General features: G+C 59.7%; 53 protein-coding genes and 8 pseudogenes (1 of these 61 only partly in view). 46 read left to right on the top strand and 15 right to left on the bottom strand.

Annotation, left to right across the window (positions count from 1 at the left end):
- Window positions 1-627 precede the first annotated feature (627 nt).
- The gene (locus ACFXS9_RS08185) at window positions 628-1,140 is read right to left on the bottom strand and encodes a DUF6306 domain-containing protein (RefSeq protein ID WP_392687110.1); all 513 of its coding nucleotides are present in this window, start codon (window positions 1,138-1,140) and stop codon (window positions 628-630) included.
- Between the two features lie 680 nt (window positions 1,141-1,820).
- Between ACFXS9_RS08185 and ACFXS9_RS08180 the strand changes: the two genes are divergently transcribed.
- From ACFXS9_RS08180 to ACFXS9_RS08170, 3 genes are all read left to right on the top strand, one after another.
- Window positions 1,821-2,303 (top strand): universal stress protein, encoded by a 483-nt coding sequence (locus tag ACFXS9_RS08180; RefSeq protein ID WP_392687108.1) that lies wholly within the window; start codon window positions 1,821-1,823, stop codon window positions 2,301-2,303.
- Between the two features lie 260 nt (window positions 2,304-2,563).
- Window positions 2,564-2,818, top strand: coding sequence for a hypothetical protein (locus ACFXS9_RS08175; protein WP_392687105.1), 255 nt, complete (start codon window positions 2,564-2,566; stop codon window positions 2,816-2,818).
- Window positions 2,819-2,953: 135 nt separating this feature from the next.
- Window positions 2,954-3,805, top strand: a complete 852-nt coding sequence (locus tag ACFXS9_RS08170; protein ID WP_392687102.1) for a LysR family transcriptional regulator — start codon at window positions 2,954-2,956, stop codon at window positions 3,803-3,805.
- A gap of 145 nt (window positions 3,806-3,950) precedes the next feature.
- Here the strand turns inward: ACFXS9_RS08170 and ACFXS9_RS08165 are convergent, their stop codons facing one another.
- Complete coding sequence (locus tag ACFXS9_RS08165) at window positions 3,951-4,355, bottom strand: PAS domain-containing protein (protein WP_392687099.1); 405 nt, start codon at window positions 4,353-4,355, stop codon at window positions 3,951-3,953.
- A gap of 359 nt (window positions 4,356-4,714) precedes the next feature.
- Here ACFXS9_RS08165 and ACFXS9_RS08160 point away from each other — a divergent pair, with 359 nt between their 5' ends.
- Window positions 4,715-5,170: a GreA/GreB family elongation factor gene (locus ACFXS9_RS08160; RefSeq protein WP_082656229.1), complete on the top strand. Its 456-nt coding sequence runs from the start codon at window positions 4,715-4,717 to the stop codon at window positions 5,168-5,170.
- A gap of 121 nt (window positions 5,171-5,291) precedes the next feature.
- On the opposite strand, the gene rnk is transcribed toward ACFXS9_RS08160, so the two are convergent.
- From rnk to ACFXS9_RS08145, 3 genes are all read right to left on the bottom strand, one after another.
- The gene (gene rnk / locus ACFXS9_RS08155; protein WP_057901714.1) at window positions 5,292-5,720 is read right to left on the bottom strand and encodes a nucleoside diphosphate kinase regulator; all 429 of its coding nucleotides are present in this window, start codon (window positions 5,718-5,720) and stop codon (window positions 5,292-5,294) included.
- Between the two features lie 637 nt (window positions 5,721-6,357).
- Window positions 6,358-7,044: a hypothetical protein gene (locus ACFXS9_RS08150; protein WP_392687094.1), complete on the bottom strand. Its 687-nt coding sequence runs from the start codon at window positions 7,042-7,044 to the stop codon at window positions 6,358-6,360.
- Between the two features lie 506 nt (window positions 7,045-7,550).
- Window positions 7,551-7,805 (bottom strand): hypothetical protein, encoded by a 255-nt coding sequence (locus ACFXS9_RS08145; protein ID WP_392687091.1) that lies wholly within the window; start codon window positions 7,803-7,805, stop codon window positions 7,551-7,553.
- A 203-nt stretch (window positions 7,806-8,008) separates the two neighbouring features.
- On the opposite strand from ACFXS9_RS08145, the pseudogene rocD reads away from it, so the two are divergent.
- From rocD to ACFXS9_RS08075, 14 genes and pseudogenes are all read left to right on the top strand, one after another.
- Window positions 8,009-8,893, top strand: a pseudogene (gene rocD, locus ACFXS9_RS08140) (ornithine--oxo-acid transaminase); the annotation flags it as partial.
- Window positions 8,894-8,958: 65 nt separating this feature from the next.
- Window positions 8,959-9,108 (top strand): BBE domain-containing protein, encoded by a 150-nt coding sequence (locus ACFXS9_RS08135; protein WP_392687088.1) that lies wholly within the window; start codon window positions 8,959-8,961, stop codon window positions 9,106-9,108.
- Between the two features lie 84 nt (window positions 9,109-9,192).
- Window positions 9,193-9,531 (top strand): annotated as a pseudogene (locus ACFXS9_RS08130) (FAD-dependent monooxygenase); the annotation flags it as partial.
- A 96-nt stretch (window positions 9,532-9,627) separates the two neighbouring features.
- Window positions 9,628-9,964, top strand: a pseudogene (locus tag ACFXS9_RS08125) (transposase); the annotation flags it as partial.
- Between the two features lie 711 nt (window positions 9,965-10,675).
- Window positions 10,676-11,805, top strand: a pseudogene (locus ACFXS9_RS08120) (transporter substrate-binding domain-containing protein).
- Window positions 11,802-12,467: an ANTAR domain-containing response regulator gene (locus tag ACFXS9_RS08115; protein WP_392687085.1), complete on the top strand. Its 666-nt coding sequence runs from the start codon at window positions 11,802-11,804 to the stop codon at window positions 12,465-12,467. Before ACFXS9_RS08120 ends, ACFXS9_RS08115 begins: the two are co-directional and overlap by 4 nt.
- 11 nt (window positions 12,468-12,478) lie before the next feature.
- Window positions 12,479-13,717: an urea ABC transporter substrate-binding protein gene (locus tag ACFXS9_RS08110; RefSeq protein WP_392687082.1), complete on the top strand. Its 1,239-nt coding sequence runs from the start codon at window positions 12,479-12,481 to the stop codon at window positions 13,715-13,717.
- 104 nt (window positions 13,718-13,821) lie between these two features.
- On the top strand, window positions 13,822-14,694 hold the full coding sequence (locus tag ACFXS9_RS08105; RefSeq protein ID WP_392687079.1) for a branched-chain amino acid ABC transporter permease: 873 nt from the start codon (window positions 13,822-13,824) through the stop codon (window positions 14,692-14,694).
- A gap of 13 nt (window positions 14,695-14,707) precedes the next feature.
- Window positions 14,708-15,772 carry a branched-chain amino acid ABC transporter permease gene (locus ACFXS9_RS08100; protein WP_392687076.1) on the top strand — a complete coding sequence of 355 codons (1,065 nt, stop codon included), beginning with the start codon at window positions 14,708-14,710 and terminating at the stop codon, window positions 15,770-15,772.
- Window positions 15,772-16,488 carry an ABC transporter ATP-binding protein gene (locus ACFXS9_RS08095; protein WP_392687073.1) on the top strand — a complete coding sequence of 239 codons (717 nt, stop codon included), beginning with the start codon at window positions 15,772-15,774 and terminating at the stop codon, window positions 16,486-16,488. The genes ACFXS9_RS08100 and ACFXS9_RS08095 overlap by 1 nt, the downstream gene beginning before the upstream one ends.
- Before the next feature lie 13 nt (window positions 16,489-16,501).
- Window positions 16,502-17,221 carry an ABC transporter ATP-binding protein gene (locus tag ACFXS9_RS08090; protein WP_392687070.1) on the top strand — a complete coding sequence of 240 codons (720 nt, stop codon included), beginning with the start codon at window positions 16,502-16,504 and terminating at the stop codon, window positions 17,219-17,221.
- Between the two features lie 40 nt (window positions 17,222-17,261).
- Window positions 17,262-18,251: an acetamidase/formamidase family protein gene (locus tag ACFXS9_RS08085; protein WP_392687067.1), complete on the top strand. Its 990-nt coding sequence runs from the start codon at window positions 17,262-17,264 to the stop codon at window positions 18,249-18,251.
- A gap of 14 nt (window positions 18,252-18,265) precedes the next feature.
- Complete coding sequence (locus tag ACFXS9_RS08080) at window positions 18,266-20,002, top strand: nitrilase-related carbon-nitrogen hydrolase (RefSeq protein ID WP_392687064.1); 1,737 nt, start codon at window positions 18,266-18,268, stop codon at window positions 20,000-20,002.
- 64 nt (window positions 20,003-20,066) lie between these two features.
- Window positions 20,067-20,822 carry an SDR family NAD(P)-dependent oxidoreductase gene (locus ACFXS9_RS08075; RefSeq protein WP_392687061.1) on the top strand — a complete coding sequence of 252 codons (756 nt, stop codon included), beginning with the start codon at window positions 20,067-20,069 and terminating at the stop codon, window positions 20,820-20,822.
- 9 nt (window positions 20,823-20,831) lie between these two features.
- On the opposite strand, the pseudogene ACFXS9_RS08070 reads toward ACFXS9_RS08075, so the two are convergent.
- Both ACFXS9_RS08070 and ACFXS9_RS08065 read right to left on the bottom strand, forming a co-directional pair.
- Window positions 20,832-20,978: pseudogene (locus ACFXS9_RS08070) on the bottom strand (aldo/keto reductase); the annotation flags it as partial.
- A 492-nt stretch (window positions 20,979-21,470) separates the two neighbouring features.
- Complete coding sequence (locus tag ACFXS9_RS08065) at window positions 21,471-21,665, bottom strand: FAD-dependent monooxygenase (RefSeq protein ID WP_392687058.1); 195 nt, start codon at window positions 21,663-21,665, stop codon at window positions 21,471-21,473.
- A 171-nt stretch (window positions 21,666-21,836) separates the two neighbouring features.
- On the opposite strand from ACFXS9_RS08065, the gene ACFXS9_RS08060 reads away from it, so the two are divergent.
- Both ACFXS9_RS08060 and ACFXS9_RS08055 read left to right on the top strand, forming a co-directional pair.
- Complete coding sequence (locus tag ACFXS9_RS08060) at window positions 21,837-22,067, top strand: bacterioferritin-associated ferredoxin (protein ID WP_392687055.1); 231 nt, start codon at window positions 21,837-21,839, stop codon at window positions 22,065-22,067.
- Between the two features lie 81 nt (window positions 22,068-22,148).
- Window positions 22,149-22,303: pseudogene (locus ACFXS9_RS08055) on the top strand (ferritin-like domain-containing protein); the annotation flags it as partial.
- Window positions 22,304-22,570: 267 nt separating this feature from the next.
- Here ACFXS9_RS08055 and ACFXS9_RS08050 read toward each other — a convergent pair.
- Window positions 22,571-23,205: pseudogene (locus ACFXS9_RS08050) on the bottom strand (tyrosine-type recombinase/integrase).
- A gap of 228 nt (window positions 23,206-23,433) precedes the next feature.
- Here ACFXS9_RS08050 and ACFXS9_RS08045 point away from each other — a divergent pair.
- From ACFXS9_RS08045 to ACFXS9_RS08015, 7 genes are all read left to right on the top strand, one after another.
- On the top strand, window positions 23,434-23,907 hold the full coding sequence (locus ACFXS9_RS08045; RefSeq protein WP_392687052.1) for a hypothetical protein: 474 nt from the start codon (window positions 23,434-23,436) through the stop codon (window positions 23,905-23,907).
- A gap of 355 nt (window positions 23,908-24,262) precedes the next feature.
- Entirely contained in the window at window positions 24,263-24,826 is a 564-nt protein-coding gene (locus tag ACFXS9_RS08040) for a hypothetical protein (protein WP_392687049.1), read from the top strand.
- Window positions 24,827-25,044: 218 nt separating this feature from the next.
- On the top strand, window positions 25,045-26,829 hold the full coding sequence (locus ACFXS9_RS08035; protein WP_392687046.1) for an adenylate/guanylate cyclase domain-containing protein: 1,785 nt from the start codon (window positions 25,045-25,047) through the stop codon (window positions 26,827-26,829).
- Between the two features lie 319 nt (window positions 26,830-27,148).
- On the top strand, window positions 27,149-28,657 hold the full coding sequence (locus ACFXS9_RS08030; protein WP_392687043.1) for a DUF1254 domain-containing protein: 1,509 nt from the start codon (window positions 27,149-27,151) through the stop codon (window positions 28,655-28,657).
- Between the two features lie 114 nt (window positions 28,658-28,771).
- The gene (locus tag ACFXS9_RS08025) at window positions 28,772-29,797 is read left to right on the top strand and encodes an IS110 family transposase (RefSeq protein ID WP_392687040.1); all 1,026 of its coding nucleotides are present in this window, start codon (window positions 28,772-28,774) and stop codon (window positions 29,795-29,797) included.
- Window positions 29,798-30,292: 495 nt separating this feature from the next.
- Window positions 30,293-30,763 (top strand): cupin domain-containing protein, encoded by a 471-nt coding sequence (locus ACFXS9_RS08020; RefSeq protein ID WP_392684119.1) that lies wholly within the window; start codon window positions 30,293-30,295, stop codon window positions 30,761-30,763.
- 504 nt (window positions 30,764-31,267) lie between these two features.
- On the top strand, window positions 31,268-31,705 hold the full coding sequence (locus tag ACFXS9_RS08015; RefSeq protein ID WP_392687038.1) for a hypothetical protein: 438 nt from the start codon (window positions 31,268-31,270) through the stop codon (window positions 31,703-31,705).
- A gap of 452 nt (window positions 31,706-32,157) precedes the next feature.
- On the opposite strand, the gene ACFXS9_RS08010 is transcribed toward ACFXS9_RS08015, so the two are convergent.
- From ACFXS9_RS08010 to ACFXS9_RS08000, 3 genes are all read right to left on the bottom strand, one after another.
- Window positions 32,158-33,357: an IS91 family transposase gene (locus ACFXS9_RS08010; protein ID WP_392687035.1), complete on the bottom strand. Its 1,200-nt coding sequence runs from the start codon at window positions 33,355-33,357 to the stop codon at window positions 32,158-32,160.
- Between the two features lie 13 nt (window positions 33,358-33,370).
- Window positions 33,371-34,246 (bottom strand): tyrosine-type recombinase/integrase, encoded by an 876-nt coding sequence (locus ACFXS9_RS08005; RefSeq protein WP_392687032.1) that lies wholly within the window; start codon window positions 34,244-34,246, stop codon window positions 33,371-33,373.
- Window positions 34,247-34,598: 352 nt separating this feature from the next.
- Entirely contained in the window at window positions 34,599-34,883 is a 285-nt protein-coding gene (locus ACFXS9_RS08000; RefSeq protein ID WP_392687029.1) for an usg protein, read from the bottom strand.
- 245 nt (window positions 34,884-35,128) lie between these two features.
- Here ACFXS9_RS08000 and ACFXS9_RS07995 point away from each other — a divergent pair, with 245 nt between their 5' ends.
- Together ACFXS9_RS07995 and groL are read left to right on the top strand one after the other, a co-directional pair.
- The gene (locus tag ACFXS9_RS07995) at window positions 35,129-35,446 is read left to right on the top strand and encodes a co-chaperone GroES (RefSeq protein WP_213290762.1); all 318 of its coding nucleotides are present in this window, start codon (window positions 35,129-35,131) and stop codon (window positions 35,444-35,446) included.
- A 137-nt stretch (window positions 35,447-35,583) separates the two neighbouring features.
- Window positions 35,584-37,230: a chaperonin GroEL gene (gene groL, locus ACFXS9_RS07990; protein ID WP_392687026.1), complete on the top strand. Its 1,647-nt coding sequence runs from the start codon at window positions 35,584-35,586 to the stop codon at window positions 37,228-37,230.
- 17 nt (window positions 37,231-37,247) lie between these two features.
- Here groL and ACFXS9_RS07985 read toward each other — a convergent pair.
- Window positions 37,248-37,479 (bottom strand): annotated as a pseudogene (locus tag ACFXS9_RS07985) (type IV pilus biogenesis/stability protein PilW); the annotation flags it as partial.
- A 1,872-nt stretch (window positions 37,480-39,351) separates the two neighbouring features.
- Here ACFXS9_RS07985 and ACFXS9_RS07980 point away from each other — a divergent pair.
- The 13 genes from ACFXS9_RS07980 (at window position 39,352) to ACFXS9_RS07920 (ending at window position 50,458) form a co-directional block, all read left to right on the top strand.
- On the top strand, window positions 39,352-40,695 hold the full coding sequence (locus tag ACFXS9_RS07980) for an ABC transporter substrate-binding protein (RefSeq protein WP_392687023.1): 1,344 nt from the start codon (window positions 39,352-39,354) through the stop codon (window positions 40,693-40,695).
- 110 nt (window positions 40,696-40,805) lie between these two features.
- Complete coding sequence (locus ACFXS9_RS07975; protein ID WP_392687020.1) at window positions 40,806-41,765, top strand: carbohydrate ABC transporter permease; 960 nt, start codon at window positions 40,806-40,808, stop codon at window positions 41,763-41,765.
- Complete coding sequence (locus ACFXS9_RS07970) at window positions 41,762-42,715, top strand: carbohydrate ABC transporter permease (RefSeq protein ID WP_392687017.1); 954 nt, start codon at window positions 41,762-41,764, stop codon at window positions 42,713-42,715. The genes ACFXS9_RS07975 and ACFXS9_RS07970 overlap by 4 nt, the downstream gene beginning before the upstream one ends.
- Entirely contained in the window at window positions 42,712-42,924 is a 213-nt protein-coding gene (locus tag ACFXS9_RS07965; RefSeq protein WP_392687014.1) for a hypothetical protein, read from the top strand. The genes ACFXS9_RS07970 and ACFXS9_RS07965 overlap by 4 nt, the downstream gene beginning before the upstream one ends.
- A 5-nt stretch (window positions 42,925-42,929) precedes the next feature.
- Complete coding sequence (locus tag ACFXS9_RS07960; RefSeq protein ID WP_392687011.1) at window positions 42,930-44,027, top strand: ABC transporter ATP-binding protein; 1,098 nt, start codon at window positions 42,930-42,932, stop codon at window positions 44,025-44,027.
- Window positions 44,020-45,027: an ABC transporter ATP-binding protein gene (locus ACFXS9_RS07955; protein WP_392687008.1), complete on the top strand. Its 1,008-nt coding sequence runs from the start codon at window positions 44,020-44,022 to the stop codon at window positions 45,025-45,027. The genes ACFXS9_RS07960 and ACFXS9_RS07955 overlap by 8 nt, the downstream gene beginning before the upstream one ends.
- Complete coding sequence (dhaL, locus tag ACFXS9_RS07950; RefSeq protein WP_392687005.1) at window positions 45,024-45,638, top strand: dihydroxyacetone kinase subunit DhaL; 615 nt, start codon at window positions 45,024-45,026, stop codon at window positions 45,636-45,638. Before ACFXS9_RS07955 ends, dhaL begins: the two co-directional genes overlap by 4 nt.
- On the top strand, window positions 45,635-46,036 hold the full coding sequence (gene dhaM, locus ACFXS9_RS07945; RefSeq protein ID WP_392687002.1) for a dihydroxyacetone kinase phosphoryl donor subunit DhaM: 402 nt from the start codon (window positions 45,635-45,637) through the stop codon (window positions 46,034-46,036). The genes dhaL and dhaM overlap by 4 nt, the downstream gene beginning before the upstream one ends.
- Window positions 46,029-46,343: an HPr family phosphocarrier protein gene (locus ACFXS9_RS07940; RefSeq protein WP_392686999.1), complete on the top strand. Its 315-nt coding sequence runs from the start codon at window positions 46,029-46,031 to the stop codon at window positions 46,341-46,343. Before dhaM ends, ACFXS9_RS07940 begins: the two co-directional genes overlap by 8 nt.
- Window positions 46,344-46,347: 4 nt before the next feature.
- Complete coding sequence (gene ptsP, locus ACFXS9_RS07935) at window positions 46,348-47,946, top strand: phosphoenolpyruvate--protein phosphotransferase (protein ID WP_392686996.1); 1,599 nt, start codon at window positions 46,348-46,350, stop codon at window positions 47,944-47,946.
- Window positions 47,943-48,374 (top strand): hypothetical protein, encoded by a 432-nt coding sequence (locus ACFXS9_RS07930; RefSeq protein WP_392686993.1) that lies wholly within the window; start codon window positions 47,943-47,945, stop codon window positions 48,372-48,374. Before ptsP ends, ACFXS9_RS07930 begins: the two co-directional genes overlap by 4 nt.
- A gap of 43 nt (window positions 48,375-48,417) precedes the next feature.
- Entirely contained in the window at window positions 48,418-49,407 is a 990-nt protein-coding gene (gene dhaK, locus ACFXS9_RS07925; protein ID WP_392686990.1) for a dihydroxyacetone kinase subunit DhaK, read from the top strand.
- Window positions 49,408-50,017: 610 nt separating this feature from the next.
- Window positions 50,018-50,458: a YybH family protein gene (locus ACFXS9_RS07920; protein ID WP_392686987.1), complete on the top strand. Its 441-nt coding sequence runs from the start codon at window positions 50,018-50,020 to the stop codon at window positions 50,456-50,458.
- A gap of 152 nt (window positions 50,459-50,610) precedes the next feature.
- Here the strand turns inward: ACFXS9_RS07920 and ACFXS9_RS07915 are convergent, their stop codons facing one another.
- Window positions 50,611-51,006: a hypothetical protein gene (locus tag ACFXS9_RS07915; RefSeq protein WP_392686984.1), complete on the bottom strand. Its 396-nt coding sequence runs from the start codon at window positions 51,004-51,006 to the stop codon at window positions 50,611-50,613.
- Window positions 51,007-51,219: 213 nt separating this feature from the next.
- On the opposite strand from ACFXS9_RS07915, the gene ACFXS9_RS07910 reads away from it, so the two are divergent.
- Window positions 51,220-52,872: a YecA family protein gene (locus tag ACFXS9_RS07910; RefSeq protein ID WP_392686981.1), complete on the top strand. Its 1,653-nt coding sequence runs from the start codon at window positions 51,220-51,222 to the stop codon at window positions 52,870-52,872.
- A gap of 592 nt (window positions 52,873-53,464) precedes the next feature.
- Window positions 53,465-54,049, top strand: a complete 585-nt coding sequence (locus ACFXS9_RS07905; RefSeq protein WP_392686978.1) for a hypothetical protein — start codon at window positions 53,465-53,467, stop codon at window positions 54,047-54,049.
- A 130-nt stretch (window positions 54,050-54,179) separates the two neighbouring features.
- Here ACFXS9_RS07905 and ACFXS9_RS07900 read toward each other — a convergent pair whose 3' ends face one another.
- Both ACFXS9_RS07900 and ACFXS9_RS07895 read right to left on the bottom strand, forming a co-directional pair.
- A complete protein-coding gene (locus ACFXS9_RS07900) occupies window positions 54,180-54,491 on the bottom strand; it encodes a hypothetical protein (RefSeq protein ID WP_392686975.1) in 312 nt (103 codons plus the stop codon).
- The gene (locus ACFXS9_RS07895; RefSeq protein ID WP_392686972.1) at window positions 54,488-54,880 is read right to left on the bottom strand and encodes a hypothetical protein; all 393 of its coding nucleotides are present in this window, start codon (window positions 54,878-54,880) and stop codon (window positions 54,488-54,490) included. The genes ACFXS9_RS07900 and ACFXS9_RS07895 overlap by 4 nt, the downstream gene beginning before the upstream one ends.
- A gap of 311 nt (window positions 54,881-55,191) precedes the next feature.
- Between ACFXS9_RS07895 and ACFXS9_RS07890 the strand changes: the two genes are divergently transcribed.
- Window positions 55,192-55,719, top strand: coding sequence for a hypothetical protein (locus ACFXS9_RS07890; protein ID WP_392686969.1), 528 nt, complete (start codon window positions 55,192-55,194; stop codon window positions 55,717-55,719).
- 623 nt (window positions 55,720-56,342) lie between these two features.
- Window positions 56,343-57,023: the 5' portion of a transporter substrate-binding domain-containing protein gene (locus tag ACFXS9_RS07885; protein ID WP_392686966.1), read on the top strand. 198 nt of this gene lie beyond the right edge of the window; only the first 681 of its 879 coding nucleotides appear in the window; its start codon is at window positions 56,343-56,345; its stop codon lies beyond the right edge, outside the window.

Here is a 57,023-nt window from a genome sequence, read left to right as displayed (position 1 = left end):
TCTTGGGAAGCTGTGTCAGGCGAGCCGCCTCCTGCCAGGGATCAACGTCCTGACGTGCAAGTAGGGACAAGACGCTCAATGTCATCTCATCTGTCTCGGAAAGCGAAGCGAACAAGAAAGTGTCATACTGGGACTCGAGACCAAAAAGCGCGGTCATGTTGCCCTCCCACTCTCGAAGGAGATGTCTGGTTGCCGTTGCCCTATCGGGTCGTCCAGCACCTTGCGAGTTCTCGGCAACATCTGACAAGCGATAAATACTGACAGTTCATATTCAGAATATTGATAGGCGCTTCGCTCGGACCTTCGGTGGCGCGGCGTTCTTCCGTGTTCGATCCGCGGCGCCGGGGAACTTTGCAAAGCGAGTTATCTTTGGCGGATCGCTTGCTGGGAATGTGGCCTCCAGCTCCTCGTCCAACTGACGATCCAGTTCTCTCTTTTCCCGTTCCGAGGAGGTTTCCTTTGCGGTCATTGGGATCGCTCCATCCATTTTCATACATATAGTGCCGTGTGATCTGCTTTGGTGGGGGCCGGTCATTGGATTCAACGCTGGATTTGAAGTGCCGTTCCGTGACCGACCATTCCGCACCAAGATTGGACGGAAATCATGAAGATGTGGGTCGAGGCGAGCTAGGTGAGAAACGTCTCAAGCTGCTCGACCTGTTTACGGTGTAGCAGCAGGAGGTACGCAAGTTTCGCATTTAGTTTTGAATCAAAGATGTTCAGGACGGCATCCTCGATCATATCGGCCAGCCTAGCCTGATTGCGGATTGCGAATGCGATCATCCCTCGGAGACTGCATTCGACGTCAAAAATAGCAGTGGTCCTCTTGTGGCGAAGCACGCCGGCTCCGGCCCTCGCGGCAATCTCCTTTTTGAGAAGAATGCAAATTGCCCCCTGGGCAAGTTCGGACTCAAAAGCTAGGTCTGCAACATCGGAGGCGGCCGCGCGTGCGACTGCTGCATATGCCGTGACGCCGACGCGTTCACCTTCGAGAAGTTCTTTGAGAAAATTCAGTATTTCTTCCTTGGACCAATAGCCGAAGCAGCCGGGATCGCCCGCATTTGTTTCGCGCGGAGTAGATGCGAATTGCTGGATTGAGTCTTCTAAGGAAGCTTGCTGGGGTTGCCGGGCTTTCCGCATGATTTCGTTTCCCTGCCAGAACGAGATGAGGATCGGCAGCCTGGCTCTTGGCCTCTCTATTGCTTAGGCTGCCGCGCAATTACTTGCTCTTTAGTCAAATTTCACAAGCGAAAATTATTGCCAGTTTGGATCAAGGAAGTTGTTACCTGTATAAGGTTCGGAATAGCGCGGTTTGCGACCTGCATAAGGATTCGCATGTTCTATCTTCCACATCGAGGGTGGAGCGTGCAGTCCGAGGATTAGAGTTGCTACGTGGCGACGCGTCTAAACCAGCGCGCTCTTTCGATTGAATTGGAAGCGCTTTCGAATGGCGGTCAGAAGCTCCTTGCCAACTCTGTGCCAAGCAATCCTCGTACCAATAAAATCAATATCAAGTCGCGATACTTTTCGTTTGTCAAAGTCACTTGCGGGCATACGTTGAACGGTACATGCCGGATCGGTTCTCGGAATCAAGATGCAGGTAGTGGAGGACCAGATGACAAAGAGATCGTTCGAAGGCGAGGTCTCCGGTCGGGACGCTAAGCCAAATCATGGGCGTTCCTGAAATTTTCAGCAGCGATAGGTGATCGCTTCACGGCTCAGGTCTGCCGAAGTAACGCGCTCGCGGCCATCGCTAGCACCCATACCCAGTGGCCGCCGAGACCGGGACAACGGGCGCAACAAAGAGAGAGGAAACTCGGATGTACCAGAGAATTCTCCTGGCTTTTGACGGTTCACCCGATGGCCGCGAAGCTCTGGTTCAAGCCGAAAGCTTGGCATTAGCATGTGGTGCGACAGTTCATCTTCTTGCGATCATAGACCCGTCCGAAAGCATGCTTGTCGTTGAGGCAATGTCTTTCACTCCCGACAATCAGCGTTTTGTAGTCCAGATCGTGCTAGACGAGGGAGTGAAGCGGTTGCGACGCGCTGGATGCACTGCAATCAGCGAGCTCAAGTACGGAAGGCCAACGGAACAGATAATTCTATCCGCAAGAGAGATAGATGCCGATTTGATTGTCGTTGGCCATCGGGATCAAGGGACGCTTGCGCGCTGGTTGAACGGCTCGGTAGGCGGATCGATCTTGCATCAACCACCATGCAGCCTGCTCGTCGCCGTAAAGTCGGAGCGAAGGTCGAATAACGTCACGCCGATTCAGCAGCTGACGGAGCGGGGGAGAAGATGAGAACCTCATGCTGGAAGGCCCAGTCACTCAGCGCTTTGGTCGTCGACGGTGAGGCGTCTGAACGACGCACCGTTCTCGACGTCAGTAGCTCCGGGAGTACCTCCAAGCATTGGGAGCAAATAGCCGCGACGTGACGACGCGTGATGGCACTGTTCCGACTGAGGGCCAACGGCTGTCATTGATCTGCAAGAGCCTCCAACTGAAGGAGGTTTACTCGGCGGGCGGCTCCCCCTTCTCCTGAACGGATCGGCTGCGTCGTCTTGACCGCTGCGGCTACTGAAGAACATCAGGGCCATCAGCCCGCACCCGATGAGAAGCGAAAAGAAGGTTCCGAGACCAAGGGCGATCCAGCCGTGCTTATCCATCACCGCGTCGCCAGTGGCGTTCTATACGGACGTAGCCCAAAAGCCAGTGAGCATGAGCTAGGCGATCAGAACTACGATAAGGGCAATCTGGCCAAGGCCAAGGCTTCGCATGGTGCGCCTTTTCCGTTCGGCCCACGACAGGCGAGCTAACCCATAAGGGAAAGCATCCGTTCCTCAGTGGGGCTCGCTCAGCAAGGGCTTCTGACCGTCTACTCTCTCACCCAGGACGCAGCATACAAACGAATTTAATTGACACTTGAGTGCATTTTTCATGTTAGATAGGTCATGGACATCGAATTGGCCCGGACGTTTCTGGAGATCGTCTCGACGGGAAGCTTCATCAAGGCTGCCGACCGACTGCATGTCGGTCAAACAACCGTCAGCGCTCGGGTACGCTTGCTTGAGCAACAGCTCGGGCGTCCGCTTTTTGTCCGGAACAAAGCCGGAGCGTCTCTGACTCCAGCCGGAGAGCAATTCCTTCGCTTCGCACCAAGCTTTGTACAGCTCTGGCAGCGCGCGCGCCAGCAAGTAGCCGTGCCGGCCGGACATCGCGCGGTCCTTACGGTGGGTAGCGAGGTCAGCCTGTGGCAGCCTCTCTTGCTCAATTGGGTTCGACGGATGCGACGTTCACATTCGGACATTGCTCTTCGCGTCCATGTTGATGTCCCACAGGATCTCATCACTCACGTAGCAGCGGGGATTGTCGACATCGCGATAATGTATGCGCCTCAACACCGGCCGGGACTAAAAATCGATCTAGTAATGGAAGAGGAGCTTGTCCTGGTGACGACGGATCCAAAGGCAGATTCGTTGGATACGTCGCGATATGTTCTCGTTGAATGGGGGCAGGAATTTTCTCTTCATCACGACGTAGCTTATCCCGAAACGACGCCTACCCTCGTGACAAATCTTGGCCCCTTGGCTCTCAATTACGTCCTTTTGGAAGGAGGAGCCGGGTATTTCAGAAGGCACGCCGTGAAACCGCACCTGATATCTGGAGAACTCCACGTCGTGCCTGGAGCACCCAAGTTTTCGTTTCCGATTTACGCCGTTCATTCTGCAAATGTTGATGAAGCTACGCTTACTTCAGCATTAGGGGCGCTACGGGAAGTCTCAACAGCTGAAGTGACGGAATGAGGAGGCCCAGCTTGTTCGCCGCCATTCCAGAGCATGCCGACACTGCATTCAAATTTGGCGATCTTTTCAGCGACGCCGATAACGCCTGAAATCGCAGTGCGTTCGCAGTGCGAGGATACCGTCCTCGCATGTCTGCGGATTCCCCTCAGGCCGTGCGGACTGCGGAACGCTCTCGCTCGACGCGGTCGGTGACGTCGCGTGCCATGGCGACTGAGCCCAACACTTCGCCTTCGTCGCCTTTGACGACCGCAAAGGTCATCTCGACGTAGAGTTTGGTTCCGCTTTTGTGCAGCGCCCGGGTCAGGGTCGGACGGCCTTGAAGCTTCATTACGCCCTTTGTCATCGCCGCGTTGAAGCCGCTCCAGTGCGAAGCGCGCAGATGCTCCGGAATGATCAGATCGAGACTTCTGCCGAGGGCCTCCTCCGGGGCGAAGCCAAACAGACCGATCGAGGCGCGATTCCACCGGACAATTTCGCCCGATCGGTTTGCGTAGATGACGGCATCGGCAAGTTGATCGAGAATTCTCTCAGCCAAGAGTCGGTCTTCCATGGGTAACCTCTCGCCTCAATTCTCAGCGGACAGGCATATAGCGCCGACCCGGCGCATGTTGTTCCCTCCCGCTGGCGTCAGAAATCAAGTCACAGCTCTCTCAATCGCGCTCTCATGCGTCAAACTCTTGCACGAGATTCTGTGTGACACCAGAAGTTCACCGAGAAAACGCAATGTTGAGTACGGAGTACATTGACATCGGGTTCTCGGCAAAAAGCTCGACGTTTTCTTATCGTCGGCGATTTCCTAGTCTGGGGGATCTAATCAATTGTTTTGATCCTGATGCGCATTTTTTTTCGCTTGTAGAAAGCGAATGGTAAGCGAGAATTGCGTGGCTGGATACGACAGGAGTCTGGAAAATGAACACCGCCGGCTACCATCATCCGGTGACACTTCCCCCGGTCCTTATTTCAGAGGCGGATCGAGAGAAGCTGTACGCTATTGCCACCTCGGCGCTGACGAACGATCGCCTGGCGCCGGCTGCCTCAAACGTATTACGGGAGATCCATCGAGCGACAATTGTCCCTAATGATCAGCTTCCAACCAATGTTGTGGCTGTCAACTCATGTGTAGATGTGCGCGACAACGTCGCCGGCGCGAGTAGTCGAATAGTCCTCTCCCTGCCAGACGAAACGTCTTGCAAGCCGAACGCGGTTTCGGTGTTGAGCCCGCTGGGCGCGGCCCTGATTGGACTGTCGGAAGGCGCGTCGATCGAATGGTGCACCGCAAGCGGCGATCGAAAGAACATAACAGTTCTTCGTTCCACGCCGAGCTCGGCAAGATCGCCAATGCTCGCCGAGAAGCAGGCACCGTAGCTCGAATGGCGCATGTGGGCCATGGCTGGATCCAAAGATGAATGCCGTCCAGGCGATGATGCCAAGGCATGTATGCGGTTCCGTGCGACGAGTTCACAGCGTCGCACGGCAAAGCATCGCGTCAGGGCCGATGAGGTTTGCGGACCGAGACTACGGTGAGCTGCCGCGTCTCTCCGAGGGGCGTTTCCCACGTGATCGAGTGTCCGGTCCGCAGGCCAATTAAGGCCGTTCCGACCGGGGTCATCACGGAGATCTTCCCTCGTGAGATGTCAGCTTCGTCAGGATAGACGAGTGTGACCTGGCGGACACGTCCCGTCGTATCGTCGCGAAATGCGACGTCGTCGTTCATGCCCACGAAGTTGTCCGCTATTTCGTCCCGGCCCAGCACGCGTGCGCGGCCGACCTCCTCGGCCAACTCGGACGCCAGGTCAGGCAGCCTGCTCCGGGCCGCATGCGCAAGCGTGGAAAGCCGGTCATGATCCTTTGCCGAGAGGATGATCGCTGGCTTGACGTGGCTCCTCGCCGTGGTGACTGTTTTCTCAGTCGTCATCTCAATCTCCCTGATTCATGCTCGCCAAGTCGTCGTTCGTGCTGCTGGTCGCATCGGCGGGTGACGGCAGTAGCGGATTCAGTACGGCATCTTCCTCGAGGCGGTCAGCTCTGACCGGACCGGCTGCGCGGCTTCCGGTGTTCGCTACCGGCTGATCGCTTGTTGAGCGTATGTCCGACGATCAGCAGTCAGGCTTTTGGACTTGGCACGCTGCGGCTCCGATGAGGTCTCGGTTCGCTGAATCCATCGGGGTCGAAGAACAACACGAGGCTTAGCCACAAAATCAGGACAGTCGCTGTTAACATTAGCAACATTGATATCACTCCTCTACCTCGCGAGCTACGACGTTCCGGTCGGCAGACGTGTAACGCACGGGTGCCAAGCGGATCGATTAGGTGGGTTGTAAAAATTGGATAGAATTGTCCCGGCCGGCGTAAGCCGTCCGGGCTACCTGCCAGCTTGCAGCAGGCCCGCGCGAGATTGTAAGCGGTGCGCTTTAGACATCGTCATACCCACGAGCTAATCATGAAATCAGAGAACTCAAGTCTGGCGCTCAGATGCTCAGCTCGTGCCCTGACGAGAGACGGCGACGAACCGTATTTACTTTCACGCTCGTATAGATCGTCTGTGCCGAAGATCAGGAAAATCTATCGGCAAACTGCTTTGCTAGAGCGTCAGCGGTTGCATCGGCAAGTTGGTAGATATGGTTTTTCATCTCTTCCCAGGTGTGAGCCTCGGCTTCATACTTCCGGTCCTTCAATTCTTGGATCTGTTGGATGTGATGACCACCGTGGGCCAAAAGAAGGTTGTTCACTACATCCTTCGGCAAATAAGGATTTGCCTTGCTTAGGAAGCTGGCAATCTCCTCGGCGTTCGACGTCAGAGACTGAGTTGCCGTGCCTTGCTTTGCAGCGTCGTCTGCGACCGTCGCCACAAGATAGGCCTTTACAGCACCATAGTGACCCGCGAGGAGCTTGAAGAAGGTGTCGTTCGCGGCTGCTCCGTAGAATGGTTCGATGGTCGCGGCAATCGATCGCGCGTTGGTGACGGCTTGTTGCTCTGCTATTCTTGCGGCGTCGTCGCGCTTTTCGATCGTGGCTATCGAGACTGCTCGTACCCAGAAGATGTGTCCGATCCAAAGATCTCGAAGAACCGCTGCGGTCTCGAAAGTTTTATCAGTCCGAGCCCTTCTTTTGGCGGGGTGAGAATGTCTGCTGGCCGCGAAGGCACTTCCGGAGAGCGGCACCAACGCTGCGATAGCTGCACCGACGGTTACAAGCTCGCGACGATCGATGAGGGCGTATCGTGCTTCGTTCCGTGACATTGAAGCCTCCTTGGACGGAAGTACCGTTCGCCTTGAGTAGTTCAAGAGCTTGTATTTCACCAAGGGCAGGATCAGACAAACGAATTTAATTGTGATTTCAAATCATGATCGTTGCTAATCCTGCACCAAAGAGGCTGCGAGGTGCAGTTTTCGGCACCGCGTTTTTCGGCCACGCCGACTGCAGAACTGGTAGGATGGCCGACATCAAGAACCGTGTCGTGAGTTGTTGAAGCCGACTTATCACGCAATAACACGTGCAGACTGGCGCGTAGATAATCTGCATGCCAATGCCAACGCGGGTAGCTCCCCGCCGGGGAAATGAAGGTGCTCGCGACGGGCCGCTTCTGGCGCGAAGCGGACGTTCGACGAAAAGCTGACGTCCGAAAGCGCTTACGAACGGACTAACTCTAACCTGGCTGCTGTGGGAGCGAATGCTCGAGGAAGAAACGCAGCATTTCCATCGTTGCGTCGGTCCTCGCGGATCAGTGTAGGAGCCCGCAGGACAGTCACTGGTCTCGCTTGAGTTTCGGTTTCCCCCAATGGGTGTCTTTGCGCTCTGGATCGAACACCCGCTCGACATGACGGTTCAGCGCCTTCATGACCCCGATCCGCGCCAGCATCGTGGGACCGCTGCGCGACACCAGCATCAGCGCCTCGATCGCGGCCTGCCATTCGGGTAGGGCGGACTCCTTCTTCGGCAGGCCGGTGATGTAGTTGGCGGCGCCCCGTATGGGGGTTGAGCGGAAGTCGTCGGTATACACCTAGACAGGCTGTCTCGCCGGAGGGATCATGCAGCGCGAGGAGAACTGGGGCGCCGACCGCCCTTGGGCAGGCCCCAAATGGCCGTCACCCAATGCGTCCGCAAGCAAAATGTCTGTGGTAACTTGATGATCATCGGGCATTCGCAGGCTGAAAAATGGCGATAGCCCATGCCTGCAGTTCGCTCCAACTGGAGTGACGAAACATGGATCCATCGGTCACTGATTTTATTGCGAGGGAAGCGCGCTTTGGCGCCCGGAACTACGAACCGCTCGGCGTCGTTCTGTCGCGCGGCGAGGGTGTCTTTGTTTGGGATACGCAGGGCCATCGCTACCTCGATTGCCTCTCCGCCTATTCCGCGGTGAATCAGGGCCACTGCCATCCGAAGATCTTGGCCGCGATGGTGGAGCAGGCGGGCCGGCTGACGCTGACGTCGCGCGCCTTTCACAACGACCAGCTGGCCCTCTTCTACGAAGAGATCGCGGCGCTGACCGGCTCCCACAAGGTGCTGCCGATGAACAGCGGCGCCGAAGCGGTGGAGAGTGCGATCAAGTCGGTGCGCAAATGGGGCTATGAGGTGAAGGGGGTGCCGGACGGGCAGGCCGAGATCATCGTCTGCGCCGATAATTTTCACGGCCGCACCCTTGGCATCATCGGCTTCAGCACCGATCCGGCGGCACGTGACCATTTCGGACCGTTCGCGGCGGGCTTCAAGATCATCGCCTTCGGCGATGCCGCGGCGCTGAAGAAGGCAATCACGCCCAACACGGTCGCCTTTTTGGTCGAACCGATCCAGGGAGAAGCGGGCGTCGTCATCCCGCCGTCAGGTTACTTTACAGAAGTGCGCGAACTCTGCGCCGCGCACGACGTGATGCTGATTTTGGACGAGATCCAGACTGGGCTCGGCCGCACCGGCAAGCTGCTCGCGGAACAGCACGAGGGCATCGAGGCGGATGTCACGCTGCTCGGCAAGGCGTTGTCCGGCGGCTTTTACCCAGTGTCGGCCGTGCTTTCGAACAACGCGGTGCTCGGCACCCTGAAACCTGGTCAGCACGGTTCGACCTTCGGCGGCAATCCGCTGGCCTGTGCGGCCGTCGGCGGTCACGATGTCGACGGATTCAAGACGCCGCACTGCGGCCGTGGGTGGAGGACGCGGTGTACGTGAACAACCTCGGTAACGACGAGGCCGACCGTGTTCGCTCCGCCTACGGCGCGAACTTCGACCGGCTCGTGGCCGTCAAGGCGAAGTACGACCCGGACAACTTCTTCAGAGGCAACCAGAACGTCGCGGAACATCGCATCTGATGCACGAGAAGCACGCATTGGCCTACAAGGCAGCAGTCCAGTTCTTCCTGGCAACGCACCGTCAGGCGACCTGAGGCACGACTTATGGCCAAGGTCGAGCGCGTGCTGATTGTCGGTGGCGGACTGGCAGGCTTGGCACTGATGATCGCCCTGCGTCAGCGGGGGCTGTCGGCCGCCATCGTCGAGCGGGGGAGCGACCGGACAGCGCCCGGCACCGGTCTGTACCTCATCGGTAGCGCGACGCGCGCCCTGCAGGCCCTGGGAGTCGCCGACGACGCTGCACGCAACGGCTGTGTCATTCGCACGCAACGCTTGTTCAACCATCGAGGCACGCGCCTCGCCTCGATCGACGCCGGAGCATTCTGGGAACCATGCGGCCCATGTTTCGGGATCGCGCGCAGCGATCTGCACAAGCTGCTCACGCAACAGGCGGCAGGCTCGCACATTCGACTCGGCGTGATGGTGCAATCTGGCAAGATGCTGACTTCCACCGCCACCCTTGTGAACGATGGGACAACGCTGCTCTACCGGGCCAGCAAACATGACTGCGATGCTTGCGAACTCAAGCCCCGGTGTTGTCCGAAGATGCCCTCCCGCAAGGTCCCACGTTCAATCCACGAAAAGGCTCGAGACGTTGCGCGCGAGATCGCCAAGACCCATGCCTACGTGACGTCGCGGCGTGAACGGAAGAAGATTGAAATGCTCTTCGCGCACCTCAAGCGCATCCTGCGGCTCGACCGTCTCAGGCTGAGAGGCCCATTTGGGTGCTCAAGACGAGTTCTTCCTGGCGGCCACCGCCCAAAATCTCCGGAAGCTCGCAAAGCTGATCCCGAGCCCTGCGCTGCAGCCCGCCTAAAGCGCAGTAGAGCCCGCGCGCGCCTGCCTCTTGGCATCGTTACGAACGGCCTATTGGTCGACTTTTTCAACGCGATCGGCGCGAAGCGGACACTGGCAACTGTCGCTAATTCGCCGAATGAGCGCCCGTTCGGCATGTGCGTAGCTGCGAGCGTGTTTCACGCGTCATGGCATCGCCGCGCTGAGCGGCCAGGTTGATCGCGCCCAAATGAAACCGCACAGAAACGGCGGAAATGAATGACGGGCTCCCAGTCGAGGTTATTCGACGTCGGTGCCCGCGTGTACAGGCGTCACGACAAGAATGACCTGGGCACCGTGACAGAAAAGGACTGGGCCGGAGTCACCGTCAAACGGGACAACCGAACCCAGCGCTACAACGCGGTCCTTATACAGATGTTGGACAAATAGAACACTTGCGCGAACGGTTGCGGCGGCTCGCCGCGCTTGCATAGTTTTTCTGCAGCAAGTCATGAATTGATGCAATCGCAGCCACAACATCATGCTTGACAGCATGGTCGTTCTAAGGGAGCCTAACGTACAAGCGTTGGGCAAAGCTGCCCTTTAACGCGATAAGTTCAAACCATTTCCAACACCGCGCTTCAGGTTCGAGCGTGTCCAGTTGGTGGCGAGGGCGCCCTCGGCTTCACAGCCGGCGGGCGCTTTTTGTTTTTTGATCGGGTGATTGGTGCGGAAGCAGTATCGTATCGGCGTGATGTTTTCGACGACGGGGCCTTACAGCGTCGTCGCGCGCTCGATGCTGAACGGCGCGATGCTGGCGTTTCGTGAAAATGCCGAGGCCGCCGGCCCGGTGGTTCTGGAGCCGGTCGTGGTCAACCCGTCGGGCGATCTCGCGCGTTACCGTGCGCTCAGCCTCGAACTGCTCGGCGCAGGCATCCGGCAGGTGGTCGGCTGCTATACCTCCTCGAGCCGCAAGGAGGTCATTCCGTGCTTCGAGAAGTTCGATGGGCTATTGTGGTATCCGTCACACTACGAGGGCTTCGAAAGCTCCGACAATGTGATCTATACCGGCGCGTCGCCCAATCAGCATGTTCTGCCACTGGTCGACTACCTCGTATCGAGGGTCGGCGACCGGGCCTTTGCGTCGGCTCCAACTACATCTGGGCCTGGGAGAACAACCGCATCTTCCGCGAGGCACTGACCGCGCGCGGCGGCAGCGTGATCGCGGAGCGGTATCTGTCGGTGGGCGACACCGAGTTCGACCAAGTGATATCGGCGATCCTCGACCAGCGTCCCGATTTCGTCTTCAACAATCTGATCGGTACCAGCGCATACGCGTTCTTCCGTGCGTTCCGCGCTGCCTGCAAAGTGCGCGGCATCGATCAGGCCAATGATATTCCGGTGGCGAGCTGCACGCTGTCGGAACCGGAACTGGCCGAAATCGGCGGCGGGGCCATCGATGGGCATCTCAGTTCCAGCGTCTATTTCTCTTCCCTGAATTCGCCGCCGAATGCGGCCTTCATCGAAACCTACGCCAAGGCGTTTCCTGACGGGCCGGTATCGTCCGCCGATGCGGAAGCTTCCTACATCGCGGTCAAGCTGCTGGCCGCGTCGCTGGAACAGGCCGGCACCGACGACGCCCGCCCCGTGCGCGCTGCGGTCGCGAACCAGCGGCTGCTGGCGCCGCAGGGTGAGGTGCGCATTGATCCACAGACCTATCACGCTTGGCTGACGCCGCGCATCGGCCGCTCGGCCGCCAACGGGCAATTCGAAGTGCTGCTGGAAGCGCGCAACCCCGTCGCTCCCGATCCCTATCTCGTCCAGTCGTCACCGCGTTTCGCGGTCACAATGCGCTCCCCCGTGCTCCGAGTGGTGCAATCATGACATCCCGACTGCTGCAGAATTTCAAAGATGGCCGCGCTTTGGTGATTACGGCGCGCGGCGGAAGGGAGACCACGCTCGAAACGACGCTCGCTAAGCTCGGCGTCTCCTGCGAATACCCGGAAATTGTCGGCGGCCGCGCCCAGATCGATATCGGCAGTCTTCAGGCCGAACGTGACATCCTGTTCGTCGACGGTGACCTCGAAGGCGCGGTTGCGATCGACGTCAATCCGGTCTCGCGCCTGCCGCCAGTGCCGGTGATCGGTTTGGTCGGCGTTGAGGCGCCGAGCCGGCTCAAGGCGCTGGTCAACCTTGGCGCCACGTCCTTCCTGCGCAAGCCGGTGCATGGCGGCGCCGTTTACACCTCGCTTTTCATGGGCATCAATCAGTTCCTGCTGCGCAACAACATGTATGCCCGTCTTCAGGATCTCGAAGGTCGCCGCCGTGGCCGCCGTGTCGTGATCCGCGCGGTGATCTTCTTGATGAAGCAGGACGGTCTCGATGAAGAGGGCGCCTATTCCCAGCTTCGCCGCGAGAGCATGCGCGCGCGGCGGAATCTGGAACTTTACTGCGAGGAGTTTCTAAGCAGACGGGTCGATTCGCCCGACATTCCCGGCCGCGCGAACAGCATCACGCTGAGAGGCGGAACCAAGCAAGCGATGTAGGAGACACCGACATGACCAGAAGTGTATTGCGGGGGCTGCGCGCCGTAGCCCTCACGGGGACGCTTGTCCTCGCGGCAGGTGCGGCGTTTGCGGCAGACCCCATCAAGCTCGGGGTACTGGAGGATCAATCCGGCGATTTCGCGGCGGCCACCATTGGCAAGGTGCACGCGATCCAGCTTGCGACCGAGGAGATCAACAAGGCTGGCGGCATCGCCGGCCGTCCGATCGAGCTCGTTACTTACGACACCCAGTCCGACAACACCCGCTATCAGGAATTCATGCGCCGGGTGCTGCAGCGTGACAAGGTCGACGTGGTGTTCGCCGGCTTTTCGTCCGCTTCGCGCGAAGCCTATCGCCCGATCGTCGATCAATTCAACGGCTTTGCGTTCTACAACAATCAGTATGAAGGCGGCGTCTGTGACGGCCACATGATCGTCACTGGCGCGGTGCCGGAGCAGCAGTTTTCCACGCTAATTCCCTACATGATGGAGAAATACGGCAAGAACGTCTACACGCTCGCCGCCGACTACAATTTCGGCCAGATCTCGGCGGAATGGGTGCGCAAGATCGTCAAGGAGAACGGCGGCAAGATGGCCGGCGAGGAGTTCATCCCGCTCGGCGTGTCGCAGTTCTCCCAAAGTATCCAGAACATTCAGAAAGCAAAACCGGATTTCGTGGTGACGCTCTTGGTCGGCACCGCGCAGGCCTCCTATTATGAACAAGCGGCATCCGCCAACGTCAATCTGCCGATGGCCTCCTCGGTCAATGTCGGGCAGGGATATGAGCACAAGCGCTTCAAGCCGCCGAGCCTGAAGGACATGTACGTCACCACCAACTACATCGAGGAGATCGACTCCCCGACCAGCAAGGCGTTTTTCGCCAAGTTCAAGGCCAAGTTCCCGAGCGAGCCCTATGTGAATCAGGAAGCCGAGAATTCCTATCTCGCGGTCTACCTTTACAAGCAGATGGTGGAACGGGCGAAGTCGACCAAGCGGGAAGACATTCGCAAGGTGATCGCGGCCGGCGACGTCTGCATGGATGCCCCGGAAGGCAAGGTCTGCATCGATCCGAAGAGCCAGCACATGTCGCACACCATCTACCTCGCCAAGGTCGGTGCCGATCACTCGATCTCGTTCCCGAAAGTCTGGGAGGACATCAAGCCGTATTGGCTGGGTGATGCGGGCTGCGACCTGACCAAGAAGGATCCGATGGCACAGTACACACCGTCCAACCCGCCGCCGAAACCCTGACCGTGGCGTCGGCGTCGCCCCGGTGGGTACTCCTGGCCGCCGGGGCGATAGTCACTTTAACTATTGAAGTATCGTAGCCTGCATCCCCATCACCCGGTCGGTTCATGGACATCGCGACACTCGCCTTCTCGGCTCTCTATCAATTCGGCGATGCTTTCGCTTTCCTGGTGCTGTCGGCATGCGGGCTGGCGGTGATCTTCGGCATGATGGGCGTGATTAATCTCGCACATGGCGAGTTCATCATGTGCGGCGCCTATGTGACGGCTTCCACCGCTCATGCCGGGCTGCCGCTGCCGCTGGCGATCCTATCCGGCGCTATCGTAGCGGCCCTGGTCGGCGCGCTGGTTGAGCTCGTGGTGATCCGCCATCTCTATGACCGTCCCCTCGACACTATCGTCGCTACCTGGGGCCTTAGCCTGATTGCGACCCAGGGCACCTTGATCATGGTAGGCTCGACCATGGCCGGCGTCGGAACCCCGTTCGGCAGCTTTCAGGTCGGCGCGTATTCCTATTCGATCTACCGCCTCGTGCTGTTCGCCTCCGCGCTCGGCGTGCTCGGCGGCCTCTATGCGCTGTTCAACTGGACCCGCTTCGGCGTGCTCGCCCGCGCCACTATCCAGGTGCCGCACATGGCGGCCGCACTCGGCGTCGACACCCGCTTAATCTACAGCCTCACTTTTGCCTGCGGCGCCGGGCTCGCCGGCCTTGCCGGCGGTCTCTATGCGCCGACCATGACACTGGTGCCGACCATGGGCGCCACCTTCATCATGGAAGCCTTTGTCACCGTCGTGATCGGCGGCGCCGACGTGTTCCTTGGGACGGCACCCGCTGGCGCGGTCCTTGCGGTAGTGAAGTCGGTGATGACATCGTGGCAGGGACAATTGTTCGGCCAGATCGGTCTCTTGGTGGCCGTGATTATCGTCGTCCGGATACTGCCGAAGGGCATCTCCGGATTCCTGCTGCGCGAACGAACCTGAAGGATCCGCTGCAGTGAACGGATTGCCTCGTTTCCTCCGCCGCCTCGAAGGTCCGCAGACGATCGGCCGCGGCCCGGCGTTCTGGATCATCTTCGCCATCGTGCTCGCGATCGCGTGCGCCTATCCGCTGTTCAGCGACGGCTACACCGTCGGCAACACCGTGTATTTCTTCGTCTGGGTATTCATCGCGCTCAGCTTGTGCCTGATCTGGGGCTATGGCGGCTCGCTCTCGTTCGGCCAGACCGCGTTCTTCGGCATCGCCGGCTACAGCTACGGCATCCTCACCCTCAATTTCGGTGCCGCCTACGGCTTCACCCTGATCGCGCTGGTGCTGGCGGTCGTCATCGCGGCGCTGTTCGCTTTGCTGCTCGGCTATTTCATGTTCTTCGGCCGTATCGCGGGCGTCTTCCTCGGCATCGTCACGCTGGCGGTGACCTTGATGCTGGAGCGCTTTATGGCCCAGACTGCGGGCCCCGAATGGCGCGTTGGCGTGGCGCGCCTCAACGGTTTCAACGGGATGAGCGCGATGTCGCCGCTAACGATTCCGTGGCCCGGCGGCGACATCGTGCTTTTTGCCGATATCGGGCTCTATTATTTCGTGCTTGGGCTCCTGGTGCTGGTCTATCTCGGCCTGCGTATCCTAATGAATTCGAGTTTCGGAAATGTCATCGTCGCGATCAGGGAGAATCCGGAACGCGCGGAAATGCTGGGCTACGACGTCCGCAAGTATCAGCTCATCACCTTTGTGATCGGGGCCGGGCTCGCGGGTCTCTCCGGCGTGCTCTACACGGTGTGGGGGCAATACATCACGCCGTCGAGCATGGGCATGACCGCTGCGGCCCTGCCGTTGATCTGGGTCGCGGTCGGTGGCCGCAGCGATCTAACTTCGACTGTGATCGGCACGCTGGTGGTGCTCGCGGCCTTTCAGGCGCTGACCATCTATGGCAGCCAGTACGCGCTAGTCTTCATGGGCGTGCTGCTGGTGCTGACCGTGCTGATCGCGCCGAACGGGCTCGTGCTCGGCGCCACGAATCTTCTCTCTCGGCTCGTCGTACACCGCGGCAAGGGAGGCGTCTGATGGCGCTGCTCGAACTGCGCGGTCTGAACAAGCATTTCGGCGGCCTGCACGTCACCAATTCGGTCGACCTCGAACTCGAAGCCGGTGAAATCCATTGCCTGATCGGCCCGAACGGCGCCGGCAAGAGCACGCTGTTCCGGTTGATCCTCGGCGAGCACCACCCCGGCAGCGGCAATATTTTGTTCGCCGGCGAGAACATCACTGCGCTGAAATCCTTTGCGCGCATTCACCGCGGGCTCTCGGTCAAATTCCAGGTGCCGGGCGTGTTCAAGGGCCTGTCGGTCCGTCAGAACCTCGAAATTGCTTTGCAGCGGCAGCACCATGGCGTCGAGCTTGCGCGCGAAATCGACCGACTGCTGACGTTCCTCAACCTTGAAGCCGACCAAGCGCAGACTGCAGGCAATCTCAGTCACGGGCAGAAGCAGTGGCTCGAGATCGGCATGGCGGTCGGCCTGAAGCCGCGGCTGTTGCTGCTCGACGAGCCGACCGCAGGCATGTCGCCGGAAGAGACGCACCAGACCGGCGAGATGGTTCAGCGGCTCAATTTAGACGGCATGACCGTGTTAGCGATCGAGCACGATATGGCCTTTGTGCGCCAAGTTGCGCAGCGGGTCACTGTGCTGCATCTCGGGCAAGTGTTCGCGCAAGGCTCGATCGAACAGATCGTCGCCGACGAGCGCGTCGCTGCCATCTATCTGGGGCAGGCCCATGTGTAGGGAGCCTGTGTCCGTGAAGTCGCGCAAGGAAGTGATCCTCTCGACGCTGGGTTTGCGCGCGGGCTATGGCGGCAAGCCGGTGCTGCAGGGCCTTGAGATCGAGGTGCGGGAAGGCGAGATCGTCGCCGTGATTGGCCGCAACGGCGTCGGCAAGTCCACCTTGATGAAAAGCCTCATTGGCTTGGTGCCGGCGATGAGCGGATCGATCGTCTATCGCGGTGAAGCGGTAGAGCTGTTGCCGTCGCACAAGCGTGCGCGGCTCGGCATGGGCTACGTGCCGCAGGGCCGCGACGTATTTCCGCGCCTGACGGTCGCCGAGAACATCGTGGTCGGTGCCGCGATCAAGGGCGAGATTCCTCGAGCCAGCAAAAAGCGCATCTTGGACGCCTTTCCGATCCTAGCCGAGCGCTGGAGCCAGCGCGCCGGTACCCTGTCCGGCGGCCAGCAGCAGCAGCTCGCGATCGGGCGTGTGCTGATATCAGATCCCAACCTCATTTTGCTCGACGAGCCATCGGAAGGCATCCAGCCCAACATCGTCCAGGACATCGCCCGCAACATGGTCGAACTCAACCGTGCAACCGGCGTAACTATCATCCTGGTCGAGCAGAACCTCGACATGATCCGCGCCATGGCGCAGCGATGCTACGTCATGGACAAGGGCCGCATCGTCGCGAGCCTCGATCACGCCGCGCTCGACGACCAGGCGGAAATGCGCCGCCACCTCGCGGTTTGAAGCCGTTCCACGTCGCTAACAGCAGAGAAAGAGAACATCGATGGCCTGGCAAGACAATTCGATCATGGCAAGCAAGGGCGTCGCCAAAGGCAAACCTGGCATTCATCACATGATCACCGAAGCCGATCAGGGCAAGTACCATTATGTCTATGGTCCTTACGTCAAGCCGGTCCTCACCATCGATCCCGGCGCGGTGGTCTCCGCCGAGACCCACGATGCGTTCGAGGGTGCGATCAAGCACGAGACCGACAGTCCGACGAAAGTTCTCAACTTCCCCTTCCTCAATCCGCAGAACGGGCCGATCTGGGTTAACGGCGCCGAGAAGGGCGATACGCTTGCGGTCTACATCGAGAGCATCGTGCCGCGGGGCCCGCAACCGCGTGGCACCACCGTCGTGATGCCGGAATTCGGCGGCCTGGTCGGCACCGGCCAGACCGCGCTGCTCAATCCGGCCTTGCCCGAGCGGGTCAAGAAGCTCGAGATCACGCTCGAGCACGGCACCAAATGGAACGATAAGATCACGTTGCCTTATGAACCCTTCATCGGCACCATCGGTACCTCGCCGGAGATTGAGGCGATCTCGTCGCTGGTACCGGATTATTACGGTGGCAACATGGACCTGCCCGACGTCGGCGTCGGCGCGGTGGTCTATCTGCCTGTTAACACCAAGGGCGCGCTACTCTATCTCGGCGATTGCCATGCCGCACAGGGCGACGGCGAACTTTGCGGCGTCGCGATCGAGCATCCGACCGTGACTACGGTCCAGGTCGACCTGATCAAGGGCTGGAGCGTCGCCTGGCCGCGGCTGGAGACCAAAGACTTTATCATGACGATCGGCTCGGCACGGCCGATGGAGGATGCCGCGCGCATCGCCTATCGCGAGCTGTGCCGCTGGATGGCGGCCGACTACGGTTTTGAGGAAATCGACGCCTACATGCTGCTGACGCAGGCCGGCCGCGTCCGGCTCGGCAACATGGTGGATCCGAAATACACGATGGGCGCCTCGATCAAGAAGTCGTTTTTGGTCTGAAGGGCGAGCCCGTGATGTCGCGCGTGCACAAGGTCGCCACCGTCCAGTTCGAGCCGACCATGTTCGAGAAGGAGCGCAACATCGCGCGGCTGATCGAACTCTGCGAGGCCGCGGCGCTGGCTGGCGCCCGGCTTATCGTCACCCCGGAGATGGGCACCACGGGTTACTGCTGGTTCGATCGGGCCGAGGTCGCGCCGTTCGTCGAGACGGTTCCGGGGCCAACCACGGACCGTTTCACCGCGCTCGCGCGCAAGCATGATTGCTACATCGTTATCGGCATGCCGGAGATCGACAGCGACGGCATCCATTTCAACTGCGCGGTGCTGATCGGGCCCGACGGCGTCATCGGTCGGCACCGCAAGTCGCACCCCTATATTTCGGAACCGAAATGGGCGGCGGCCGGCGATCTCGGCCATCAGGTGTTTGACACGCCCATCGGACGTATCGCGCTGTTGATCTGCATGGACATTCATTTTGTGGAGACGGCGCGCCTGGTCGCGCTGCAGGGCGCCAACGTGATCTGCCATATCTCGAACTGGCTGGCGGAGCGCACGCCGGCGCCGTACTGGATCAGCCGGGCATTCGAGAATGGCTGCTATCTGATCGAGAGCAATCGCTGGGGGCTGGAGCGCAGGGTTCAGTTCAGCGGCGGCAGCTGCGTGATCGCGCCGGATGGCACGGTCACCGCCGTGATCGACGGCGGCGACGGCTTTGCGGTCGCCGACATGGACCTCGACGCGACACGCGCGCGGCGTGTCGGCGGCGAGGCCGTGTTCGTCCAGCGTCGCCCCGAACTCTATGCCGGGCTGCTCTCCGATACGTTCAGCTGGAATCCGCGTGACTTCTTCAAGCTGTACGACCACAGACCGTGGCCTCCGGGGCGGATTTCGCAGATTACGGTCGCGCAGATGCAGCCCGGCGGCGACGTCGAAGTAAATCTCGCCAGCATTGCTTCCCTCGCGCGACAGGCAAAACTTCAGAACGGATCTGATCTGGTCGTGTTTCCAGAGCTTGCGGTGAGCGGACTCGTCGAGACCGGCGCACGGGCGCAGCCCATTCCGGGGCCGGTCACTGATCGGCTATGCCGACTGGCGGCGGAGCTGAACATGCATATTGTCGTTGGCCTTGCCGAGCGTGACGGTGGTGCGATTTACAACAGCGCCTGCCTGATCGGGCCCGAAGGCCTCGTCGCGGTCTATCGCAAGATCCATCTGACGGACGCCGAGCGCAACTGGGCGAGCCCCGGCGACGCTTGGGTCGTGGCCGACACGCCGGTCGGACGCATCGGGCTTCTGATCGGTCACGACGCGTCATTTCCCGAAGCCGGCCGGATCCTCGCGCTTGAGGGATGCGACCTCATAGCCTGCCCGGCCGCGGTGAAGGAGCGTTTCAGCTCGCCGCATCCTGGATCTCTGGTGCCGCAGGACCATCCGATCCCAACCGGCGCCGATCCCTATCATTGGCATCACTTCCGGGTTCGCGCCGGCGAGAATAATTTATATTTCGCGTTCTCGAACGTGTTCAATCCCGAAGAAGGATACCCCGGCTTGAGCGGCGTGTTCGGGCCCGATACCTTCGAGTTTCCGCGCCGTGAGGCCATCGCGCCCGATGTCGAAGGTACGGCTACAGCCACGATGGACACGACCAATCTCGATACAGTCTATCCGACCAATGTCGTGCGCCGGAAAGATCTGGTCGCGATGCGGATGCCGCATAGCTACCGCGCGTTGATCACGAAGGCTGCGGATTGACGAGCAATACGAAGACATCGATCGAGCGAACGGATAGTGTGGCATCTCAACCGAGGAATGAACCGTGGATCTGGGACTGAAAGGTAAGAACGCCCTGGTGACGGGTGGCAGCAAGGGGATCGGCCGTGCGATCGCGGATCTGCTTGCAGCCGAAGGCGCCAATGTCGCCATCTGCGCGCGGCAGCCGGAACAGATCGACAGCGTGGTCACGGCGTTGAAGGGCAGGGGCGTCAAGGCCTGGGGCAAGCCGACTGATGTCGCCGACCCCGCCGCATTGAAGCAATGGGTCGATGGCGCGGCGGCTGAACTCGGCGGCGCCGATATCCTGGTGTGCAACGTCAGTGCACTCGCGGTCGGCGACACCGCGGACACCTGGGAGGCGTCGTTCCGCACCGACATGATGCACACGGTTCATGCGGTGGCGGCAACCCTTCCTTATATGGAAAAATCAAAAACGCCATCGATCGTCATCGTCTCCAGCGTCTCCGGGTTCGAGGTCGATTTCGCCGCCGGCTCGTACGGTGCCTTCAAGGCGGCGCTGATCCACTACGCCAAGGGATTGAGCAACCAGTTGGCCGCGAAAGGAATCCGAGTCAACGCGGTGTCACCAGGCAACACCTATTTCGAGGGTGGCATCTGGCAGAACATCGAGCATGGCTCGCCCGAGCTCTACAAGATGGCGATGGGCTTGAACCCGACCGGCCGGATGGGAACTGCGGAAGAAGTGGCCGTAGGAGTGGTCTTCGTCGCCAGCCCAATCGCGAGCCGTATCTCCGGTACCAACCTGATAATCGATGGTGCGCTGACAAAGGCGGTCTAGCCGGCCACACACCAACGACGGGTTGAGCCGCACAAAATCTTGCTGGGTGCGGTAGGGATAATAGGGATAGGCCGGCATTACGTCGCACGCGCGGATTTTGTCACGAAGCTGGGCCTCGTGGCGCGCGCCGATGACGACGGACGAGACGGTCGGACGCACGCTGTTGCCGGTCCTCGTGCCACGGCTACCAGCGCGTCAACCACGCTCGCACGGACGTTGATCGATTCCAAATAATCACCAACGGCATCGATATCATCGGCTTTTGCTACGCATGCGACGTAGCCATCTGGTCGAGATCAAGACAATCGCGTGGGGATCGAGAGGTGATCGAATCGCAGCGTCGATGAGCTCGGAATACTTTTTGGCTAACGAGCTTACGTTGCTGCTGTTTGTGGCAAACAACGCAGAACGCGGCACGTCTCCTGAGCCTACGGGAATTTGTCCAGCGATTGGTGCCAGGCGACGGCCAGGAGCGGGCAGGCCGATGTTGTGGGACCGTGGTCCGTCAAGCGGACTGTGTCATAGCCGACAGATACCTCGGTCATAGTGTCTACCATGACCTTACGAACCAAAGCCAATCCAAGCAAGATTCGGCCGAACGAGTTCCGAGCGGCTTGAGCCGTCGGGTTCGCATGGTGGCCACCATGGTCATGCGGCCCGCGACTTTAAGTACCTGATCGCCAATGGCGCTGCGTTCAATGCTAAAACTGTCGAGCAGTGTTTCCGCACACTTCCACGGCATACCAGTGCCAGCTTCCAGGCCAGATTAAACGCGTCCTGCATGCCGGTGTTCATTCCCTGTCCGCCCGCCGGACTGTGGACATGAGCGGCGTCGCCGGCCACGAACACGCGTCCGGAGCGATAGCGTTGGCGTGTCAGGACGGTGCGTGCCGCTGTCGGTCGATGATGCACGAGCGGCCGCTGTTGGCACAAAGCTGACGTCACCGTCGTCGTGATGAATGTCAGCTTTTAGCGGGATAGAGCAGACATAGGAATGGAGCTAGCGGGCTTCCGATGATCGTTTGTTCCTGCAACGTCCTAAGCGACACCGAGGTGCGGACTGTCGCCAACACTGCGACGCGCCGAACCACCAGCTATGTCTATAGGCGCCTTGGCTGCAGAGCCCGCTGCGGTCGCTGCGCCCGCAACATCCGAGAAATCATGGACGAGGTTTTTGACGGAGCGAAAGTCGGTCGTGCGGATGGCGGCGCCGTACTCGCTGCGCCCGCGGACAAGCAGCCCTAGGCTTCAATGGTGCCGCCATCCAGTGGCATCGCGCGCTGGTGCTGCTGGGAAGTTCAGAGTAAATTTTCTAGAGTCGCCGCGCAGGACTATGTGACACGCGACCTGTTCGAGAAGCTGATGGCGGACGAGGAACACCACATCGATTTCCTCGAAACGCAGCTCGATCTCGTCGGCAGGCTCGGCCTTGACTCTACGCGCAGCATCATATCGGCAAGATGGGCGAGGGCGAAGACTGATAACGCTGAGGTTTGTGGCCACGACGCGCGGCTTCATGAGCATGGGTCCACTCCTCAAATATCGTTTGTCGATAGGCCATTATCTATCTGGCATTTTCGCGCGACAACAAGACGCTCCGTCGGTCTGTGGCGTATGTTCAGGGGGCCGCCAGTTCGCAACTCCAAGTGATCGAAAAGCGATGCTATTTGCTGCGGTGCATGAGTCCGCTGTTGGCACCAAGCGGCGATTAAGGGCCGGGCAGAGCACGTCCGCTCTGCCCGGGTATTTCAGACATCAACTTGTTCCGCTATTCCGAGGGCGTCATCCACCTCAATGCCGAGATATCGGACCGTGCTTTCGATCTTGGTATGCCCGAGCAAGAGTTGGACGGCCCTGAGATTGCCCGTCCGCCGATAGATCAGGGTAGCCTTTGTGCGTCGCAACGAATGCGTCCCAAACAGCCTCGGGTCCAGCCCGACACTTCCGATCCAATCGGAGACGAGCCGCGCATATTGGCGCGTTGTCATGTTGCGGTCTGGACCATGACGGCCCGTGAACAAGAAGTCCCCGAGTTTTTTGTTGGCGGCCTTTAGATAGTCATCGACCGCCTGGCGGGTCTGCTCACTCAATTCAAATGTGACAGGTCGCCCGGTTTTCTTTTGTCGGACCGTGCGCGATCCGCCGTGTACCCGCCAGCAGCGACATCCTCGACGCGGATGGCGACGACATCACAGCCGCGAAGCTTACTGTCTATCGCCAGATTGAACATGGCGAGGTCGCGAGTGCGGCCTTCGATCTGGAGTTTCGTGCGGATTGACCAGACGTGTTTGGGTCGCAGAGGTGGCTTTGCCCCCGTCAGCTTTCCCTTGTTCCAGGGCAGCCGTTTATCAGGCGTCAGGGCAGCTTTTACTTGATTCTGCATGGTCGTACTCCTCGGTTACAGAGGAGGAGAGCATGTGTCACTGGTTAGGCATCCTTGACCCGGCCATCTGCTCCTTTTGCGTAAGTCGTGTATCTTTAGCCGCCGAGAAGCTCGTTCACCATCTTTGAAGGGTTCGTGGCCGTGGTCCGTAGCAAGAATGCGTCACCAACTTGGGGCGACGTTAAGGCCGCGCTCCTAGATTTCGATCGCGCGGGCCTTCGGGGACTAGTGCAAGACCTCTACACTGCGAGCAAAGACAACCAGGCATTCTTGCACGCCCGCTTGGGCTTGGGCCATGATCAGCTCCAGCCCTTCAAGGCGAGTATTTCGAGATGGATATCCCCGGACCTAATGAAAGGCCAGTCGGTATCAGTTTCGAAAGCCAAGAAGGCGATTGCGGATTACAAGAAAGCCATCGGGCGCTCGGATGGAATAGCGGAACTGTCGATATTTTATTGCGAGGAGGCATTCGGCTTTCTAGAATCCTACAGCATGGAAGATGAAGGCTATTTTGCTGCTTTGATCCGCATGTACGAACGGTCTCTCGAAATCGTGTCAAGCCTAGCTCCTGCCGAGCGTATGATCTACCTCGAGCGTCTCGACAAGCTTAGATCACGCGGGAGGCACGTCGGCTGGGCGATCGAAGAAGGATTCAATAGCCTTTGGTACGCCGCTGCTCTGGACGAGCACAAAGGTGAATGAAGCCTCATCCATTCGCACGAGGTAATCGATTAGGAGCTGGGTCGCCGGTAGTGGAGCTTGCGCAGCAGGTAGGTCGCCACCGGATTAGGTGTCAGAATCAGGTCAGTTTTTGGGTCAAAGCGGACTTCGCATCGGGCTCGGCGGCAAAGGACCTGTAGCGATTGACCCATTCCGGACTCTGTTGTCGCGACGGTGCCCGCTCAGCGGCCAAAGCTCTTTCAAGACTAAATTCGCGAGGTCTAGTTGTTGCACTAGAACCACAGACGCGTCGCGCCAGCCGCCGGCGGCGCCACCATGCCTTTCTTTCAACAAACAACGGACATCCCCTGCCGACTGCAACGTCGGGAGAGCATCCATGCCCATCTCAATTCTGCGGCTGCTCGCGAGTGTCCTTTGGCTGGCGCTCATAGTCTCTACATCCGCGACTGCAGAGCCGAAACTTGAAATGCATCGTGTCGGCGTTAACGTAGACGATGGCTCGGGATGGTATCCGGCTGTTTCGACCAAGGGCTTGTTCTCGATCCTCCTGCCAATTCCCTTCAATGATTTCACGACTCGCGACCCGGGCACGGGCGAAGTGAGCCATGTCATCGGCGGCAAGAGTTCTGAGGGAATCAAGTTTACAGCGGTTGAACTGCCGGCAACTGCAAAGACGCCTGTCGACCTCGCGGCGATCCCCAAATCTTTCTCATCCAATCCGGCTAACAAAGTGTCTGATGAAATCCGCAATACCAAGGATGACGTCGATAATCTGTTCTTCTCAGTCGCCAACTCGGCAACGACTGCGCATTTCCGCTACATCAGGATGAAAGGTACGCTCTACATACTAACGATTGAATACCCCAACGCGTATCGCGACGTGGTGGCGGAAAAGAAAGATAAATTCTTCGGATCCTTTAAATTCAAGGGGAAGTCCTGAGCGAGCAGAATAGGGATTATCCGATCGGAATGTCTCCTCCTCGCACCTTGAGACATTACGACCGGCCATTTCGGCGTCCGCTTACAGGGGAAGAGCGGAAGTAGCCGGCCGAGAGCCAAAATGACGCGATTGACCCGCTTCGGACATGGGCGTTGCCGGACATCGGCCCGCAATTCTGCTATATAAGCATTCAATGTCCCCGACCCCGGGGGTGCACCTTGAGCGGCGAGCACGTAGAGCGGCGACTGGCGGCTATTCTGGCGGCGGATGTCGCGGGCTCTTGTCGTCTAATAGGGATAGACGAAGAAGGCACGCTGGCGCGACTGAAAGCGCTTAGAAGGACGCTTTTCGATCCCAAAATCGCTGAGCATCACGGACGTGTCGTCAAGAATACCGGGGACGGCGCTATTGCCGAGTTCGCCAGCGTGGTCGACGCGGTACGATGTGCCGCCGAAATTCAACGCGGCATGGCCGAACAAAATATCGACGTGCCGCAGGACAAGCGGATCGAACTCCGCATCGGCATTCACGTCGGTGATATCATTATCGAAGAGAACGATATCTTTGGTGACGGGGTCAATATTGCGGTGCGTCTCGAAGGGATTGCAGAGCCGGGCGGTATCAGCATCTCGGACGACGCGCGTCGGCAAATTCGGGGCAAGGTAGATATAACGTTTGAGGATTTGGGTTCGCAATCCCTGAAGAATATCGCCGAACCGATGCGGGTCTGGCGCGTCCAAATCGGTCGGGCCGTGCCAGCTGCGCCGAACCGCCTGCCTGTCGATGACGCCCTTGCGCTGCCCGATAAACCCTCGATCGCCGTTCTCCCCTTCACCAACCTGAGCTCCGATCCGGAGCAGGACTACTTTGCTGATGGAATGGTCGATGACATCATCACGGCGCTGTCTCATTTCAAGGCGCTGTTCGTCATCGCCCGCAATTCGAGCTTCACTTACAAGGGGCGCGCCGTCGATGTGAAGCAGGTCGGGCGCGAGCTTGGGGTGCGCTACGTGTTGGAAGGGAGCGTTCGCAAAGCGGCAAATCGGGTGCGCATCACAGGACAGCTCGTCGATGCCGCCACGGGGGCACATCTTTGGGCAGAACGATTTGATGGTGGTCTCGACGACATCTTCGATCTGCAGGACCAGGTGACCGAGAGCGTTGTCGGGGCGATCGCGCCAGCGGTGGAAAAAGCCGAAATCGAGCGTGCCAAGCGCAAGCCGACCGAGAGTCTCGACGCCTATGCCCTCTATTTACGCGGTTTGGCCAAGTCTTATCAGTTTGCTAACCGGCAAGCGCTCGACGAGGCATTGCGCCTGTTCAACAGCGCGATCGAGCTCGATCCGGATTTTGCGGCCGCCTACGGCCGTGCCGCCTCTTGCTACGTCGCTGCCAAGATCAATGGCTGGATTTCAGACACAGCGAACGAGATTGCCGAAGTGACAAGGCTCGCTCAGCGGGCGGTCGAGTTGGGCAAGGATGACGCGATCGCGCTCGCCGCCGGCGGGGTTGCATTAGCGTTTATTGTTCGCGATCTTGGGGTAGGCGCCGCCTTAATCGATCGCGCGCTTGTGCTCAATTCCAATTTGGCCGAGGCATGGTTTTACGGTGGCTGGGCCAAAAACTGGCTTGGCGAGCCGGAAGCGGCGATCGAGCGCTTCGCGCGTGCCATGCGCCTGAGCCCACTTGATCCGCGGCTGACAGGAATGCGAAGCGGGACCGCGTTTGCCCATTTCTTCCTGGGCCGCTATGACGAAGCGGCATCGTGGGCGGCAATTACATTGCAGGACAATCCGGACTATCAACCTGGATTACGTATCGCCGCCGCAAGCAACGCAATGGCCGGACGGCCGGAGCAAGCACATAAGGCAATGGCTCGGCTGCGGCAGCTCAACCCCGCGCTACGTGTTTCCAATCTTAAAGACGTGCTGCCCCCTATTCGGCGCGCCGAAGACCTCTCGCGATTGGAAGAAGGATTGCGGCAAGCCGGGCTGCCCGAATGACCATCGCAGCCAGGTCGCCCGTGGCAACGAGGTGATCGAAAGAGGGACTTCCGTTGTTGGCACAAATGCGAAGTGCCGATCGCATCGAGCAATGTCCGAGTTTGGAGGCGAAGCGGAGAACATCTGCTTACACAGAGTATTCCGCATTTTGACCCAATCCAGACATTAATTGTGTCTTGCTCCTGTCATTCAACCGAACGAAATTGCATAGCGCGAGCCCTCCGGCTCCGCTACAACTACTGATCGATTATCCAGCAAGTTCTTGACGGAGAAGACGACGTGTTCTCGTAGATCAAATCCAAGTTAGCGGAGTGCCAGCATGAAACGTCTCGATGCGTTAAAGTTCGGAACAGCCGCCTTGCTCATTATGCCAACGAGTTTATCCGTGAGCGCGCAAGACAAGATGAAGATGACGACTGACATCCCCCGGTCGATCATGTCGCCGGGCACTATGGAAACCCGCATCGGTACGCTCAAATTGACTGACGGTTTCCCTGACGACGCTACCGTTGCCAAAGTCTACGACAACCTCGATTTCCAACGCGGCCTGCAGGCCTATCTGGCCGCATTGCCTGCTGTTTCGATTGCAGGGTTTCTCAAGGGGTTCTCTGAGTTCGGGCCAGTCAACCAAACCGTGCTCATTTCAGAGCAACTGTTGGACGCAAAGTCGCTATTTCTGACGGCGAACACCACGACCATCTACAATTTGCTCTATCTGGATACGAGAAATGGTCCGTTGGTTCTGGAAATCCCCCCGGAGGTACTCGGCCCAATAGACGATGGCTGGTTTCGCTGGGTCACCGACGTTGGCATCACCGGGCCGGACAAGGGCAAAGGCGGAAAGTACCTGTTGCTGCCACCCGGCTACACCGGCCCGATCCCCGACGGGTATCATGTCGCGCGTTCGCGCACCTTTGGAAACCTGATGTTCTTCAGAGCATTCTTGAAGGATGGTGATCCGAAACCGGGCGTCGATAGTGTCAAGAAGAACCTGAAAGTGTATTCGCTCAGCCAGGCTGCCAACCCGCCCCCGATGAAATTCGTCAACATCTCGGGCAAGGCGTTCAACACCATCGGACCGGGCGACTACTCCTTATTCGAGTACGTCAATCGCGTCATACAGGATGAGCCCATCGATGCTGTCGACCCGGACACATTAGGCTTGTTCGCCGCCATCGGTATCGAGAAAGGCAAACCGTTTGCACCCGACGCGCGCATGCAGAAGATACTGATGGACGCCGCAGCTGTTGGCGACGCCACAGCCCGTACGTTGACTTATAGGACGCGGATGAAGGAAGGCTATTTCTACCCGAACAGTGCGTGGGTAACGCCATTCATCGGCGGCAGCTATAAATTCGAGGAGAACGGTGCAGTCAATCTCGACGCGAAAGCCATGTTCTTCTTTTACGCAACGGGTGTAACACCGGCGATGACCATGAAAATGGTGGGAGAAGGCTCGCAGTACGCCGGTGCATTCGTTGACGCAAAGGGCAGCCCGCTCGATGGCAGCAAGACGTATCGCATTCGCATGCCTCCCAACATTCCGGCCAAGGATTTCTGGTCGTTCACGGTGTACGACAACCAAACACGCTCGATGCTTCAGACCGATCAACAATCTCCAGCCGTCGGAAGCCTGACCAAGGGATTGGTGACAAACGCCGATGGCTCCGTAGATGTCTATTTCGGGCCGACCGCCCCGGCAGGCAAGGAAAGCAATTGGGCGCAGACCATCCCCGGAAAGGGCTGGAATATACTTCTGCGTCTCTATGGTCCGCTTGAACCGTGGTTCAATAAGACTTGGCGGCCGGGAGAGATAGAGCCGATCTGATTTAACCGCCCGCTTTCATTTCCGCTAATGATGTGGTGGACGGCGCCCGCTCCCGGCATCGCAGTGCCATAGGGTGGTTCGTCGAAGACGAATCACATGAGGAGAGCCGTCCACATGCAAATTACCACGATCGGTTTGGATATCGCCAAGAACGTGTTCCAGGTTCACGGCATTGACGCGGCCGAGAAGGTCATCGTCAGAAAGCAACTTCGCCGCGGCCAGATTATAGCGTTCTTCGAAGCTCTGGCGCCGTGCCTGGTCGGCATGGAGGCCTGTGCCACGTCGCACCATTGGGCGCGCGAGTTGACGAAGCTGGGCCACGAGGTCCGTCTGATGCCAGCGAAGGATGTGAAGGCCTACGTCAAGCGCAATAAGAACGATGCCGCCGACGCGGAGGCAATCTGTGAGGCGGTGCGGCGCCCGACCATGCGTTTCGTGCGGATTAAGTCGGCCGAGCAGCAGGGCCAGTTGATGCTGCATCGAGCACGCGACCTGCTGATGCGCCAACGTACCCAGTTGATCAATGCATTACGGGCGCATTTGGCCGAGTTCGGCGTTACGGCTGCACAGGGGCGCGAAGGGATCAAAGAGTTGTTGGCGATCGTCGCACAGGATGAGAGTTCGCGCTTGCCGATCGACGCCCACGCCAGCCTGACCGTACTAGCGGCGCAGCTTCAGGCTGTGCAGACGATGATCGGATCGATCGAGAAACAGATCGTTGCGCAGCATCGCTCGAACGAGGCAAGTAAGCGGCTCGAGACCATCCCCGGTATCGGCGTCGTAGGCGCGACGACCATCACCGCCGTCGTCACGGACCCGAAGGCATTCCGGTCGGGTCGTGATTTTGCGGCCTGGATCGGGATCGTGCCGCGGCAGGATTCGACCGGCGGCAAACAGAAGCTCGGGCCGATCTCGAAACAGGGTGACCAATACCTCAGGCGTATTCTTATTGTCGGAGCCCATTCTGTCTTGCGGCGTGCGCGCCAGCAGCCGGAGAAGTATCCCTGGCTCACTCAGCTTCTCGCTCGGCGACCGTTCAAGGTCGTCGCCGTCGCGCTGGCCAACAAGATGGCGCGGATCGCCTGGGCATTGCTGGCCAGGGGTGGGACCTACCGGGCGCCCCAACTTGTGGCAGTCTAACAAGGGCTCGGCAATGGGAGGATGAGGTTGCGTCCGTGCGTTCACGAACTGCAGGGGTGAAGACGACATTGATGCGAAACGGTCGAGACCGTCGATTGGGAAAACCCGTAAGGTGCCACGCGAGGAAAGAACGCGTGCTTTTGTTTGGGACCCGATCAGCGGATCACATCAAGGCCAGCGGCCAAAGTGGCTGCATTCAAAGGCCGGATACATGGCTGCACCCGAACGCTTCGCTGAAACGTCAGATTCCTCTTGCGCCGCGGGCGCCGTCCATACATGGCACCTTTGAGACATGGCGACCGATCCTGGCGATGTCCGTTTCCAGGGGAAGACCGGAAGTAGTCGGCCGACGACCAAACGACGCGATTGACCCAACTGCGACATTGGAGCTCGCCGTGACGATTCGTGAGGAGGCGCGGCTCGACTTTTGGGGATAGAATTCGGCCGGCTCAGCACCTCAAAAGTTGGGCTTAGTCCGAGACATGGGAGGATCACATGAAAATGATTCAAGTTACCATCGTTTCCGGCTTGATCGCCTTGGCCGGTCCCGCGTCAGCCCAAGGCATGGATGACAAGATGCTTGGACCGCAGGATGTAAAATGGACGAAGGCCCCGCCGTCTATTCCGCCGGGGGCTGAAGCAAGCGTACTCTACGGCGACCCCGGGAAGGAGGGCTTGTTCGTGCTTCGGCTCAAGCTCCCCAAGGGCTATGCCGTTCCCCCGCACACCCACCCGAAGCCTGAAATCGTAACCATTATCTCCGGCACGTTTACGCTCGGCATGGGCAACGTTGCGGATAAAGCCAACGCCAAACCGCTGCCGGCTGGAAGCTTCTTCGCGTTTGCGCCCGGCATGGCGCACTATGCCTTCACGGATGAAGAAACCGTCGTTCAGATCAACAGCACTGGGCCGTGGGGTATCAACTACGTAAATCCCAAGGATGATCCTCGACAGAAGACGCAGTGACTAAGACACCGGTGCGCAGGGGCGCGTCAACCAACGTCCCTGCTCATTTGTTTGAGGCGGTCGTGCGCTCTCGGGCGAAACGCCATCGCTTGCGCGCATTTCGCGTGCCTTGTGCCGCGCGCCGACGAGGTGATCAAGCGATCGGCCGGAATGTCCGAGTCTGGCACCTTTGAGACATACCCGCCTATCCTGAGAATGTCCGTTCACCGGTGTAGACCGGAAGTCGCCGTGTCCGGCCAAACCGACGCGAATGATGTGGTGGACGACGCCTGCTCCCGGCATCGAATGTGCCAAAGGGTGATTGTTCAACAACGAATCACCGGAGGGGGTCGTCCACATGCAGGTTAAACGAGCGCCTCGCCAAAAAGAGGAGCTACTAACGAAACGGTCGGCCTGACATTGCGTCCAGCTCTTGACACACGCGTGCCGGACCTGCTCGTGAGGAAGCGGTAGCGCCTTGCGATCGAAAGGGACAAATCGGGTGCGACAGAATGCGAGACTAGCGTGACTTCTCAGTGGCAGTACCAGGTTAGGTTCGATCTGAACGATTCTGCCACGGCGGAATCGGTACGCCGAAAACTCCGTGTTCCGGCACTGGCGCCGCTGTTCGATATCCTCGCCGAGCATCGCGCTGCGCTGAAATGCCAGTTCGACGCCTTTGCGGAGTATGTCGCCGCAGCAGAAGAGCACGGCGTCGAAAACTATCCGCTCTACCAGTGGACGAAGGCGACGATCGAAAATCCAGCGAAGAAGGAAAAGTATTTGAGATCCTTTACAGTCTACGTGGACGACCGGGAGGTCTATGCCAAGGAGATTGCTGACGCGCTGGAGGCGGACTTGCAGCCGTTCGCCACTAGCGGGCTCATCACGCGAATATCCAAGTACGATACCAATCCCGCCAACAATCCTCAGCCGCCGCAGGGCCCCCGCGAGCGGAGCTAGCCCATCCGCGAGAGCGAACTGAATGCCCGCTCCTGGCTTGCCGTTATGGCCTGACGATGTCTGCTCCTGGGGTAGAATGGACATCTCTGTCACGAGGCCCAATTTCCGAAAATGTGAAGGGTTTCGGATGCCGGCCCCATCAAGGTGGTGCCGCGCAGATCGGGGCCGGCGTCCGAAAGCCTCCAAGGGAGGAAACCGCGCTTAAGGGAACGTAAGGCGGTGCGGCAGGCGCTATGGGGAATTGAGTGCCGCGGGTGAGTTCATTGATTGAGATCGAACCGGTCCAACGAGTTGTGCGACGGTGAAGCGGCTGACGAATGCGCGGCGGATAGCATCGAGCTCGACAAGTTGTCCGACGATTTGCGACGGCTGGCAGAGAGCTGGGCGCGCTCTGCCGTGGCCGGTCGAGAGCCAGCGACCGCGACGGGCAGATTTGCGGGATTGCGGCACCGTCATGAGGTGTCGACCCTGATGCGGCTCGTTGGGGCTGCCGGCTGATGCCGTGGCTTTGCACCACGCGCGAACACCTCAATGACGATCATGCGACCGCCGCAGCATGGACAGCTCGGCTTGCTGGAATCGACGGCAGCAGCGGTAGGCTGGCCCTCGGGTTTTGAGGCGGCGAGCAGCTCCCGCGCGCGGGCGATGTTGTCGGCGCAGGCGCTCCTGGCGAACAGGCCGTAGTGACGGATGCGGTGCAAGCCTTTTGGCAGCACGTGGATGAGGAAGCGGCGGATGAACTCATCGGTGGCGAGCGTCATGGGCTTGTATCGATCGCGGCCCTCGATGCGATAGTCCTTCCACTTGAAGGTGACGCCCTGCTGGTCGAAGGCGATCAGGCGACTATTGGCGATGGCGACGCGATGGGTGTAGCGCGACAGATAGGCCAGCACCACCTCAGGTCCGCCGAACGGCCGCTTGGCGTAGACGATCCACTCGGCCTTGCGCAGCGGGGCGAGATAAGCTGCGAAGGATTGCACCTCGGCGAGATGGGTGCGGTCGCCAAAGAAGCTCAGGCGACCGGCCTGGTGGGTGGCGACGAGCTTCTCCAGGAACAGCCGTCGGAACAGGCGGGAGAGCACGCGCACGGGGAGGAAGAATCCCGGCCGGCACGACACCCAGCGCTGGCCGTCGGGTGAGATGCCGCCACCCGGCACGATCATGTGCACATGCGGGTGATGGGTCATGGCCGAGCCCCAGGTGTGCAGCACGGAGGTGATGCCGATCCTGGCGCCCAGATGCTTCGGATCGGCGGCGATCGTCAGCATGGTCTCGGCCGAGGCCTTGAACAGGAGGTCGTAGAGGACGGCCTTGTTCTGGTAGGCGATGTCGGCGATGGCCGCCGGCAGGGTGAACACGACGTGATAGTACGGCACCGGCAACAGCTCGGCTTCGCGGTCGGCAAGCCATTCCTTTGCGGCGACACCCTGGCACTTCGGGCAATGCCGGTTGCGGCAGGAATTGTAGGCGATCGTGGTATAGGCGCAGTCCGCGCAGCGCGCGACGTGGCCGCCGAGTTCTGCCGTGCGGCAGCGCTCGATCGCCGACATCACCTTCATCTGGTCGAGGCTGACATGGCCGGCATCGGCTTGGCGCCATACCGGGCCATGGCTGCGGAAGATATCCGCAACCTCCAAAGCCGGGCGCGACACGCGCGCCTTGGCGTCAGCCGGGCGGCCGGACCTCCTTGAGCTTGAGTGCGATGTGCTCCAGCGGGCTCATGACCTCGCTGATCGTCTTGGTGGCGACGCGGGTATAGAGCGCCGTGGTGTCGAGCTTGGCGTGACCGAGCAGCACCTGGATGACGCGGACGTCGATGTTCTGCTCGAGCAGGTGGGTGGCGAAGCTGTGCCGCAAGGTGTGCAGCGAGACGCGCTTGTGGATCTCCGCCATCTGGGCAGCGGCGTGACAGGCGCGGTTGAGCTGGCGCGTGGTCATCGGCTGCGCCGGATCGCGGCCCGGGAACAGCCAGCCCTGCGGGTGTGCCGCCTTCCACCAGGTCCGTAGCAGATTGAGCAGGCTCGGCGACAGCATCACGTTACGGTCCTTGCCGCCTTTGCCCTGCTTGACGCGGATGATCATGCGCTTGCTGTCGATGTCGGCGACCTTGAGCGAGACCACTTCGGTGGCGCGCAGACCGGCGCCATAGGCCACGCTCAGCGCCGCCTTGTACTTGAGCCCGGGTGCGGCATCGAGCAGCCGCGCCACCTCCTCGACGCTCAGCACCACCGGCAGCTTGCGCGGTTCGTGAATGACATGGGTGTGCTCGACGATCTCGTGGCGCTTCAGCGTCACCCGGAAGAAGAACCGCAGCGTCGAAACGGTCTGGTTGATGGTCGGCACGCCGACACCGCTCGCGGCCAGATCCAGCTGGTAGCGGCGCACGTCCTCGAAGCTCGCCGTATCCGGCGATCGCCCGAGGAACGCAGCGAAGTTCTTGACCCTTTGCACGTAGTCATGTTGCGCCTTGAGCGCGAATTTGCGGATCGTCATGTCTTCGATCATGCGCCGGCGCAACGGGCTCACTGCCTCGTCGGTCATGGGGATGCTCCTGTTTTGAGTGAAGGTTGCGAACCCCTCATCTCAAGACAGGACGCCCCGTTGCGCTATCCTCTTGGCTGTGTCGCCAGCCCCAGTGCCCTACCGCGCGAGCGGTTTAGTCCATTGGCGCAAAGCGGACATTCGCCGAAACCGTCATGTCAGCTAAGTGCCCAGATTCGGACTCATGCACCGCAGCAAACAACTAAAATTATTCGATCACTTCGTCGGCGCTGGCGAACAGAAAATGCGGGATTGTGATCTCGCTGAATTGGCCCGCGCGAAGAGAGTAAATTTCCCGAAAGCAATTTGCGTATGAGCGACAAAGATCAACCCAAAGCTCTGGGCCCTCGCGTTAATGCAGCCGGAAGACTCCGTCCACGGCGCGTAGTTCGGTAGGCTTGATCAGTTTGGAGTGCGCGACGGTGACCGCAAACAGCGGGCCGTCGAGCTCTTGTTGCCAGAACGCGAGGAAATCCTTCAGCGCCGGGAAATTTGGAAACAGATCGTAGTCCTGCCAGACGTAAGTTTGCAGCAGCCATTGACTATCCGGACAGCGATAAACGATTTCCGCTGTTGTCAGTCCGTAGCCTAAGACCTGCTTCCCGAGATTCTCGGAAACCGCATCTTTCTCGACCATTGCAACCTCCAGCCCAAGCTGAAAAGCAATGCATGAGTCTCGCGCCAAAAACGAAAACGTTCAATAGGTCATAGCGATCAACGCAATCGCCCCAAGCGTTCCTCCTCGAGAAACTCAAGTTGCAGTCAAACATCGTGGACCGAAGCCCTTGCGCCCCATTGTCACAAGCTTATGTGGAGAGCGACTAGCACTCGCTCATTGCGACTGCCAATCCAGAAATAATCACAAAAGCCAAGGAGGATCGCATGAAGTTCCGTCCGCTCCACGACCGCGTCGTGGTCAAACGCATCGATGCCGAAGACAAAACCGCAGGCGGCATCCTCATTCCGGACAGTGCCAAGGAAAAGCCCTCGCAGGGCGAGATCATCGCCGTTGGTCCGGGCGGCCGTGACGAATCCGGCAAGCTGATCCCGATCGACCTCAAGGTCGGTGACCGCGTATTGTTTGGCAAGTGGTCGGGCACCGAGGTCAAGCTCGATGGTCAGGAACTTCTGATCATGAAGGAAAGCGACATCATGGGCGTTCTTACTGACGTTCCCGCCGCCAAGAAGAAGGCCGCTTAAGCGCTTTAGCCCGTTCCCTCATCCTGAGGAGCCGGCGCAGCCGGCGTCTCGAAGGAAGAGGCCTGCAATCCAAATCTCATCCCTCAGGAATCCGCCCAGTCGCGCGGACCTTGGGATCTGGGAATACGGAGATCATTATGTCAGCCAAGGAAGTCAAATTCGGCGTAGACGCCCGCGACAGGATGCTGCGCGGCGTCGAAATTCTCAACAACGCGGTGAAGGTCACGCTCGGTCCGAAGGGCCGCAACGTCGTGCTCGACAAATCGTTCGGCGCTCCCCGCATCACCAAGGACGGCGTCACCGTCGCCAAGGAAATCGAGCTTGACGACAAGTTCGAGAACATGGGCGCGCAAATGGTGCGCGAAGTCGCCTCCAAGTCGGCCGACGCGGCCGGCGACGGCACCACCACCGCGACCGTGCTGGCGGCTGCGATCGTCCGTGAAGGCGCCAAGTCGGTTGCCGCCGGCATGAACCCGATGGACCTGAAGCGCGGTATCGACCTGGCGGTGGAAGCCGTGGTCGCTGACCTCGTCAAGAACTCCAAGAAGGTCACCTCGAACGAGGAAATCGCCCAGGTCGGCACCATCTCCGCCAATGGCGACGCCGAAATCGGCAAGTTCCTGGCCGACGCCATGAAGAAGGTCGGCAATGAGGGCGTGATCACGGTTGAGGAAGCCAAGTCGCTCGAGACCGAACTCGAGGTGGTCGAAGGCATGCAGTTCGACCGCGGCTACATCTCGCCCTACTTCGTCACCAACGCCGACAAGATGCGCGTTGAAATGGACGATGCCTACATCCTGATCAACGAGAAGAAGCTCTCCTCGCTGAACGAGCTGCTGCCGCTGCTCGAGGCCGTGGTGCAGACCGGCAAGCCGCTGGTCATCGTCGCCGAAGACGTCGAAGGCGAAGCCCTCGCCACCCTGGTCGTCAACCGCCTGCGTGGCGGGTTGAAGGTCGCGGCCGTCAAGGCTCCGGGCTTCGGCGATCGCCGCAAGGCCATGCTGCAGGACATCGCGGTGCTGACCGGTGGTCAGGCGATCTCGGAAGATCTCGGCATCAAGCTCGAGAACGTCACGCTGCAGATGCTCGGCCGCGCCAAGAAGGTGATGATCGACAAGGAAAACACCACGATCGTCAACGGCGCCGGCAAGAAGGCCGACATCGAGGCGCGCGTCGCGCAGATCAAGGCGCAGATCGAGGAAACCACCTCGGACTACGACCGTGAGAAGCTGCAGGAGCGTCTGGCCAAGCTCGCGGGCGGCGTCGCGGTGATCCGCGTCGGCGGCGCGACCGAAGTCGAGGTGAAGGAGCGCAAGGATCGCGTGGATGACGCGATGCATGCGACCCGCGCGGCGGTCGAGGAAGGCATCGTGCCGGGCGGCGGCGTCGCCCTGCTCCGTGCCTCCCAGCACCTCAAGGGCCTGCGCACCAAGAACGACGACCAGAAGACCGGCGTCGAGATCGTGCGCAAGGCGCTTTCCTATCCGGCCCGCCAGATCGCAATGAATGCAGGTGAAGACGGCTCCGTCATCGTCGGCAAGATCCTCGAGAAGGACCAGTATTCCTACGGTTTCGACTCGCAGACCGGCGAGTACGGCAACCTGGTCGCCAAAGGCATCATCGATCCGACCAAGGTTGTTCGCGTAGCGATCCAGAACGCGGCCTCCGTTGCGGCGCTGCTGATCACCACCGAAGCCATGGTGGCCGAGGTGCCGAAGAAGAACGCAGGCGGCGGCATGCCTGCGGGTGGCGGCATGGGCGGCATGGGTGGTATGGATTTCTAAGTCCAACCGTGCAGCGCTCAAAAGAAAAAGAAAGGCCCGGCAGCGATGCCCGGCCTTTCTGCATTTTCGTGCGTTTGATCGCGGTTGCCCTGCTCAATTTGCCACAGGCCGTAATACTGCCACGTCAGTACATGGTTCGGATCGGCTTTCAGCGCGCTCGTACCAGACCTACGAGAATTTGTAGTCGCCGGGCTTGCGATAGGAATAGCCGATCAGATTGCCCACGTTCGGGTGATCGTCGTGGCCAAGTCGCGCGTCGGGCCGCTATTTAGGAACAATGTTGGCTTGTGAGAGTCGATTCGGTGGCTTCCGGTTTGCGTCGCCAAACAGGCTCCCGCCGGAAGTGGACGGCTCTGGCGGATCTCGCTAGGGCCGTCTTGTTCACCCTGGCGGGCGCTTCCAGTCCCGTGACAGCCCGGCAACGATGAACCGGGCGGCCAAGGCGCTTACCTTCCTTCCAATATCCGCGAATTAACTCGCGTTTGAGATCCCTGGAGGCGTATACTCCGACAATCACCGCTCCGCCTCCTAGGCATTACCGGTGACAGAGAGTGTTGCGCTCCCGCCTGTTCGAGGGAAGCATCATGCCCCAATCTCAACACCTGTCGTCCGTCATTCCATTCGCTGCAATTGAGCGCCCCGCCTGTCCGAAGTGCAAGGCCCCGATGATGCTCGTCAGCATCGAGCCAGCACGCGCCCGGGGCGTCGACTTGCAAACGTTTGAATGCGCTGTCTGCAATCAGGTACTTACGAGCTTTGCCGCGTTTGAAGACCCCATGAAGTCCAAGGGCCTTGGACGCTGGCTTCAAGGCGATTTGCACTCACCGAAGTAAGGCCCGCCTGCGTGAACCGGCGGATCGGGCGGCGCGGGACTAGCTCGCGCCCTCGTGGTCAGATCTCCTCGGTTTCAGCCTCCGGCTGGCTGCGGTAGGCGTCTCGGAGCCACAGGCGATTGAGGGGGGACCGTTCGCGCGAAACGCGCGCGAGCCGCCGGGCTTCCCCAGCGGCTCAAGCGTTGCGTAGCGATGTGTTGCGACGCGCAGCGTCGCGTGGCGGAACGTTACGATGCGCCGAGGCGCGTCCGTTGCCTACCGTGATGTCGATAAGTCCTACGCGTCTCATCGACGACCCCAACATGGTGCAGTCGCGAGGCGACTTCAAGACAGCGCGGCTGCCATAAAACGTGCGCCATCTGTTTGTGATGCCATCTCTTTATGATCATGCCTAAGAAGGCCGCAACTGCCGTAACGAGATGTAACAAAACCATGTAATATATTAGACACGCGCGTCGTTTTTTCGATTGCGATGCCTGCCTCGTCCGAGCCGGTCATCCTCATCAGCGCCGACCTATTCGAGGAGTGGAGAGCCTTCGCGGCCATTGAGTACGCAAACTATCCTCGAACGAAGGAGAACAACCCGTTTGTCGCAGTCGCCTAATCGACAACAGAAAAATTGAAATCTTCAACGCCTCGGCATTGTGGGCATTTGCTTATAGCCTTCTCAGTGGCGCTCTCCTCGTCGTAAGAAATGCAAGCGCGCATGTCGCCTATTGGCGCGAAGCGGTCGTTCGTGGCGAAGCTGACGTCAGCGAGCTTCCACGGCCCCGCGGAAGTCGCAGCTCTCGTTCAACTTAACAACTCAGAACCTCATCAAGGAAACGGCGCTGTGCCCGGTTTCGCTGTGCTTTCGATCCTTGCCAGGAGCGCAAACAATGACCGAACGACCAGTTCGTGCGACGCCATTCAGAAATTGAATTGGCGCAGCAAAAGGGAATTGCTTGCAAGTTGGAGCGCCAGCGGGACGGGCCTAATTGATGCCGTCGTTATGGCGTCCGAGCTGATTGTTTTGTGAGTTGTCCGGCCGCCACAAGCTTGCGCGGGAAACCACGATAGGGCGCTCGTTTGGCTTGAAATGCGAGGCGGCGAGAGCCCGCTTGCAATGTTTAGTAAATAGTGTTTCACTAAACAAATCGAGCTCGCCGGTCCTTAAGAATCCGGGTGGCGCGAGGGAACGCTAGTTTAGTGAATCAAACCGTTACGGACTGTGTCGCACCGCTCGAAGCATTCGCGCGGGCAGGAACGCCGCGCCATGTCGATGGCCGGCCAACGGAGGGAAATGCGCATGAACAATAGCATGAAGGCGCTTTTTGCTGCAGGCGGCGCTCTTGCCGCCGCGCTCGGTAGTGGAGTTTTGACCACGTCCGCGCACGCGCAGGGCAAGACGATCACCCTGTGCTGGGCCGCATGGGACCCCGCCAACGCGCTGGTCGAACTGTCGAAGGATTTCACCGCCAAGACCGGGATCGGCATGAAGTTCGAATTCGTGCCCTGGACCAATTATGCCGACCGCTTCCTGAACGAACTCAATTCGCGCGGGTCGTTGTGCGATCTTCTGATCGGCGATTCGCAGTGGATCGGCGGCGCCGCCGAGAATGGCCAGTACGTCAAGCTGAATGACTTCTTCAAGAAGGAAGGCATCAGCATGGACGACTACATGCCGGCCACCGTGATCGGCTATTCGCAGTGGCCGAAGAACACGCCGAACTATTGGGCGCTACCGGCGATGGGCGACGCGGTAGGCTGGACCTATCGCAAGGACTGGTTTGCGCGGCCGGACGTGCAGGCGGACTTCAAGGCCAAATATGGCCGTGATCTCGCGGTGCCGAAGACGCTCGACGAACTCAGCGACATCGCCAAGTTCTTCCAGGGGCGAGAGATCGACGGCAAGAAGGTCTATGGTGCGTCGATCTATACCGAGCGAGGTTCGGAAGGCATCACCATGGGCGTTTCGAACTATCTCTACGACTACGGCTTCAAATACCAGGACCCCAACAAGCCCTATGCGATGGACGGTTTCGTCAACTCGGCGGGCGCCGTCAAGGGGCTGGAAGCCTACAAGGCGCTTTACAAATGCTGCACGCCTCCCGGCGCTTCCAACTCCTACATGTCGGAAGGTCTTGATGCCTTCAAGTCCGGCCAGGTGGCGCTGCAGATGAACTTCTTCGCCTTCTTCCCGGGTCTTTACAAGGATCCGAATGTCGGCGGCGACAAGATCGGCTTCTTCTCAAATCCTGCCGCCACCGCCCGGGCAACCCAGCTCGGCGGACAGGGCATCTCCGTGGTTTCCTATTCCAAGAACCAGGGCGAAGCGCTGCAATATATCAAATGGTTCGCGGGCAATGATGTGCAGAAGAAGTGGTGGGCGCTGGGCGGCTATTCCTGCGCCAAATCCGTGCTGAACGACCCGAGCTTCCCGGACAGCGCTCCGTTTGCCAAGGAGTTCCTGACGTCGATGGGCATGGTGGTCGACTTCTGGGCCGAGCCCTCCTACGCGCAGCTCCTGCAAGCTGAGCAGAAGCGCGTCCATGACTACGTGGTCGCCGACAAGGGCACCGCGCAGGAAGCGCTCGACGGGCTGGTGAAAGACTGGAAAGCCATCTTCAAGGAAGAGGGCAAGAAGTTCTAGAATATAGCGGCCTGGAGCGCGGCTCGTCAGCGCTCCAGGCCATTCTCTCCGACAATACCGATACCCATTTCGAAGCCGGCAATCGCAGTGCATCAGGACCAGCCAACGCCATGAATGATTTGAGCGCTTCATCGCGGATCACCTACGGTGCTGTGCCCGTGCAGCCCGCCCCGGTGCGCCGTATCCGGGGATTATCCGACACGGCGCTCGCGTGGCTCTTCATCACTCCGACGATGGTCCTCCTGCTGGCGATCAACATCTTCCCGCTGATCTGGACCATCTATCTGTCATTCACCAATTATCGGGCCAACCGGTCCAATGCGCCCGTCAATTGGCTGGGGATCGACTGGTACCAGACGATCCTGACCGATCCGGACATCTGGGCGGCGATGCAGGTGACGGCGCATTTCGTATTCTGGACCGTCGTCATCGAGACCGTGCTTGGGTTCGGTCTTGCCTTCCTGATCGACAAGAAATTCCGTGGCCACGGCATGTGGACCACGATCATCTTGCTGCCGATGATGCTGTCGCCGGCCGTGGTCGGCAATTTCTGGACGTTTCTCTACCAGCCGCAAATCGGGTTGTTCAACTATGTGGTCGGTTTCCTCACGGGCCGCCCCGCATCGTCGTTCCAGATGCTGGGTGATGTGACCTTGAGCCCCTGGGCAATCGTCATCGTCGATGCTTGGATGTGGACGCCTTACGTGATGCTGATTTGCCTTGCCGGCCTGCGATCCATTCCGGACTATATCTATGAGGCGGCGGAGGTCGACCGCGCGTCGAAATGGCGGCAATTCTGGTCGATCACACTGCCGATGGCGTTGCCGTTCATCATGCTCGCCGTCCTTTTCCGCGGCATCGAGAACTTCAAGATGTTCGACATGGTCAACTTGCTCACCGGGGGTGGGCCGGGTTCGACCACGGAGGTCGCCTCGATCACGCTCAAGCGCGCGGCGTTCGAGAGCTGGCGGACCGGCTACTCCTCGGCCTTCGCGATCATCCTGTTCGTAACGGTGTTTGGACTCGCCAACATCTACGTCAAGGCGCTGAACCGGGTGAAGAGCCGATGAGCATCGCCAACACAGCCCATTCCGTCGTCGAACCATCGCCCAATACCAGGCGATTGGCGGGTTCACTCGTGGTTCTCTACGCCGTGATCACAATGATCCCCCTGGTCTGGATCGTTCTCACCTCGTTCAAGTCGCCGGACGATGCGATCTCCTATCCGCCCAAGGTCTTCTTCACGCCATCGCTCGAAGGCTTCTGCAATCTCTTCACCACGCGCTCGCGCCAGACGCCGGAATTCATCCGCACGCTTGGACCGCCGCAGGGGCTCTGCGACGACATCGCGCGCAGTCGCAATATGGTCGTCGCCGGACCGTCGAATTACGTACCGCGTTTCGTCAATTCGCTGATCATCGCCTTTGGCTCGACCGTGCTCGCGGTCGCGCTCGGGACGTTGTCGGCCTACGGTTTCTCGCGGTTCCGCGTGCCCTTGAAAGATGATCTGTTGTTCTTCATCCTTTCGACGCGAATGATGCCGCCCATAGCGGTCGCGATCCCGATCTATTTAATGTACCGCACCATCGGGCTGTCGGACACACGGCTCGGCATGATCCTGCTCTATACTTCGGTGAACGTCTCGCTCGCCGTTTGGCTGCTGAAAGGTTTCATCGACGAGATCCCGCGCGAGTACGAGGAAGCGGCCATGATCGACGGCTATACCCGCCTTCAGGCCTTCGTGAAGGTGGTGCTGCCGCAGGCAACGACGGGAATCGCGGCAACCGCGATCTTCTGCCTGATCTTCGCCTGGAACGAATACGCCTTCGCGGTGCTCTTGACCTCCGGCAACGCGCAGACGGCGCCACCCTTCATTCCGATCATCATCGGCGAGGGCGGGCAGGACTGGCCTGCAGTCGCCGCCGGCACGACGCTGTTTCTGGTGCCGATCGTCGTTTTCACGGTGCTGTTGCGCAAGCATCTGCTGCGCGGCATCACCTTTGGAGCGGTGCGCAAATGAGCCTCGATGCACATACCCCTATGCCGGGTCGCGGCTTCGCGGACAGAATTGTGCGGCGCGGTCCGCTGGAAGCCATCGCGACGACGATCATTGCCGCGGGCGTCGTCATGCTGATGCAGCCGTTTTCGCTGACGCTCTATTCCTGGTCGTTCGCGACCACGCTGTTCGGCACAGTGCTGTTCACCATCGTCTCCAAGGTCAGGGAGTAGGGCGGATGGCGCAAATAAGGGTCGAAGCGCTCGACAAGTCGTTCGCAGATTTCCATGCCGTCAAGGCAACCAGCTTCACCGTGGAAGACGGCCAGTTCCTCTGCCTGTTGGGGCCCTCCGGCTGCGGCAAGACGACGACCCTGCGCATGATTGCCGGGCTGGAATTGCCGACGGCCGGCACCATCCGGCTCGATGGCGAGGATGTCACGATGAACCGCGCATCGGCCCGCGACATCGCCTTCGTGTTCCAGCTCTTCGCCCTCTATCCACACATGAATGTCCGGCGAAACATCGGTTTTCCCTTGAAGTGCGAGGGCATCGGCGCGGCGGAGACGGACCGGCGGGTGGTGGAGGTGGCGCGCATCTTGCGCATTTCGCATCTTCTCGACCGTCCCGTGTCGGGTCTTGCCGGCGGCGACCGGCAGCGTGTCGCACTTGGGCGGGCGATCGTGCGCAAGCCGAAATGCTTCCTGATGGACGAGCCGCTCGGCGCACTCGATACCGAAATGCGCGAGGCGATGATCCATGAATTGCGCGCGCTGCATGACCGGCTCGGAGCAACCACGGTCTATGTCACGCATGACCAGCTCGAGGCCATGGCGATGGCCGATATGATCGCCGTGATGAACAACGGCGTCGTCGAGCAGATCGCGAGCCCACGCGACATTTATGACCGGCCTGCGTCGCTGTTCGTTGCGGACTTCATTGGCTCGCCGCCGATGAACTTCCTGCCGTTCCGCGGCAGCCTGCAAGCCGGCGCGCAGGCGATCCGGCTCGGCGACCGCGACGTCACCGTTCCCGCGGCGCGTGAGGCGCTGCCGGAAAGCGATCTCGTCCTCGGAGTCAGGCCCGAGCATGTGCGTTTTTCCGATCGTGGCGTCGTGCGAGGCGAGGTCTATGGGTCGGAGTATCTGGGCACCACGCAGATCGTGACCGTGACGACGCGCTATGGCGCGCTGAAGGCCCGGTCGCCTGCCAGCGTGTCGTTCCGGACCGGAGAGAATGTCGGGCTCGACTTCCGGCCCGATACGCTGTCGATCTTCGACAAGGCGTCGGGCAGGGCTGTCCGCACCGTGTTGCATGAGGGAGGCGCGCATGGCTGAGGTCGAGATCAGGGCGGTTTCCAAGGCGTTCAAAAAGACGCAGGCCGTCAGCGACCTGTCGTTGACCGTCGGCGATGGCGAATTCGTTGCCTTGCTCGGGCCGACGGGGGCGGGCAAGACGACGACATTGCGCCTCATCGCCGGACTGGAAATGCCGGACCGTGGTTCGATCCGGATCGGCGGCCGCGACGTGACCGGCGATGCGCCGGCCGATCGCGACATCGCTTTCGTGTTCCAGCAATATTCGCTGTATCCGCATCTGAGCGTGTTCGAGAACATGGCTTTTGCGTTACGCGCGCCGATCCGCCGCGTCCCGGAAGCCGAGATCCGTGCAAAAGTGCGCGAGGTCGCGCGTCTTCTCCACATCGAAACCAAGTTGGAGAACAAGGCAACGCAGTTGTCGGGCGGACAGATGCAGCGGGTCGCGATCGGCCGGGCCCTGGTGCGCTCGCCCGCGATCTATCTGATGGACGAACCGCTCTCCTCGCTGGATGCCAAGCTGCGCGGTGAAATGCGGCTTGAACTCAAGCGCATCCAGACCGATCTCGGCGCGACCATCCTCTATGTCACCCATGATCAGACCGAAGCGATGACCATGGCTTCGCGCATCGGCGTCATCGAGGGCGGGCGGCTGCTGCAGATAGGAACGCCACGTGAAATCTACGAGAACCCGATCAACGCCCATGTCGCCGCGCGGCTTGGCCAGCCGGCGATCAACCTGTTGCCGGCGGTTCTGTTTGCCGGCGCGCCGGTCGGGGCCAGGACCGTCGGCGCGCGTACCGAGCACCTGACGATCGCGCGCGGCGGCGGTGATGTTCAGGCGACCGTCAAGCGGATCGAACATCTCGGCGACCAGAGCCACCTCCATCTCGACCTTGGCGGCCAATCGGTCGTGACGTTGTCCGACCCCGAAGCGAGGCTCGGCGCCGGGGATATCGTCTCGCTTCGCCTCAACAAGCCGCTGTTCTTCGATGCAGATGGCGGGAGGGTCGCGGCATGAGTCTCGATCGGGCAGCGAGAGAAAAACTGGTGCGGGCGCTCGCAGCGTCGATGAACGAACACGCCGAGGAACTGACGAGCCTCGACCAGGCGATCGGCGACGGCGATCACGGATTGAACATGAAGCGCGGTTTTGAGGCCGTGCTTGCGACGTTGCCCGGCCTCGCGGACAAATCGTTGCCGGAGATGCTCAAATCGATTGGAATGACGCTGGTGATGAAGGTCGGTGGCGCTTCCGGGCCGCTGGTCGGTACATTCTTCATGGAGCTTGGTAAGGCGCTTCCTGAAAAACCGGCGCGCGCCGATCTGGTCGCGGCCACCGACCAGGCGATCAACGCGGTGAAGGCGCGTGGACGCTCTGAAGCGGGGCAGAAAACCTTGCTGGATGTCCTGGTGCCGGTGCAAGGCGTATTTGCCGCGGGCGGCGATGCCAGGGCGATTGCGGCCGAGGCGGCACAAGCCGCCGATCGTACGACGCCGATGCTTGCGACCCGCGGCCGGGCGTCCTTCCTCGGCGAAAGATCCATCGGTCATATGGACCCGGGCTCCCGCTCGGCGTCCCTCCTGATCAGCGCCGCCGTTGCGGCGCTGGAATTCGAGGCAATTTCATGAGCAATTCAAGTTCCGGCAATGTCGGCATCGTCATCGTTTCGCATTCCACAAAAATTGCAGAGGGTGCAGCCGATATGGTGCGCCAGATGGTAGGCAACGCTGTGCCGCTCGCCTGGACCGGCGGCGATACCGATGGCGGGCTCGGTACAAATGTCGCCGGTATTCTCGAGGCAATCGAGGCAGCCTGGTCGCCGGCGGGCGTGGCGATCCTGGTCGATCTTGGCGGGGCGGAAACCAATTCGGAGATGGCGGTAGAGATGCTGGCTGAAGATCGGCGTGCGCGCGTTGTTGTCTGCAATGCGCCGGTAGTGGAGGGCGCCGTGATTGCGGCGACCGAGTCCTCGGGCGGTTCGTCACTTGCTGCCGTCAAACGTAGCGCGGAGGAATTCTATGCATGATGTCAACGCCAGCCGGGCGGCTAACACCTTTGTGCCGCTGACGGCCGCGGCGCTCCTGGTCAATCCAGTCGGTCTTCACGCGCGGCCATCGGTCAAGCTCACGCAGCTTGCGAAGGGCTTTGCCGCGAAGATCGAACTCGCGCTTGCGGCGGACGGTCCATGGACGGACGCGAAGAGTCCCGTAAAGGTGATGCGCATGAAGGCGCCGCAGGGGGCGATGGTGTATTTCCGCGTCAAAGGTCCCGACGGCGAGGCGGCGCTCGCTGCCATGCTCGCGCTGGTGCATGACGGTTTTGGCGAGGTCTGACACGATGACCGAGATCCATCTCACCGGCCGTGCCGCCTCACCGGGTCTCGCCATTGGACCGGTCACCATGCTGACTGCTTCTGTGGTCAGGCGGACGGCGAGCGACGATCCCGCGCAGGAGGCGGCGGCACTGCGGGCGGCGATTGAGGGCGCGAGGGCGGAGATCGCCGGACTGATCGAGAGGCTTCAGGGCGAGGTGGCCGACATTCTTGAATTCCAGGTCGCCATGCTTGAAGATGACGCGCTGGCGGATGCGGCCTATGAGGTCATCTCGGCAGGGATCACTGCCGACCACGCCTGGCGCTTGGCACTCGACGTGGAGATAGAAGGCTATCGCGCTGCCGAAGATGAATATTTCCGTGCCCGTGCCGCGGATATCGTCGACATCCGCGACCGCGTGCTCGCGCATCTGAGCGGCGTGGACACGGTCGCCAGGATCACCGATGGCTCGATCGTTGCGGCCGACGACATCACGCCTTCCGCCTTTCTCGCCGCCGACTGGACGCGCGGCGGCGCCATCGCGCTGGCCGGAGGCTCGCCGTCTTCGCATGTCGCGATGCTGGCGCGGGCGCGCGGGGCGCCCATGGTGGTCGGGCTCGGCCCATTGTCGTGGAACGGGCAGCCACCGGCGCTGGCCCTGGTCGACGGCGATGCCGGCACCGTGATCTTCAACCCCGAGCCGGAGACGCGCCGCCAGTTCGAGCAGCGCATAGCGGCTGCGAACGCCGCGCTGGCTGCCGCCGAGGCCGGCCGCGCAACTCCTGCCTACACCGCCGACAGGCGGCGGATCGCGGTACTGCTCAACGTCACGGCTCCCGAAGACCTAGCAAGCCTCGATCCCGCGATCTGCGACGGTATCGGTCTCGTACGCACGGAGTTCCTGTTCGAAGCATCTCACGGCCTGCCGGACGAGGACACGCAGTATGTGATCTATCGGCGCATTCTTGAGTGGGCCGAGGGAAGACCGGTGACGATCCGCACCCTCGATGCCGGCGGCGACAAGCCGATCGCCGGCTTGACGGTCGACGGCGAGAGCAATCCGTTTCTGGGTCTTCGCGGCATCCGTCTCTCGCTGGCCCGGCCGGAGATATTTCGCGTACAATTGCGGGCGCTGGCGCGTGCGGCCGTGCACGGGGTTCTGAAAGTCATGCTGCCGATGATCGCCATTCCCTCAGAACTCGATCGTGCCGGTGCCATGCTTGATGAGGAGGTCGCAGCCCTCAGAGCGAAAGGGATCGCCTGCGCTCGTCCGCCGCTTGGTATCATGGTCGAGGTCCCGGCAGCGGCGCTCTGCGCCGAGGATTTCGGCGCCGCGTTCTATTCGATCGGTTCGAACGACTTGACGCAGTACACGATGGCAGCAGCGCGTGATATCGGTGCGGTCGCCGACCTCAACGATGCGGGAAATCCCGCGGTGCTGGCATTGATCGCCCGCACCGTGGAGGCCGCCCGCAAACGCGATGTCGAGGTATCGCTATGCGGCGACGCGGCAGCCGACACCCGCCTGACGACGGCGCTGCTTGCGACCGGCTTGAGAACCCTTTCGGTGGCGCCGTTGACCGTAGCGCGGCTCAAGGCCGCGATCGCAAAGGTAGGTTCATGACGGACGAAGCAGACGAAGACGCGCGCGCGCCGGGCGACAGCAATGTCGCCGACTACAAGGTCATCCTGCGGCGCGTGCTCGACAACCGGCCGTCCGGGACCAGGCTCAAGCTTGCGGCGGCGCTGGGCAAGAACCGCTCCTTCGTGACCCAGATTACCAATCCGGCCTATCTGGTGCCGATCCCGGCAAAGCATGTCGCGATCATCTTCGAGGTCTGCCATCTGTCCGGTGCCGAGCGCACGGCATTCCTGGCAGCGTACGGACGCGCGCATCCCGGCCGGCTGCGAGCATCCCATCGCGAAGCGCGCACCCGCACCATCGCGGTGACGGTGCCCGACCTCGGCGACGACAAGAAGAACCGTGCGCTCGAACAACTCGTCATCGATTTTGCGGCGCAGCTCGCGCGCTACGCCGAGAGCGTTGGCTGACGGGTTGATTCGAACCGCAACTGAACCATCGGGAGGGGCTTTTATGAAAAAGCTGATCAACGGCGCCGAGACGGTACTCGAGGAAAGTCTCGACGGCTTTGCCGCCGCGCATGCGGACATCCTGCTGCTCGGTACGGAGCGCAAGTTCGTGCGCCGCCGCACGTTGAGGCCAGGCAAGGTCGCCTTGATTTCGGGCGGCGGTTCGGGGCATGAGCCGTTGCATGCGGGCTTTGTGGGCCGCGGCATGCTCGATGCCGCCTGCCCCGGCCAGGTCTTTACCTCGCCGACGCCGGACCAGTTGATCGAGGCTGCGGAGGCTGTCGATACCGGCGCAGGAGTGCTCTTCATCGTCAAGAACTACGAAGGCGATGTAATGAATTTCACCATGGCCGCCGAGATGGCCGGGCGGGAAGTGGCGAGCGTGGTGACAAACGACGACGTCGCGGTCGAGAAATCGACCTACACGACCGGTCGCCGCGGTGTCGCGGGTACGCTGATCGTAGAAAAGATGGTCGGCGCCGCGGCCGAGAATGGAATGCCGCTTGCCGCTCTCAAGGAGTTCGGCGATGAAATCAACCGGCGCACGCGCTCGATGGGTGTGGCGCTCACGCCGTGCACTGTGCCGGCGGTGGGACGGCCGAATTTCGCGCTGGCGGACGACGAAATGGAAATGGGTGTCGGCATTCATGGCGAGCCTGGGCGGCGTCGCGTGAGCTTGGCTCCCGCCGATGCGATTGCCGACGAGCTCGTTGGTGCGATCCTCAAGGATCTTGCGCCGAAGCCGGGGAGCGAAGTGCTGCTTCTCGTCAATGGGTTCGGCGCAACCCCGCTGATCGAACTCTATCTGATGGTCAACAGCGCCAAGCGAATCCTGGACGGGGCGGGGCTCAAAGTGACACGTTTCCTGACCGGGTCCTACGTGACGTCGCTCGACATGGCCGGTGCCTCGGTCACGGTGTCCGTGCTCGACGATCGGACGAAGGAGTTGTGGGATGCGCCAGTGCACACAGCAGCGCTGCGCTGGGGACGTTGATCCGATCTCCCGGCCATTGATTCCAGTCATCTTAGCTGATGACTCCGTCGATGGACCAAGAAGCGCGCAAAGCGGACTCATGCGGAATATGGTCGACCGTTGACGGGCCGCTCGACGGTGGAAGCGCAAATGCTGTTCAGCTGTTTGGTGCGACAAGGCCGCCGATTTTACGATGGAATGGAAGAGACCATGGTCAGATCGAACCTGGAAAGTTAATTTGTTGATTACGGGACTACGGGAATGAGCGACGAAGCAAGGCGTTTCTGGTTCGGTGACTCAGACCTGCAATAGAATAAATTTACTGTGGGCCCGGCAGATATCAAATATCGCTGCAACATCTTGTATTTAGCACCTCGGTGGTAATCAAAAGGCCCCATTGAAGCCGTTGAGCTTTTCAACACGCCATTACCACCAACTTCCTCTTATCTTGACCTGCCTCAAGCAACACGCATGGCGAACATCATAATGACGGTCGGTCGGGATGCTTCTCCGATATCGAACCGACCGGCGTACCCATGAAGTCGGCTAGAAAAAATACAGGATTGCAACGCCGCGCCCATTGCGGTGGGCGTCACGGTGCAATTACGCACCACTAAGGGAGGGAATGGAAATGAAACGTCCAGTTTTATTGGCGTCGTGCATCCCCTTTATGTGTACGGCTCCGGCGTCTGCCGATGACTTCAAGCAGGAAGCCAGCAAGATCGCCCTATCCTACGTGGATTGCTACACCAAGCAGGACCCGGCGTGCGTCGCCGGGCTCTACACCAAGGACGGAGTTTTTATCAACCCGGCCGGGAAGCATGACGTCGCGACCTATTATGCCGGTTCTTTCAAGGCAGGTTTTAACAAGCTCGTTTCCACGGTCGATGAAGTGTGGCAGGTCGATGATGATACCCCGGCCGCGATGGGCAAATTCCACATCACTGGCAAGAACGACAAGGGCGATGCGCTGGATGCATCGGGTACTTGGACCGCCGTCTATGTCAAAGTAGACGGCAAATGGAAGGCCCGAATGCTAACAGCAGCTCCAATTCCACCCAAGAAAGACTGATCGCTAAAGCGAAGCGCCCACCTCGCAAGGGGTGGGCGTTACGAATCGACCATCCACTATGATAGAAACTTCGATGGTCTGCTGCGATCATCCATGCAGCCATCATGTGGAAACCAACGCCGATGCGTGGGCCGAAGATGTCTGGCCGTCCGTCACTTCATCCGCGGCGGCCACGCGAGATTCAGCTTCACGCCAAAATACGCCGAAGAGCCATCATCCAGTTCGAAGCCGCCGACGATTTTGGCGCTACATTGGCCGATGCTTTCGCCCATCGCCGCTCGGTATTGTTGAGCCATCTCTCGCGGTAGATACCCAACGCCGCGAGATTCGATCTCGATCCGCACCGCGTTAGTATCGAAAGCGTTGTCATCTTCGGGGACCAACACGGCAGCGACCTTGATGTCGTGGCCCGAACCGCCGTTCTTGCGATAGAGCGTCTGAAGCGCGCCTTGATACTGCGCTTCACCTACCACCGGCACAACCCAACCGCGTCCGGGCGCTAGGCTGCTGATCTGTTTAGAACCAAACAGTCTTCCTAAAAATCCCATATAGCTTCCCCCAAAGGTCGCATGTCGCAACCACTTCTCACCTTATCGGATTATGCAACCACGGGGCGAAGGTTGATTGCGCCTCGTGAATCAAACCAGCCCTGTGAATAGCCCGGGACAACGCCCGAATCCTCGTATTGCTACCCTGCATTGTGCCACCGTGTAGCCTCCCGATTCGGAAAAATGAACGCAATCTAATTCTGTAGGTTAGCATTGGCCAAAATCCGACGAAACCAGCCGTGCGTCTGTGGCAGCGGTCTGAAATTCAAAAAGTGCTGCGGCAAGCATACTGGCTCTCCTCCATTCCATGATGCGGAGCACGAGCGCGTGTTTCAGCAAGCACTTCGCAAAATGGAGGCTGAGCGCGTTCAGCGTGAGAACCAACAGGGATTAGGAAAAGGAATTATCTCCGCGTCGCTAAACGACTATCGAATCGTTGGCGTCGGCAACCGAGTACACTTTTCCAAGAACTGGAAAACCTTCCAAGACTTCCTAAGAGAATTCTTGATCGGCTTGCTGGGAAGGGAGTGGTTTCAGGCAGAATTTAACAAACCCGATTCAGAACGGCATCCAATTGTCCGCTGGTATCATCAGGCCCTCACAGATTCGAAACGGCTTCACACCAAAGTCGGCAATCTCCTCGTTGGACCAATGACGGGAGCGCAACGAGCATTCACTAATCTTGCCTACAACCTTTACCTGATTGCTCATCACGCGGAGCCGACACAAGAGGCTCAGCTCATTTCGAGTTTCGTAGACCGGCTGAAAAGCGAGCGCGCCGACGATTTCATTGGAAAGTTGTTCGAGACGTATGCGGCTGCAGCCTTTTTGAAGGCTGGCTTCAAGCTGGCATATGAGAATGAATCAGATGGACGGTCATCACACGTGGAATTCGTTGCCACGTATCCTAAAACCGGAGCAAAATTTTCGGTCGAAGTGAAAACGCGAAATCGATCAACAGTCGAGGACGGCCCAATAGATGAAATCAAGCGATTACGTGTTGGAAGCAAACTGAATAAGGCCCTATCAAAGAGCGCCGAGCACAAGCGTGTTGTTATGATCGAGATCAATGTGCCCGACGTGATTACGGAACCTTCGGTCATTGATGGATGGCCAAGAGCGGCTCTCGATCAGATACGGACCGTCGAGAAGATTCCCGCTCCGGATGGCAGTGAGAAGCCGAGCGCATACGTGATGGTTACCAACCACTCGTTCCACAATAATCTGGATGCAATAAACGTCGGCACTCAAGTGATAGCAACAGGTTGTCGAATTCCGGATTTCGGACCTGACGTCGGCTTCAATCGATTGAAAGACGTTCTCGAATCTCAGGAACGCCATAGAGAGATGCTCGCGCTCCTCGATTCAATGAGAACGCACTACGAAATACCATCAACGTTCGACGGCGAAAATCCAGAGTTTGCGTTCGGGCCTGAAGATGCTCTGCCAAGGCTGAAATTTGGGGAGATCTACTTGATCCCGGATGCAGGAGGAAAAAAGATCCCGGCTCGACTTTACGAAGCTGTGGTTTTGGAGCGAGAGAAAGCAGTCATGGGAGTCTACAGAACGTTCGACGGAGTGAGCATGGTGGTGCGCACGCCGATGACCGAATCAGAGATAGCAGCATGGAAGCGGCATCCTGACACGTTCTTTGGAGAACTGCACCCGCTTCCGCAGAAGGCGACTAACTGGCTGGAATTAGCCCTGTGCTTTCTCGAGACCTACAAATCTACACCTCGTGAAAAGTTGCTTGAGTGGATGAAGGACGCCGCTGATATCGATTATCTCAAGACACTTTCACAAACAGACCTTGCAATCGTGTGGTGCGAGCGCCTCGGTTGGGGCGCGGCAAAACAAGCGCAGTAACGCCAGCACCACCATCAGCGCGACGACTATCTGCCGGGACAATTGTCCCGTCAGATGGCATTCGAGGACAAGGGGTCGGCGAGGAAAGCCAGCGCCTCGGAGTCCGATATCAGCCGCATGGCGCGGCCTCGAATGTTAGGAGCTGGGACAATTGTCCCGGCAGTCGTTGCCCAGTGCCCGTATTTGCTCCCGACGTGGTTCCCCCTGCGCGGCGTGTTGAGGTACTGGCGTTGCAGCCGGGCGGGGACGCGGCCGATGACGCCGGGACCAAGCTCGCGATGCCCACAATCGCGTGTTAGCCTTTAGTTATGTGCCTCAAATACCGACCGATGTTGACTTCATCCTCACGGTAAGCTGGAAGGATCGATCCTTTCCAATTTTTCACAGGCTGAGCCGACATATGCTGCAAATCCTATCGACCGCTATTTTCATTCTCTGGAGCGCTAGCGCGCTTGCTCAGGAGAAGCCCAACTCGGGGTTGGTTTACAACACGCGAGAGTGGAGCTCGTTGCAGTATAACTGTCGATCAACGCGCGACCCGGACGTCGTAACATGCGACATGGTGCAAGTCTCAGTTCGCAAGCAGGCTTACGTGTCAGAACTGAAAGAAAAGATTGAAAAGGCGGTAGCGCAGCTGCGAACTGAGAAACCGATGTCTCAGGAAGAATGCAACAACCTCTCCAAGTTGGGTGCTGCATTTAGTGGAGCATCGACCGATCTGCCCGAAGAAGGGAAAATCAAAATATCGAAAATGCCCGTGGAGCAAAGGCAGGACATGGTCAAAGTTTTCACCGCACTGCTCAATCATTGCAGGAGTCCCAGTGCAGCGACGATGACGGAAGTGGTCCGCATTACCCATGAGCAGGAAACCCGGACTTGCCGGGTGAGTGCCAATCCCTTCACCCAGACTTTCAAACGAGTTGCTGGATCAAACAATTGGACTTCCAACGACGGCCCGAATGGTCCTTGCGGCACAGTAGTCATTTCTCGGTTGCAAAAGGATGATCCCAAATACTCGCTGTGGAGTTATGTCACGCGGAAAACGATCACAAATCCGAACGGTGAGCTTCCACTTATCGGAAGCTGCTCTCAGTTGGACCAAACCGAATATGTTTACGATTGGAGATCAGAGGACAAGTTTACCAAATGTGACTACGTCAAATTTGGATTATTCTAGATGTTCAGTCTGACGGGATTAGCCCGGTGACCTTCGCAAGCTCGACGGCGGCATCGCGCTCGACGAGCAGGCGGTCGGATCGGACGGGCGGCGTCCATCTCGGAGTCGGAGAGCAAGAGCGACATGGGCCCTAGTCCAAATACTCCACGGCCAACGGCGGGCGGTCTCTGGGGCCCAAGCACAGCCACGGAAGGCAATCGTCCGGGTAAACTTCGACCTCCGACTTGCCCGATGTCCAATAGGCCATCAGCTCCGCACGATGGTTTTGCCAATCGCGGCGCATGTTGTCGTCGATGTAGTCCATCAGGATTGTGCTGCTGCCGGTAGCGTAACCGTTGTAACCGCTGACCACGTGGACGATTTGGCCTGTCAGCAGTTCATGCCTTTTGTAGACGGAGAGACGCACTCGCGAGCTTCTTCGACGCCTGACAATGGTAGTCATCGATCTCCCCTGCCATAGTCGCCGCCGCTGCTCGGCCTGCCAATCTCCGTTCCGGGTGGGATGACATCAAGATTCAGCCGGTGCAGGCTTCTGACGATGAAAGATCTCGCGCCCAACTGATGTTTCAGCAGCGGATGTTCGCGAATCCCGGACGCGGTGCGGATTGTCGGACCGTCGCGCTCGATCTGCTCGTCATAGCTCGCGAGCGTGTCGGCGGTCTCGCAGATCCGCAGCAGCATTTGGCAACCAGCGCTGTCCTCGACGACGTAATCGCGGTGGATCGATCCCCACAACTCGGCACCGGCCTTGCCCAACGACGCGGGCGGAGCGCGCCGATCTGGCTTCGTTGCCGAGTCGATCACTGTCAGTGTGGGAGGCTTTTTGGTCACGAGTTTTCCCCTCGCGAATGTTCCTACCCAGATTTAACATACAGCGACCGCCGCCGCGCTGGAATGGGTTACCGCCGGAAAAAGCGAGATCTCCCCCGTCCCCCTTTGCTTCCAGTTGGGCCAGGCAGCCCGGCCCGCGCGTGTGGTCAACGTTTTAAGCCACTCCTCGGCTTGTCTCGAAAAGCGTGGCCGATTGAGAGCGCGACTGCTATCTTGTTCTCACGTTCCGGTTGAGACGGCACCGCCCGTGCTTATTCTCGTCGGCGGTTGGCCTTACCGAGATTCACGGCAGATCGGTTGGGAGGTCTTCGATGAGTGATGGCAGCACCAAGTCAACGCTGACTGAAGATGAGGCAAAAGCGCTGATCGGTGGTCATGTCATGAACACGCGCCACTGGTATGAGAAGCGGTCAACAACGTGGGAGGTTTTCGGCTGGGCTCTCCAAATACTGGTTTTCGTGCTCTCGGCGGCGATAACTATAGTCGCCGCATATCCGTTTCCTCGTCCCGCAGCCACCGCCATAGGTGCCGAAGAGTGGATGAAATACGCAGTTATTATTCTATCGGCGTTGGGCACGTTGGTGTCAGCGATATTGTATCGAGGTGGCGCGGAGCGAACAGCTAGGCTACGGGAGATGGGTCGAATTAAGCTGACTGGTCCGATTGAAAAAGCGATCTTGCGATTCATGAGAAAGCCGATGACGGACGAGGAGCGCCTGCTCGAACTTGAAGCTCTGTACGATAAGGTGACCGAGATCGAACTATTATATGGGGTCAACCCGCTGGTGGCCGGAAGCGCACGCTCAGAATCGGATATTAGCAATCCATCCTCGAAATGACCGCCTACTGACGATATCCCTCTACCGCAGTTTGGTTCTCCGACGTTACGCTGGGATTGCGGTCCGCTTTTTGACGTTTGCGTGTTGAGCAAAGGATGATGCCGCGCGATGGATTGACAGGATCGGTCCGGCCGTGGTCGTCGTGCATTCGCTCGCCGGCCCCTTTGCGGACGCTCTCGTGGAGGCGCGACCGCGTCTGGTGAAGGCGGTGGTCAACATCGAAGGCGCGCAAGCCATCATTCCCACCGATGCCCAGATCGAATCTTATCGGGGCATCCCGGTGCTCGAACTATTCGGCGATCACCTGGACTCACCCGTCTTTACCGGCCGCCCGCGCTACGAAGGACGAAAGTCTGTTGTGGAGCGCATCAACAAGCAGGGGGGGAGGAAAGGCCACCATCGTTCGGCTTCCCGACGTGGGGATGAAGGGCAACTCCCACATGATGATGCAGGACAGGAACAACCTTCAGGTGGCGGATTTCGTGCTCGATTGGATCACGAACAATGCCAATTGATATCCAAGGCACTACCGGACGATGTTGGCCTTTCGAAGCAGCAGTTCGATGGCAATGTTTGGTCCCTCGAGCAGATCGATCGCACTATCTCCGACACGAGACAGGCTCTTGATCAATTTATTCCTGGCCGCAGAGCCCGCGCAGCTCAGCGGCTGGACGAAGACCCCACAGCGCCTGACGATCGGCCCGAAATTTCTCATGCGGTGCGCGTTGCTCTCGCTGATTGCGGCCTTGCTCGCGTGTCCAGGGCAGGCTGCCGACCCAGTGTTGGCACCGAGCGGCACGCTGCGCGCTGCCTATATCGGTCCGAACGTCGCGCAGGCTCGCCTCGACCCGGCAACCGGCACAGTTTCGGGTATGATCGCCGACATCGCCCACGAACTGGGCCGCCGGGCTGATGTGCCGGTCAGCATCACGCCCCTCCCGACGGCCGCCGCCGTGCTTGATGCGGTCCGAAGCGGCCGGGCCGACATCGGATTTGTCGCTCCGAACCCGGAGCGTACTGGCGTTGTGCACTACTCCCGGACGTACATGCTGGTGCAGCAGAGCGCGCTTGTGCGTGCCGATTCCCCGCTCCGGTCCGTGAAGGAACTCGACCGACCCGATCAGGTGATCGGGGTGAATGCCGATGACAGCGTTGGCGTGTGGCTGAAGCAGCGGCTGACCACAGCGAAGGTGCGGGAGACGCCCGACTATACCTTGCGAGATGCCATCCAGTGGCTTCGAAACGGGGACGTGATTGCCTTCGCGGGCGGGCGACAGCGGCTCTCCAGGGGAACGCGCAGCGTT

This window comes from Bradyrhizobium sp. RDI18, assembly GCF_043203335.1.
Lineage (GTDB): Bacteria > Pseudomonadota > Alphaproteobacteria > Rhizobiales > Xanthobacteraceae > Bradyrhizobium > Bradyrhizobium retamae.
This window is presented reverse-complemented; position numbering and strand designations above follow the sequence as displayed.

Coding starts and splice junctions, on each gene's coding strand:
- ACFXS9_RS08185 (WP_392687110.1), bottom strand. CDS start 1,140: ATGCGGAAAGCCCGGCAACCCCAGCAAGCTTCCTTAGAAGACTCAATC.
- ACFXS9_RS08180 (WP_392687108.1), top strand. CDS start 1,821: ATGTACCAGAGAATTCTCCTGGCTTTTGACGGTTCACCCGATGGCCGC.
- ACFXS9_RS08170 (WP_392687102.1), top strand. CDS start 2,954: ATGGACATCGAATTGGCCCGGACGTTTCTGGAGATCGTCTCGACGGGA.
- ACFXS9_RS08165 (WP_392687099.1), bottom strand. CDS start 4,355: ATGGAAGACCGACTCTTGGCTGAGAGAATTCTCGATCAACTTGCCGAT.
- ACFXS9_RS08160 (WP_082656229.1), top strand. CDS start 4,715: ATGAACACCGCCGGCTACCATCATCCGGTGACACTTCCCCCGGTCCTT.
- rnk (WP_057901714.1), bottom strand. CDS start 5,720: ATGACGACTGAGAAAACAGTCACCACGGCGAGGAGCCACGTCAAGCCA.
- ACFXS9_RS08150 (WP_392687094.1), bottom strand. CDS start 7,044: ATGTCACGGAACGAAGCACGATACGCCCTCATCGATCGTCGCGAGCTT.
- ACFXS9_RS08115 (WP_392687085.1), top strand. CDS start 11,802: ATGACATCCCGACTGCTGCAGAATTTCAAAGATGGCCGCGCTTTGGTG.
- ACFXS9_RS08110 (WP_392687082.1), top strand. CDS start 12,479: ATGACCAGAAGTGTATTGCGGGGGCTGCGCGCCGTAGCCCTCACGGGG.
- ACFXS9_RS08105 (WP_392687079.1), top strand. CDS start 13,822: ATGGACATCGCGACACTCGCCTTCTCGGCTCTCTATCAATTCGGCGAT.
- ACFXS9_RS08095 (WP_392687073.1), top strand. CDS start 15,772: ATGGCGCTGCTCGAACTGCGCGGTCTGAACAAGCATTTCGGCGGCCTG.
- ACFXS9_RS08085 (WP_392687067.1), top strand. CDS start 17,262: ATGGCCTGGCAAGACAATTCGATCATGGCAAGCAAGGGCGTCGCCAAA.
- ACFXS9_RS08080 (WP_392687064.1), top strand. CDS start 18,266: ATGTCGCGCGTGCACAAGGTCGCCACCGTCCAGTTCGAGCCGACCATG.
- ACFXS9_RS08060 (WP_392687055.1), top strand. CDS start 21,837: ATGATCGTTTGTTCCTGCAACGTCCTAAGCGACACCGAGGTGCGGACT.
- ACFXS9_RS08040 (WP_392687049.1), top strand. CDS start 24,263: ATGCCCATCTCAATTCTGCGGCTGCTCGCGAGTGTCCTTTGGCTGGCG.
- ACFXS9_RS08030 (WP_392687043.1), top strand. CDS start 27,149: ATGAAACGTCTCGATGCGTTAAAGTTCGGAACAGCCGCCTTGCTCATT.
- ACFXS9_RS08025 (WP_392687040.1), top strand. CDS start 28,772: ATGCAAATTACCACGATCGGTTTGGATATCGCCAAGAACGTGTTCCAG.
- ACFXS9_RS08020 (WP_392684119.1), top strand. CDS start 30,293: ATGAAAATGATTCAAGTTACCATCGTTTCCGGCTTGATCGCCTTGGCC.
- ACFXS9_RS08005 (WP_392687032.1), bottom strand. CDS start 34,246: ATGACCGACGAGGCAGTGAGCCCGTTGCGCCGGCGCATGATCGAAGAC.
- ACFXS9_RS08000 (WP_392687029.1), bottom strand. CDS start 34,883: ATGGTCGAGAAAGATGCGGTTTCCGAGAATCTCGGGAAGCAGGTCTTA.
- ACFXS9_RS07995 (WP_213290762.1), top strand. CDS start 35,129: ATGAAGTTCCGTCCGCTCCACGACCGCGTCGTGGTCAAACGCATCGAT.
- groL (WP_392687026.1), top strand. CDS start 35,584: ATGTCAGCCAAGGAAGTCAAATTCGGCGTAGACGCCCGCGACAGGATG.
- ACFXS9_RS07980 (WP_392687023.1), top strand. CDS start 39,352: ATGAACAATAGCATGAAGGCGCTTTTTGCTGCAGGCGGCGCTCTTGCC.
- ACFXS9_RS07975 (WP_392687020.1), top strand. CDS start 40,806: ATGAATGATTTGAGCGCTTCATCGCGGATCACCTACGGTGCTGTGCCC.
- ACFXS9_RS07970 (WP_392687017.1), top strand. CDS start 41,762: ATGAGCATCGCCAACACAGCCCATTCCGTCGTCGAACCATCGCCCAAT.
- ACFXS9_RS07965 (WP_392687014.1), top strand. CDS start 42,712: ATGAGCCTCGATGCACATACCCCTATGCCGGGTCGCGGCTTCGCGGAC.
- ACFXS9_RS07960 (WP_392687011.1), top strand. CDS start 42,930: ATGGCGCAAATAAGGGTCGAAGCGCTCGACAAGTCGTTCGCAGATTTC.
- ACFXS9_RS07955 (WP_392687008.1), top strand. CDS start 44,020: ATGGCTGAGGTCGAGATCAGGGCGGTTTCCAAGGCGTTCAAAAAGACG.
- dhaL (WP_392687005.1), top strand. CDS start 45,024: ATGAGTCTCGATCGGGCAGCGAGAGAAAAACTGGTGCGGGCGCTCGCA.
- dhaM (WP_392687002.1), top strand. CDS start 45,635: ATGAGCAATTCAAGTTCCGGCAATGTCGGCATCGTCATCGTTTCGCAT.
- ACFXS9_RS07940 (WP_392686999.1), top strand. CDS start 46,029: ATGCATGATGTCAACGCCAGCCGGGCGGCTAACACCTTTGTGCCGCTG.
- ptsP (WP_392686996.1), top strand. CDS start 46,348: ATGACCGAGATCCATCTCACCGGCCGTGCCGCCTCACCGGGTCTCGCC.
- ACFXS9_RS07930 (WP_392686993.1), top strand. CDS start 47,943: ATGACGGACGAAGCAGACGAAGACGCGCGCGCGCCGGGCGACAGCAAT.
- dhaK (WP_392686990.1), top strand. CDS start 48,418: ATGAAAAAGCTGATCAACGGCGCCGAGACGGTACTCGAGGAAAGTCTC.
- ACFXS9_RS07920 (WP_392686987.1), top strand. CDS start 50,018: ATGAAACGTCCAGTTTTATTGGCGTCGTGCATCCCCTTTATGTGTACG.
- ACFXS9_RS07915 (WP_392686984.1), bottom strand. CDS start 51,006: ATGGGATTTTTAGGAAGACTGTTTGGTTCTAAACAGATCAGCAGCCTA.
- ACFXS9_RS07900 (WP_392686975.1), bottom strand. CDS start 54,491: ATGACTACCATTGTCAGGCGTCGAAGAAGCTCGCGAGTGCGTCTCTCC.
- ACFXS9_RS07890 (WP_392686969.1), top strand. CDS start 55,192: ATGAGTGATGGCAGCACCAAGTCAACGCTGACTGAAGATGAGGCAAAA.